Origin of the sequence: Agromyces sp. GXS1127, from assembly GCF_050565425.1 — a bacterium.
Taxonomy (GTDB): domain Bacteria; phylum Actinomycetota; class Actinomycetes; order Actinomycetales; family Microbacteriaceae; genus Agromyces.
In genome coordinates, this window is the sequence record NZ_JBOCIG010000009.1 from 107,040 (window position 1) to 153,372 (window position 46,333).

Below are 46,333 nucleotides of genomic sequence, written 5' to 3' on the forward strand. Positions count from 1 at the left end.
CGGCGTGCGCTACAAGATCATCCGCGGAGCACTCGACACGCAGGCCGTGAAGAACCGCAAGCAGGCTCGCAGCCGCTACGGCGCGAAGATGGAGAAGAAGTAATGCCTCGCAAGGGACCCGCTCCGAAGCGCCCCGTCGTCGCAGACCCCGTCTACGGCTCGCCGGTCGTCAGCCAGCTCGTCAACAAGATCCTCGTCGACGGCAAGAAGGACCTCGCGCAGCGCATCGTCTACGAGGCGCTCGAGAACGTGGCGAACAAGTCCGGCCAGGACGCCGTCGCGGTCCTGAAGAAGGCCCTCGACAACGTGCGCCCGACCCTCGAGGTCCGGTCGCGCCGCGTCGGCGGCTCGACCTACCAGGTCCCCGTCGAGGTCAAGCCGCACCGTGCGAACACCCTGGCGCTGCGCTGGCTCACCAGCTACGCCAAGGCCCGCCGCGAGAAGACCATGACCGAGCGTCTCACCAACGAGATCCTCGACGCCTCGAACGGCCTGGGTGCCGCGGTCAAGCGCCGCGAGGACACCCACAAGATGGCCGAGTCGAACCGCGCCTTCGCCCACTACCGCTGGTAGTAGCGGATGCCTCGCTTACCGCGGCGGGCATTCGTTCGGGCCCACTACCGCTGGTAGTCGGCCGAGCGGATGCCGCGGGCCACGCGCTCGCGGCGGCCACGCGGCATCCGCTCGCCCCCACCCCTTCCCTTCCTGAACATCCGGAGGAACCCCGTGGCACTTGACGTGCTCACCGACCTGAACAAGGTCCGCAACATCGGCATCATGGCGCACATCGATGCCGGCAAGACCACCACGACCGAGCGCATCCTGTTCTACACGGGCGTCAACCACAAGATCGGCGAGACGCACGACGGCGCGTCGACCACCGACTGGATGGAGCAGGAGAAGGAGCGCGGCATCACGATCACGTCCGCCGCGGTCACCTGTTTCTGGAACAAGAACCAGATCAACATCATCGACACGCCCGGTCACGTCGACTTCACCGTCGAGGTGGAGCGCTCGCTCCGCGTGCTCGACGGCGCGGTCGCCGTCTTCGACGGCAAGGAGGGCGTGGAGCCCCAGTCCGAGACCGTGTGGCGCCAGGCCGACAAGTACGACGTCCCCCGCATCTGCTTCGTCAACAAGATGGACAAGCTCGGCGCGGACTTCTACTTCACGGTCGACACCATCGTGAAGCGCCTCGGCGCGAAGCCGCTCGTGCTGCAGCTGCCGATCGGCGCCGAGAACGACTTCGTGGGCGTCATCGACCTCATCGAGATGCGCGCCCTCGTGTGGCCCGGCGACGCCAAGGGCGACGTGACCATGGGCGCCAAGTACGAGGTCCAGGAGATCCCGGCCGACCTGAAGGACAAGGCCGACGAGTACCGCCAGCAGCTGCTCGAGACCGTCGCGGAGACCAGCGACGAGCTGCTCGAGAAGTTCTTCGGCGGCGAGGAGCTCACGGTCGCCGAGATCAAGGGCGCGATCCGCAAGCTCACCGTCAACTCCGAGATCTACCCCGTCCTGTGCGGTTCGGCGTTCAAGAACCGCGGCGTGCAGCCCATGCTCGACGCGGTCATCGACTTCCTGCCGTCGCCGCTCGACGTGCCCGCCGTCCAGGGCCACGACGTGCGCGACGAGGAGAAGATCATCGAGCGCCACGCCGACGCGACCGAGCCGTTCTCGGCGCTCGCGTTCAAGGTCGCGGTGCACCCGTTCTTCGGTCGCCTCACCTACGTCCGCGTGTACTCCGGCAAGCTCGACTCCGGCGCCCAGGTCATCAACTCGACGAAGGGCAAGAAGGAGCGCATCGGGAAGATCTTCCAGATGCACGCCAACAAGGAGAACCCGGTCGACTCGGTCACCGCGGGCAACATCTACGCCGTCATCGGCCTGAAGGACACCACCACCGGCGACACCCTGTGCGACCCGGACAACCAGGTGGTCCTCGAGTCGATGACCTTCCCGGAGCCCGTCATCGAGGTCGCCATCGAGCCGAAGACCAAGGCCGACCAGGAGAAGCTCGGCACGGCGATCCAGAAGCTCGCCGAGGAGGACCCGACCTTCCGCACCGAGCTGAACCAGGAGACCGGCCAGACGGTCATCAAGGGCATGGGCGAGCTGCACCTCGACATCCTCGTCGACCGCATGAAGCGCGAGTTCAAGGTCGAGGCGAACGTCGGCAAGCCCCAGGTGGCCTACCGCGAGACGATCCGCCGCACGGTCGAGCGCCACGACTACACCCACAAGAAGCAGACGGGTGGATCGGGCCAGTTCGCGAAGATCCAGTTCAAGCTCGAGCCGCTCGAGGTCGAGGGCGACAAGACCTACGAGTTCGAGAACGCCGTCACGGGTGGTCGCGTCCCGCGCGAGTACATCCCGTCGGTCGACGCGGGCTTCCAGGACGCGATGCAGGTCGGCATCCTCGCCGGTTACCCGATGGTGGGCGTCAAGGCGACCCTGACGGACGGTGCCGCCCACGACGTCGACTCCTCGGAGATGGCGTTCAAGATCGCCGGTTCGATGGGCTTCAAGGAGGCCGCTCGGAAGGCGAACCCCGTCCTGCTCGAGCCGCTGATGGCCGTCGAGGTCCGTACTCCCGAGGAGTACATGGGCGACGTCATCGGCGACCTGAACTCGCGCCGCGGCCAGATCCAGTCCATGGAGGACGCCGCCGGCGTGAAGGTCGTGCGTGCGCACGTCCCGCTCTCGGAGATGTTCGGCTACATCGGCGACCTGCGGTCCAAGACCTCGGGCCGCGCGGTGTACTCGATGGAGTTCGAGAGCTACGCGGAGGTCCCGAAGGCCGTGGCCGAGGAGATCGTCCAGAAGAACAAGGGCGAGTAAGCGCCCGAACGCACGGACCGACAGGTTCGCGTAACATAACAACACAACCCCAGTAGCACACCGGTCGCAATCCGGCGCCCGGTGCTGCTACACGGATCCTGAGGAGGACCCACAGTGGCTAAGGCCAAGTTCGAGCGGACCAAGCCGCACGTCAACATCGGAACGATCGGTCACGTCGACCACGGCAAGACCACGCTCACCGCAGCGATCTCCAAGGTGCTCGCCGACAAGTACCCGTCGGCCACCAACGTGCAGCGCGACTTCGCGTCGATCGACTCCGCTCCCGAGGAGCGCCAGCGCGGCATCACGATCAACATCTCGCACGTCGAGTACGAGACGCCGAAGCGCCACTACGCGCACGTCGACGCCCCGGGTCACGCCGACTACATCAAGAACATGATCACCGGTGCCGCCCAGATGGACGGCGCGATCCTCGTGGTCGCGGCCACCGACGGCCCCATGGCCCAGACGCGCGAGCACGTGCTGCTCGCCAAGCAGGTCGGCGTGCCCTACCTGCTCGTCGCGCTGAACAAGGCCGACATGGTCGACGACGAGGAGATCCTGGAGCTCGTCGAGCTCGAGGTCCGCGAGCTGCTCTCGTCGCAGGGTTTCCCCGGCGACGACGCTCCGGTCGTCCGCGTCTCGGGCCTCAAGGCTCTCGAGGGCGACGAGAAGTGGGTCAACTCGGTCCTCGAGCTCATGGAGGCCGTCGACGACTCGATCCCCGACCCCGTGCGTGACAAGGACAAGCCGTTCCTCATGCCGATCGAGGACGTCTTCACGATCACCGGTCGTGGCACGGTCGTCACGGGTCGCGCCGAGCGCGGCACGCTGAAGATCAACTCCGAGGTCGAGATCGTCGGCATCCGCCCGACGCAGAAGACCACGGTCACGGGCATCGAGATGTTCCACAAGCAGCTCGACGAGGCCTGGGCCGGCGAGAACTGCGGTCTCCTGCTCCGCGGCACCAAGCGCGAGGACGTCGAGCGCGGCCAGGTCGTCGTGGCCCCGGGCTCGGTCACCCCGCACACGAACTTCGAGGGCACTGCCTACATCCTCTCGAAGGACGAGGGCGGCCGTCACAACCCGTTCTACGCGAACTACCGTCCGCAGTTCTACTTCCGCACCACCGACGTCACCGGCGTCATCACGCTGCCCGAGGGCACCGAGATGGTCATGCCCGGCGACACCACCGACATGACGGTCGAGCTCATCCAGCCGATCGCCATGGAGGAGGGCCTCGGCTTCGCCATCCGCGAGGGTGGCCGCACCGTCGGCGCCGGTACCGTCACGAAGATCCTCAAGTAATCTCCGCGACTGCGACCTGAAGGGGTCGGGCCTCCGGGTCCGGCCCCTTCGTCGTTCCCCGGCCCGGGAGCGCGGGCCCGGCGCGGGTCGAGGGTCCGGCGCGGTTCGGCGACGTCAGATCTCGATGCCGTCGATCGTCGTCCGGAGCTCGATCGCCCCGTCGACGCTCCGGGCCACCGTGCAGGACTTCGCGATGGCGCGGGCCATGATCGCGGCGAGCTTCTCGCGATCGGCGGGATCGAGCGCGGAGAGGTCGACGACGATCTCCTCGTCGATCTCGCGGTAGCGGTTGTCGTCCTTCGAGGTCCCGTGCGCCCACACGGTCATCGCGACGTCGTCGCCCAGTCGACGGGCGGCGACCGAGTCGGCGCTCATGCCCGCGCAGCCGGCGAGGGCGAGCTTCAGGAGCTCGCCCGGCGTGAAGTGACCGGGCGCCTCGACCGGGCCGATCAGCACGGTCGAGCCGCGCTCGTTCAGGCCCTCGTACGTGCGTGGCCCGGTCCGCGTGACCGAGACGCTGCCCGGTCCGATCCGCTCGCCGACCGCGTGCGCGTGCTCCGTCATCGAGTCCTCCCTCAGGCTCACCGTGCACCGATTCCATCACGTCGGCGGATGCCGCGGCATCCGCTTGACTGAGAGGATGCGGTGAGCCTCGCGGCCGCGACACGCCCGGGTTGCACGAGAGTGCCTCGATATGGCAAACTCGTTGAGTTCAACATTTCGAACGGCGTGCCTTGCTGCGCTCCGATCGGATCACTGCCAGGCAGTGCATAGCCACCGAAGCTCCTCGGAGCCCCACGGGTCAGGCTAGGCCGCGGGCAGCAGGACACACAACCGACCACCACCATTTCGAGCATGGGTCGCGCCTGCGCGCCCATGCCCGTTTTCGCGAGTGCGACACGCCCGAGCGCGGGGGTCGGGTGGGGCTCGAAGGTCGAGCGTGTCGAGGCCACCGCGATGCGGGGTGGTTTCGACAGGCTCGATCAGCGGCCTTTGACAGAAGAACAGTGGTGCTTCACACGAAGTGGCTACGCGGCGTCCGATGCCCTCGGAAGGGGTAAGACGCCTTGACAGAGAGAGAGTCAGCAATGGCGGGACAGAAGATCCGCATTCGACTGAAGTCGTACGACCACGAGGTCATCGACACCTCGGCGCGCAAGATCGTCGACACGGTGACCCGCGCGGGCGCCACGGTCGTCGGCCCCGTGCCGCTTCCGACCGAGAAGAACGTGGTGTGCGTCATCCGTTCGCCCCACAAGTACAAGGACAGCCGCGAGCACTTCGAGATGCGCACCCACAAGCGCCTGATCGACATCGTGGACCCGACGCCCAAGGCCGTCGACTCGCTCATGCGTCTCGACCTTCCGGCCGACGTCAACATCGAGATCAAGCTCTGAGGTACGACATGTCCACCACTGCAAAGAACGTGAAGGGTCTGCTCGGCACCAAGCTCGGCATGACCCAGGTGTGGGACGAGAACAACAAGCTCATCCCGGTCACCGTCATCGAGATCGCCCCCAACGTGGTCACCCAGCTCCGCACCGAGGAGCGCGACGGCTACGCGGCCGTCCAGATCGCCGCGGGCGCCATCGACCCCCGCAAGGTCACCAAGCCCCTCACCGGTCACTTCGAGGCCGCCGGCGTCACGCCGCGCCGCAACGTGACCGAGGTGCGCACCGCCGACGCCGCGGACTACGCGCTCGGCCAGGAGCTCACCGTCGACGGCACCTTCGAGGCCGGCCAGCTGGTCGACGTCGTCGGCACGTCGAAGGGCAAGGGCTTCGCCGGTGTCATGAAGCGCCACAACTTCGCGGGCGTCTCCGCCTCGCACGGTGCCCACCGCAACCACCGCAAGCCCGGTTCGATCGGCGCGTCCTCGACCCCGAGCCGCGTCTTCAAGGGCATGCGCATGGCCGGTCGCATGGGTGGCGAGCGCGTCACCGTCCTCAACCTCCGCGTGCACGCGGTCGACGCCGAGAAGGGCCTGCTGCTCGTCAAGGGCGCCGTCCCCGGTGCGCGCGGCCGTCTCGTGTTCGTCCGCAACGCTGTGAAGGGGGCGTAGTCCATGGCTACCGCAAACTCCATCGACGTCCTCGACGTCACCGGCAAGAAGTCCGGCTCCATCGAGCTGCCCGCCGAGATCTTCGACGTGCAGACCAACGTGCCGCTGATCCACCAGGTCGTCGTCGCCCAGCTCGCCGCCGCGCGCCAGGGCACGCACAAGACCAAGACCCGCGGCGAGGTCTCCGGCGCCGGCCGCAAGCCCTTCAAGCAGAAGGGCACGGGCCGCGCCCGCCAGGGCTCGATCCGCGCGCCGCACATGACCGGCGGTGGCGTCGTCCACGGCCCGCAGCCGCGCGACTACTCGCAGCGGACCCCCAAGAAGATGATCGCCGCGGCCCTGCTCGGCGCGCTCTCCGATCGCGCTCGCGGCGGCCGCATCCACGCGGTCGAGGCGCTCGCCGGCGAGACCGCGAAGACGAGGGACGCCGTCGCGCTCCTCGCCTCGATCGCCCCGTCGAAGCACCAGCTCGTCGTGCTCGCGCGCGACGAGGAGCTCTCGGAGCGTGCGGTCCGCAACATCCCGACCGTGCACGTCCTGCCGGTCGACCAGCTCAACGCCTACGACGTGCTCGTCTCCGACGACATCGTCTTCAGCAAGGCCGCGCTCGAGGCGTTCATCGCCGCGAAGCAGGGCAAGAAGGAAGAGGTCTCCGCATGAGCGCCGCGCACAACAAGGACCCCCGCGACATCATCATCGCGCCGGTGGTCTCGGAGAAGAGCTACAACCTGATCGACGAGGGCAAGTACACGTTCATCGTGGACCCCCGCGCGAACAAGACCGAGATCAAGCTCGCCATCGAGAAGATCTTCAACGTCCAGGTCGCCTCGATCAACACCCTCAACCGTCAGGGCAAGACGCGTCGCACCCGCTTCGGCATCGGCAAGCGCAAGGACACCAAGCGCGCGATCGTCACCCTCAAGTCCGGCTCGATCGACATCTTCACGAACGTCGGCTAAGGAGCAGAGGAACTCAACCATGGCTATTCGCAAGTACAAGCCCACGACCCCGGGTCGCCGCGGTTCGTCGGTCGCCGACTTCGCCGAGATCACGCGCTCGACGCCCGAGAAGTCGCTGCTCAAGCCGCTCTCGAAGACCGGTGGTCGCAACAACCAGGGCCGCATCACGACCCGTCACATCGGTGGTGGCCACAAGCGCCAGTACCGCGTGATCGACTTCCGTCGCAACGACAAGGACGGCGTGCCCGCCAAGGTCGCGCACATCGAGTACGACCCCAACCGCACGGCGCGCATCGCGCTGCTCCACTTCGCGGACGGCACCAAGCGCTACATCCTGGCCCCGGCCAAGCTGTCGCAGGGTGACCTCGTGGAGTCGGGTCCGGCCGCCGACATCAAGCCCGGCAACAACCTTCCGCTGCGCAACATCCCGACCGGTACGGTCGTCCACGCCATCGAGCTCCGCCCCGGCGGCGGCGCGAAGATGGCCCGCTCGGCCGGCGCCTCGGTGCGCCTGGTCGCGAAGGACGGCCCCTACGCGCAGCTCCGCCTGCCGTCGGGCGAGATCCGCAACGTCGACGCGCGCTGCCGCGCGACCGTCGGCGAGGTCGGCAACGCCGAGCAGTCGAACATCAACTGGGGCAAGGCCGGCCGCAAGCGCTGGAAGGGCGTGCGCCCGACCGTCCGCGGTGTCGCGATGAACCCGATCGACCACCCGCACGGCGGTGGTGAGGGCAAGACCTCCGGTGGTCGTCACCCGGTGAGCCCGTGGGGTCAGCCCGAGGGCCGCACCCGTCGCCCCAACAAGGAGAGCGACAAGCTCATCGTCCGTCGTCGCACCGTCGGCAAGAAGCGCAAGTAGGAGTAAGAGAAGATGCCTCGCAGCCTCAAGAAGGGCCCCTTCGTCGACGAGCACCTGCTTCGCAAGGTCGCCTCGCAGAACGAAGCGGGTTCCAAGAACGTCATCAAGACGTGGTCGCGTCGCTCGATGATCGTCCCGGCCATGCTCGGCCACACGATCGCCGTGCACGACGGCCGCAAGCACATCCCGGTGTTCGTCACCGAGACCATGGTGGGTCACAAGCTCGGCGAGTTCGCGCCCACCCGCACCTTCCGTGGACACGTGAAGGACGACAAGAAGGGCCGCCGCCGCTGACGCGGTGGCGTGAAGGAGGAGAGAAATGGTGGAGTCGATCGCCCGCGTGCGTCACATCCGCGTGACCCCCATGAAGGCCCGCCGCGTCGTCAACCTGATCCGCGGCAAGCAGGCTCAGGAGGCCCTGGCCATCCTGAAGTTCGCGCCGCAGGGTGCGAGCGAGCCGGTGTACAAGCTCGTCGCCTCGGCCATCGCGAACGCTCGCGTCAAGGCCGATGCCACGAACACCTACCTGGACGAGCAGGACCTCTACGTGAAGACGGCATTCGTCGACGAGGGCACCACCCTCAAGCGATTCCAGCCGCGCGCGCAGGGTCGTGCCTTCCGCATCAACAAGCGCACGAGCCACATCACCATCGTGCTCGGCACGCCCGAGGAGGGTACGAAGTAATGGGTCAGAAGGTCAACCCGTACGGCTTCCGTCTCGGCATCACCACCGACCACGTGTCGCGGTGGTTCTCCGACTCGACGAAGCCCGGACAGCGCTACGCCGACTACCTCGCCGAGGACGTCAAGATCCGTCGCCTGCTCCAGACGTCGCTCGACCGTGCGGGCGTCTCCCGCATCGAGATCGAGCGCACCCGCGATCGCGTCCGCGTGGACATCCACACGGCCCGCCCGGGTATCGTGATCGGCCGCCGCGGCGCCGAGGCCGAGCGCATCCGCGCCGACCTCGAGAAGCTCACCGGCAAGCAGATCCAGCTCAACATCCTCGAGGTGAAGAACCCCGAGGCCGACGCCCAGCTCGTCGCGCAGGGCATCGCCGAGCAGCTCTCCGCCCGCGTGGCCTTCCGCCGCGCGATGCGCAAGGGCCTGCAGGGCGCGCAGCGCGCCGGCGCCAAGGGCGTCCGCATCCAGGTCTCGGGCCGCCTCGGCGGCGCCGAGATGAGCCGCTCGGAGTTCTACCGCGAGGGACGGGTGCCGCTGCACACGCTGCGCGCGAACATCGACTACGGCTTCTACGAGGCCAAGACCACGTTCGGCCGCATCGGCGTGAAGGTCTGGATCTACAAGGGCGACATCACCAACAAGGAGCTCGCCCGCGAGCAGGCCGCCCAGAAGCCGTCGCGTGACCGTAACGACCGTCGCCGCGGGCCCCGCGCCCAGGAGACGGCCGCAGCAGGAGTTGAGGCATAACCATGTTGATTCCCCGTCGAGTCAAGTACCGCAAGCAGCACCACCCCGGCCGTTCGGGCCAGGCCACCGGCGGCACGAAGGTCTCCTTCGGCGAGTACGGCATCCAGGCCCTGAGCCCCGCCTACGTGACGAACCGTCAGATCGAGTCCGCTCGTATCGCCATGACGCGTCACATCAAGCGTGGCGGCAAGGTGTGGATCAACATCTACCCCGACCGTCCGCTCACGAAGAAGCCCGCCGAGACCCGCATGGGTTCCGGTAAGGGTTCGCCCGAGTGGTGGGTCGCCAACGTCAAGCCGGGTCGAGTCCTCTTCGAGGTCTCGGGCGTCTCCGAGGAACTCGCTCGCGAGGCCATGACCCGTGCAATCCACAAGCTGCCCCTCAAGGCACGCATCATCAAGCGCGAGGAGGGCGACGCATAATGGCCGTCGGTTCCAAGGAGCTCGCTGTGACCGAGCTCGACACCTTCGAGGACGAGCGTCTCGTCGACGAGCTGAAGAAGGCCAAGGAGGAGCTGTTCAACCTCCGCTTCCAGTCGGCCACCGGCCAGCTCGAGAGCCACGGCCGGCTGAAGGCCGTCAAGCGCGACATCGCCCGCATCTACACGGTCATCCGTGAGCGCGAGCTCGGCATCCGTGCCACGCCCGCACCGGTCGAGGCGCCCGCAGCGCCCGCCAAGAAGACGAAGAAGGCCAAGGCCGCTGAGGCGACCGAGGCCGAGACGAAGGAGGCCTGATCATGGCTGAGACCAAGAAGGCTGCGGCCGAGGTCGCCGAGACGGCCGAGCTCGTCCGCGGCTACCGCAAGGTCCGTCGCGGCTACGTCGTCAGCGACAAGATGGACAAGACCATCGTCGTCGAGGTCGAGGACCGCGTGAAGCACCCGCTGTACGGCAAGGTCATGCGCCGTACGTCGAAGGTCAAGGCGCACGACGAGCAGAACACCGCCGGCATCGGCGACCTCGTCGTGATCTCCGAGACCCGCCCGCTCAGCGCCACCAAGCGCTGGCGCCTGGTCGAGATCGTCGAGAAGGCCAAGTAAGCCCCCGGGCTTGCTTCCCAGAAGGAGTACGAAGTGATTCAGCAGGAATCCCGGCTCAAGGTCGCCGACAACACGGGCGCCAAGGAGCTGCTCACCATCCGCGTGCTCGGCGGTTCCAGCCGCCGCTACGCGGGCCTCGGCGACGTCATCGTCGCCACCGTCAAGGACGCGATCCCGGGCGGCAACGTGAAGAAGGGCGACGTGGTCAAGGCCGTCGTCGTCCGCACCGTGAAGGAGACCCGTCGTCCGGACGGCTCCTACATCAAGTTCGACGAGAACGCCGCGGTGATCCTCAAGAACGACGGTGACCCCCGCGGCACCCGCATCTTCGGGCCGGTCGGCCGGGAGCTTCGCGACAAGAAGTTCATGAAGATCATCTCGCTGGCGCCGGAGGTGCTGTAACCATGGCCAAGATCAAGAAGGGCGACCTCGTCGAGGTCATCTCGGGCCGCAGCCAGGCTCGCGGCGGAGACCGCGGCAAGCAGGGTCGCGTCATCGAGGTCCTGGTCGACCAGAACCGCGTCGTCGTCGAGGGCGTGAACTACGTCACCAAGCACGTTCGCGTCGGCCAGACCCAGCGCGGCACCAAGACCGGCGGCATCGAGACCCACGAGGCCCCGATCCACGTGTCGAACGTCGCGATCGTCGACCCGGAGACGAAGAAGCCGACCCGCGTCGGCTTCCGTACCGAGACGGTCACCAAGGACGGCGTCGAGAAGACGGTCCGCGTCCGCTACGCCAAGAAGTCAGGTAAGGACCTCTAATGACTGACACCGCGACTGCCGCGCCGGCTGGCAAGATCCAGCCGCGCCTCAAGCAGAAGTACCAGACCGAGATCACGAAGGCGCTGACCGAGGCGAACGGGTACACCAACCCGCACCAGGTCCCCGGCCTGACGAAGATCGTCGTCAACATGGGCGTCGGCGAGGCCGCGCGCGACGGCAAGGTCATCGACGGTGCGATCGCCGATCTCACCAAGATCACCGGCCAGAAGCCGCAGGTCACGAAGGCCCGCAAGTCCATCGCGCAGTTCAAGCTGCGCGAGGGCCAGCCGATCGGTGCGCACGTCACGCTGCGCGGCGACCGGATGTGGGAGTTCCTCGACCGCCTGCTCTCGCTCGCGCTGCCCCGTATCCGCGACTTCCGCGGCCTCTCGGACCAGCAGTTCGACGGCACCGGCAACTACACCTTCGGTCTCACGGAGCAGTCCGTGTTCCACGAGATCGACCAGGACAAGATCGACCGCGTCCGCGGCATGGACATCACCGTGGTGACCACCGCCAAGACGGACGACGAGGGTCGCGCGCTGCTCAAGGCGCTCGGCTTCCCGTTCAAGACGGTCGACAACGCGTAGTAGACTCTACGAGTTTGTGCCCGATCGGGCCGGGCTCCGGAGCGATCCGCGAGCCCGGCCGGCCGGGCATCCGGGGATGTGCAACCGCACATCTCCACCACCACAGGTCAGTCCCCGTGTAACGGGTCCTGAAACCTGGTGAACGTAAGGAACCATTGTCATGACGATGACCGACCCGGTCGCTGACATGCTGACGCGCCTGCGCAACGCCAACTCCGCGCACCACGACACCGTGTCGATGCCGCACTCGAAGCTCAAGGGCCACATCGCCGAGATCCTCAAGTCCGAGGGCTACATCTCCGGCTTCGAGATCGCCGACGCGCGCGTGGGCAAGACCCTGACGCTGCAGCTCAAGTTCGGCCCCAACCGCGAGCGTTCGATCGCGGGCATCAAGCGCGTGTCGAAGCCCGGCCTCCGCGTGTACGCGAAGTCGACCGAGATCCCCAAGGTGCTCGGCGGCCTCGGCGTCGCGATCCTGTCCACTTCCAGCGGTCTGCTCACCGACCGCCAGGCCGAGAAGAAGGGCGTGGGTGGGGAAGTCCTCGCCTACGTGTGGTAGATCCATGTCACGAATCGGACGACTTCCCATCGACATCCCCGCCGGTGTCGACGTCAAGGTCGACGGCCGCGCCGTCACCGTGAAGGGCCCCAAGGGCGAGCTCGCGCTGACCGTCGCGCAGCCCATCGAGGTCAAGGTCGAGGACAACCAGGTCCTCGTCACGCGCCCCGACGACGAGCGCGAGTCGCGCTCGCTCCACGGTCTCACCCGCACCCTGATCGCCAACGACATCCTCGGCGTCACGCAGGGCTACTCCAAGGGCCTCGAGATCGTCGGCACGGGGTACCGCGTCGCGCAGAAGGGCAGCGCGGTCGAGTTCGCGCTCGGCTTCTCGCACCCGGTCACCGTCGAGCCGCCGGCCGGCATCACGCTGACCGTCGAGGGCAACAACAAGATCACCGTCTCGGGCATCTCGAAGCAGGCCGTCGGTGAGACCGCCGCCAACATCCGCAAGATCAAGAAGCCCGAGCCCTACAAGGGCAAGGGCATCCGCTACGCCGGCGAGGTCGTGCGTCGCAAGGCCGGAAAGGCTGGTAAGTAATCATGGCCGTCAAGAGCAAGTCGGCTGCGCGTTCGCGCCGCCACACCCGGCTTCGCAAGAAGATCGTCGGCACCGAGCTGCGTCCCCGTCTCGTGGTGACGCGTTCGGCCCGCCACGTCTTCGTGCAGGTCGTCGACGACAGCAAGGGTCACACCGTGGCCTCCGCCTCGACCATGGAGGCCGACCTCCGTGCGTTCGAGGGTGACAAGACCGCCAAGGCGAAGAAGGTCGGCGAGCTCGTCGCCGAGCGTGCCAAGCAGGCCGGCATCGACGCAGTCGTGTTCGACCGCGGCGGCAACAAGTACGCCGGTCGCGTCGCCGCGATCGCCGACGGAGCGCGAGAGGCAGGACTGAGCCTGTGAGCACTGCAAGCACTGAGAATCAGGGCACTGTGAAGGAGAACGACGTGGTCGCAGAGGCACCCGTCGAGACGGCAGCATCCTCGGAGCCGCCGCGCAACGAGCGCGAGGGCCGTCGTGGCGGCCGCGACCGCGGCCAGGGCCGCGACCGTCGCGACCGCGACGCCGAGAAGAGCCAGTTCCTCGAGCGCGTCGTCACCATCAACCGCGTGTCCAAGGTCGTCAAGGGCGGCCGTCGCTTCAGCTTCACGGCGCTCGTCGTCGTGGGTGACGGCAACGGTCTCGTCGGCGTCGGCTACGGCAAGGCGCGCGAGGTCCCGACCGCCATCTCGAAGGGCGTCGAGGAGGCGAAGAAGAACTTCTTCCGCGTCCCCCGCGTCGGCTCGTCGATCCCGCACCCCGTCCAGGGCGAGGCGGCCGCCGGTGTCGTGCTCCTGCGCCCGGCCGGCCCCGGTACCGGTGTCATCGCCGGTGGTCCGGTCCGCGCCGTGCTCGAGTGCGCGGGCATCCACGACGTGCTGAGCAAGTCGCTCGGTTCGTCGAACACCATCAACATCGTGCACGCCACGGTCGAGGCGCTGAAGCAGCTCGAGGAGCCCCGCGCCGTCGCCGCCCGTCGTGGTCTCGACTACGACGAGGTCGCGCCGGCCCGTCTCCTGCGTGCCGAGGCCCAGGCGGCCGAGGCCGCCGCAGCAGCGAAGGCAGGTGCCTGATGGCCAAGCAGCTCAAGGTGACCCAGATCAAGTCCAAGGTGAGCGAGAAGCAGAACCAGCGCGACACGCTGCGCAGCCTCGGTCTGAAGAAGATCGGCCAGAGCGTCGTTCGCGAGGACACCCCCCAGGTGCGCGGCTACGTGAAGACGGTCGCCCACCTCGTGACGGTTGAGGAGATCGACTAATGGCTGACGAGAAGAAGGACGTCGTCGCCGAGGAGACCCCGAAGAAGGCTCCCGCGAAGAAGGCCGCCGCGAAGCCGGCCGCCGAGAAGAAGGCTCCGGCCAAGGCCGCCGCCGCCAAGTCCGACGACGCGAAGGCCGAGAAGGCCCCCGCGAAGAAGGCTCCGGCGAAGAAGGCCCAGGCCAAGAAGGAGTCCGAGGACGTCGTGCGCGAGCCGGTCCTCAAGGTGCACCACCTGCGCCCGGCCCCCGGTGCCAAGAAGGACAAGACCCGCGTCGGACGCGGTGAGGGTTCGAAGGGCAAGACCGCCGGTCGCGGCACGAAGGGTTCGAAGGCCCGCAACAACATCCGCCCCGGCTTCGAGGGCGGCCAGCTTCCGTACCACATGCGTGCGCCGAAGCTCCGCGGCTTCAAGAACCCGTTCCGGGTCGAGTACCAGGTGGTCAACCTGGACAAGCTCGCCGAGCTCTACCCGAAGGGCGGCGACGTCACCGTCGCCGACCTCGTGGCGAAGGGTGCCGTCCGCAAGAACGAGCGCGTCAAGGTGCTCGGCAACGGCGACATCCAGGTGAAGCTCAACGTCGAGGTCGACAAGGTCTCCGGCTCCGCGGAGCAGAAGATCGTCGCCGCCGGCGGTTCGGTCAAGTAAGGCCACTGCACCACACACGGAATTCGAGCCTGTCGGGACCTCGCGTATGATTCACGGGGGTCTCGACAGGCTCGAGCCGCATTCATGCTGACTGCGGCGTCAGTAACAGGAGGACGAGTGTTCAACGCCATCGGTCGGATCTTCCGCACCCCCGACCTTCGACGGAAGATCGGGTTCACGCTGGGCATCATCGCCCTGTTCCGCCTCGGCTCGTTCATCCCGGCGCCGTTCGTGGACTTCGGCAACGTCCAGCAGTGCCTCGCCGCGAACCAGGGCGCCTCCGGCCTCTACGAGCTCGTCAACCTCTTCTCGGGCGGCGCGCTCCTCCAGCTGTCGATCTTCGCGCTGGGCATCATGCCGTACATCACGGCGTCGATCATCGTGCAGCTGCTGCGCGTGGTCATCCCCCACTTCGAGACCCTCTACAAGGAGGGCCAGGCCGGTCAGGCCAAGCTGACGCAGTACACGCGCTACCTCACGATCGCGCTCGGCGTCCTCCAGTCGACGACGCTCATCACGGTGGCCCGCTCGGGCGCGCTGTTCCCGGCGAACTCCGACCCCGCGTGCTCGCAGCTGATCACGAACGACGCCTGGTACGCGATCCTGCTCATGGTCGTCACCATGACCGCGGGCACCGGCCTCATCATGTGGCTCGGCGAGCTCGTCACCGAGCGCGGCGTCGGCAACGGCATGTCGCTGCTCATCTTCACCTCCATCGCCGCGACCTTCCCGACCTCGCTCTGGGCGATCGGCGTCGCGCGCGGCTGGGACGTGTTCGCCCTCGTGCTCGTGATCGGCCTCCTGGTGGTCGTCGCGGTCGTCTTCGTGGAGCAGTCGCAGCGCCGCGTCCCGGTCCAGTACGCCAAGCGCATGGTCGGCCGCCGCACGTACGGCGGCAACAACACGTACATCCCGATCAAGGTCAACATGGCCGGCGTCGTGCCCGTCATCTTCGCCTCGTCGCTGCTGTACCTGCCGGCGCTCATCGCGCAGTTCAACCAGCCCGCGGCGGGCGAGGAGCCGCAGCCCTGGGTCGTGTGGATCACGAACTACCTCACGCAGGGCGACCACCCGCTGTACATGCTCCTGTACTTCCTGCTCATCGTCGGCTTCACGTACTTCTACGTCGCGATCACGTTCAACCCCGACGAGGTCGCCGAGAACATGAAGAAGTACGGCGGATTCATCCCCGGCATCCGCGCAGGTCGCCCGACCGCCGAGTACCTCGACTACGTGCTGACGCGCATCACCCTGCCGGGCTCGATCTACCTCGGCCTCATCGCGCTGCTGCCGCTCGTCGCGTTCTCGTGGTTCGGCGCGAACCAGAACTTCCCGTTCGGCGGCGCCTCGATCCTCATCATCGTGGGCGTCGGCCTCGAGACCGTCAAGCAGATCGACGCCCAGCTCCAGCAGCGCCACTACGAAGGACTCCTCCGATGACGCAGACCCGCTCCGCCCGCTTCCTGATCGTCGGCCCGCAGGGCTCCGGCAAGGGCACGCAGGGCGTGCTCGTCGCCGAGGCGTTCGGGGTCCCGCAGGTGGCCACCGGCGACATCTTCCGCGAGAACGTCAAGGGCGGCACCGAGCTGGGCAAGCGCGTCCAGGCGATCATCGAGGCGGGCGACCTGGTTCCCGACGAGCTGACCAGCGAGCTGGTCCGCGACCGTCTCCAGCAGGCGGATGCCGCGGGCGGCTTCCTCCTCGACGGGTACCCCCGTAACCGCGGGCAGGTCGACGACCTGGAGGGCTTCCTCGCCGGCCGCGGCGAGTCGCTCGACGCCGTCATCGAGCTCGAGGTGCCGCGTGAGGAGTCGATCAGCCGGCTCCGTCAGCGCGCGATCGACCAGGGCCGCACGGACGACACCGAAGAGGTCATCGCCAACCGCCTCGCGATCTACGAGCGGGAGACCGCGCCGATCCTCGACGTGTACCGCGAGCACGGCCTGGTCGTGCGCATCGACGGCGTCGGCACGCTCGGCGAGGTCACGGACCGGATCTTCGCGGCGCTCGCCGAGCGCGGCCTGCAGCCGAACGGCGGCGACGCGAGCGACCGCAGCGCCGGCGCCGCGTAACCGGCGCGACCGGTGTTCGGCCGACTGAAGCTCAAGACGCCGGCCGAGCTGCGCGCCATGGTGCCCGCGGGCGCGGCGACCGCCGAGCTCCTCGCGGCGGCGCGTGAGCGGCTCGTCGTCGGGGCGACCCCGCTCGACCTGGATGCCGCCGCCGACGCGGTCATCCGCGCGCACGACGGACGCTCGAACTTCCGCCTCGTGCCGGGGTACCGCCACGCGCTCTGCGTGTCGGTCGACGACGACGTCGTGCACGGGATCCCCGGCGGACGACCGTTCCGGCCCGGCGACATCATCTCGGTCGACGGGGGTGCCGAGGTCGACGGATGGAACGGTGACGCCGCGTTCACGACGGTCCTCCCGGACCCGGCTCGCCCCGACGTCGTGCTGGCGCGCGAGCAGCTCGCGGCGGCGGCCGATCGCTCCCTCTGGGCCGGGATCGCCGCCCTGGCGTCGGCGCGCCGCCTGAACGAGGTGGGCGAGGCCATCGAGGCCGCCGTCGCGGAGTCGGGCGACTACGGCATCCTCGAGGGCTACGGCGGCCACGGCATCGGCCGCGCCATGCACGAGGACCCGTCCGTCTACAACCACGCGGTGCACGGCCGCGGACCTCGTGTGCGCCCCGGGCTCGTCGTCGCGATCGAGCCGATGATCACGTCGGGCGACCCGGCGACCTTCGTCCGCGACGACGGCTGGACCGTCGCGACCGCGGACGGCGGCGACGGCGCGCACGTCGAGCACAGCGTGGCCGTCCACGCCGACGGCATCTGGGTGCTCACCGCTCCCGACGGCGGAGCCGCCGGTCTCGCGTCCTTCGGCGTGCGGCCCGTGCCGATCCCGTGACCGGCGGCGGGCGGCATCCGCTCAGCTCGACATGAGCCCCGAGAGCTCGGCGAGCAGCCCGGCGTAGTCGGTCGCCCCGCGCACGAGGCGGCGGACGTTCTCGGGCTCGGAGAACGCCTCGACGAACTGGTCGAAGACCGCCTGGAACTCGGCGCGCCCGTCCTCGGCGAATGCGATGAGCGCCACGACGTGCACGTTCGCCTCGCCCCACTCGATCGCCCGCTCGTCGATCGCGATCGCGATCGCGCTGCGCGTCGCGGTCATCGTCATGGCGTGCGGCACGGCGAGGAGGTCGGTGAACGCGGTCGACGACATGCGCTCGCGTTCGAGCGCACCCTCGACGTACGACCCGTCGATCACGCCCGCGTCGATGAGCCGCTCGCCGAGCAGGCGGATGACCGCCTCCCGATCGCGGCCGCCGACGCCGCGCACGAACAGCTCGGGCCCGATCGTGTGGGCGAGCGTCGACGCCAGGCGCGCGCGACGCCGGCCGCGCCGGAGTCGCGCGACCTCCGCTCGCACCCGGTCGACGTCGTCGGCGGTCGGGAACGGTGCGACCGTGACGACCGCGGGCATCGGCGAGGCGGGCGCGAGCACGGCGACGACGAGATCCGCCTCCGCGGAGTCGCCGTCCACCAGGTCGGCCTCGTCGCCGAGCGCGCCGCGCAGCCGCTCGACGAGCAGCTGCCGCGCGTCGTGGTACTCCGGCACGTCGACCGCGACGCGCACCACGTCGCCGCGCGAGCGGGTGCGTTCGAGCTGCGCGCCGAGGTGCATCGCGAGGTACGCGATCTCGTCGTCGTTGACCGTGATGGCCTGGAGGCGCGCCAGCTCGCTCGCGAGGTACACCGCGAGGTCGTAGATCATCGGATAGGCGGACTTGATCGACGCGGTCAGCGGGTTGCGGGAGTAGCTCTGCTCCGCGGCGCGCGCGGCCAGGTTCTCGACGTGCAGCGCCAGCCGCTCGATGAAGCGGTCGTCGCCGAGCTCGACCAGCCAGTCCCGCGAGATGCGGGCGACGATGTCGCGCACGACCTCGTCGCGGGCGGGCCCCGTGCGCGAGGTGGCGACTCGGGTGCCGACGAGGCGGGCGAGGTGCTCGACCTCGGCGGGCGGCAGTCCGACGTCGAACGTCGCGCGGACGAGCCGGTCGAGGACGGCCGCGAGGTCCGAGCGCGCGTGCGGGTCGGCGGCGTCGGCGTCGAGGCGCACTGCGTCGCCCGGCCCCGATTCGTGCAGGCCGGCCCCGGACGGGGTCGGCGCGATCCCGGCCCCGTCCTCCTCGCCCGTCGGACCGAGCACGCGATCGCGCCCCACCCGGTCGAGCGCGATCGCCACATGCAGCAGCACGTCGTCGAGGGCGTACTCGTTGGGCGCGTAGCCGGCGGCACGCAGCTCCGAGACGAGCGCGACGCGGAAGGGCTCCATCGACGGGAAGCCGGCGCGGAGGGACGACAGGTCGCGGATGCCGCGGCGGCTCTCCTCGCGGATGAGCGAGCCGAGGAGCCGGCGCACGGCCGTCTCGGGGCCGGCGAGCCGCACCCGGCTGCCATCGCGGACGAGCGACAGGCCGGTGCCCTGCAGGCGGGCCCGCACCCGACCGAGGTCGGCCTCCACGGTCGACTCGCTGACGTGCGCCGCCTCGGCGACCTCGTGCACGTCGAGGCCGTCCGGCGAGTCGACGAGGTCCCGGATCAGCCGGGCCCGGCGGCCGTCGGGACTTCCCGCCCCGGCCGTCGACGATCGGGCGTGGAGCACCCGCGCCCACGCCGCGCGGTCGACGCGGTACCCGTCCGGCCCGGACTCGACGACGACCTCGCCCGTGCGGTTCGCCTGCGCGACGTAGGCCCGCACCGTCCGGTCGGAGACGCCGAGCCGGTCGGCGAGCCTGGCCGCCGTCACCGCCGCGTCCTCGTCGGCGAGTGCCTCGACGAGGCGCTCCCAGTTCTCCGGCACGTTCGGCTCGCTCCGATCCTCGCGGTCATCGCCCGCTCGGCGCGCACGCACGCCGGGCGGGATGCAGCCCAGTCAACCACCTGCCCCGTCGGCGGGGGAGCGGTTGCGGCGCATCTTCCGGGGGCCCGGAAGGCGATCTGTTGGCGTCGACCGCGAGCGCCGGAGCAGACTCGGGATGTTCGCGGCATCCGCCGTGACCGATCGAAGAGGACCGGGCGAGCCGGGCGAGGAGGCGGGCGATGCGGATCGTCGTGGTGTGCGGAGCCGGTGCGTCGAGCACCTTCGCCGCGCTGCGCATCCGTCGCGCCGCCGAGGCGCGCGGGATCGCCGCCGACGTCCGGGCCGCGGGGGAGCAGACGCTCGCCGACCAGGTCGAGGGCGCCGACGCACTGCTCGTCGGCGTGCACCTCGTGCCGAGGCTCGGGTCGCTCGAGCAGCTCGCGCGCGAGGCATCCGTGCCCCTGGCCGTGCTGCCCGGCGAGACCCGCACGCTCGACGGCGACGCGGCGCTCGACCTCGCGATCGCGATCGCCGGAGCCCGAGCATGAACCCGTCCACGCCGCGCAATCCCGTTCCCTGCGCGGACGCACGGGTCTATGGTGATCACGGGAACGGACACCAGCGACGGAGGCCGGAGACATGGTGGAGCGCACTGTTCGAGTCGGATCGAGTCACGGACTGCACGCCAGGCCGGCGAAGCTGTTCACCCAGGCGGCCGCTGCATCGGGGGCCAGCGTCACGATCGCGAAGTCGGGAGGTGCTCCCGTCAACGCGGCGAGCATCCTCGCCGTCATCGCGCAGGGCATCGACCACGGCGACGAGGTCACCGTGGTGGTCGACGGGGGCGACGAGCAGCGCGTGCTCGACGAGCTCGTCGAGCTGCTCAGCACCGATCACGACGAGTAGCCCGAGGCGTCCGTCGCCCATCGAACCGAACGGGGAGGGCGAGTGATGGAGTTCAGAGGCACCGGCATCGGCCAGGGCGTGGCCGTCGGGCCGGTCGTACGGATGGCCGAGCGCCTGCCGGAACCGGTGGACCGACCGAGCCACCTCGACCCGGCCCGCGAGGAGGAGCGCGCCCGCGCGTCGGTCTCCGTCGTCGCGGACGACCTGCAGCGCAAGGGCGCGCAGGCGGGCGGCGCCGCCCAGGACGTGCTCGAGGCCCAGGCCATGATGGCCGAGGACCCCACCCTCATGGACGACGTCGTGAAGCGGCTCGCCGACGGCAAGACCGCCGAGCGCGCGGTGTTCGAGGCGTTCGCCGCGTTCCGCGACCTGCTCACGTCGATGGGCGGCTACATGGGCGAGCGCGCCGCCGACCTCGACGACGTGTCGCAGCGCGTCGTCGCGCACCTGCTCAAGGTGCCGGCGCCGGGCGTGCCGAACCCCGGCCATCCGTTCGTGCTCGTCGCACGCGACCTCGCACCCGCCGACACGGCGCTCCTCGACCTGACCCAGGTCCTCGGCCTCATCACGATCGACGGCGGCCCGACCTCCCACACGGCGATCCTCGCCCGCGAGAAGTCGATCGTCGCGGTCGTCGGGGCAGCGGATGCCACGGCCCTCGCCGACGGCGACACCGTGATCGTCGACGCCGAGAACGACCTCGTCGTGCAGTCGCCCGGACCCGACGCCGTGGCCGCGGCGAAGGAGCGCATCGCCGAGCGTGCCGCACGCGCCGCCGCGCCCATCACGCCGGGCGCGCTCGCCGACGGCACGGCGGTGCCGCTCCTCGCCAACCTCGGCTCGGCCGACGGCGCCGCGGGAGCGATCGAGCTCGGCGCCGAGGGCGTCGGCCTCTTCCGCACCGAGTTCCTCTTCCTCGACGCCGACCGCGCCCCGAGCGTCAGCGAGCAGCAGGAGCAGTACACGCGGCTGCTCACGGCGTTCGCCGGGAAGAAGGTCGTGGTCCGCGTGCTCGACGCCGGGGCCGACAAGCCGCTGGCCTTCCTCAACGACGCCGTCGAGGAGAACCCGGCGCTCGGGCTCCGCGGCATCCGCGCCCTGCGCCACGCCGAGGTGATCCTGCGCGAGCAGCTGACCGCGCTCGCCGCGGCCGGTGCGGCGACGAACGCCGACCTCTGGGTCATGGCGCCCATGATCGCCACGGTCGACGAGACGCGGTACTTCGTCGACCTCTGCCGCGAGCTCGGCCTGAAGACGGCGGGGGTCATGGTCGAGACGCCGTCGGCGGCGCTCATCGCCGATCGCGTGCTCGACGTGGCGGACTTCGCATCGATCGGCACGAACGACCTCACCCAGTACACGATGGCCGCCGATCGGCTCCTCGGCACCGTCGCGAACCTGCAGGACCCGTGGGCACCGGCCGTGCTCCGGCTCGTCGCCGAGGTCGGCGCCGCGGGTGGACGGCTCGCGAAACCGGTCGGCATCTGCGGCGAGGCCGCCGCCGATCCGCTCCTCGCCGTGGTGCTCGTCGGCCTCGGCGCCACCACGCTGTCGATGTCCCCGTCGGCACTCGCAGACGTCCGCGCCTCCCTCGCGCGGTACACCCGGGAGGATGCCGAGCGCATCGCCCGGGCAGCCCTGGCCGCGGAGGGAGCGGCCGAGGCGAAGCAGGCGGCGAGACAGGCCGCCGAATCCGCACCCACCCCCACCGGCACGACCGTGCCGTGACCCAGCACTGGAGGCATCATGACGACGACGTCAGCTGAGGCGAAGCGACCCGGGGGAACCCGCGTCCACGTCCAGCGCTTCGGCACCTTCCTCAGCGGCATGATCATGCCGAACATCCCCGCGCTCATCGCGTGGGGCATCTTCACCGCGTTCTTCATCGGAGTGGGGTGGACCCCGAACGACGACCTCGCGACCATCGTCGGCCCGTTCATCCACTACCTGCTGCCCATCCTCATCGGCTACACGGGCGGCTCGATGGTGTACGGTATCCGCGGCGGCGTGGTCGGCAGCATCGCGACGTTCGGCGCGATCGCCGGATCCGACCTGCTGATCGCGCAGGTGAACGCGACCCTGCCCGAGGACAACCAGCTCGGCCAGATCCACATGTTCATCGGCGCGATGATCCTCGGACCGCTCGCTGCCTGGACGATGAAGTGGCTCGACTCGCTGTGGGAGGGCAAGGTCCGCGCGGGCTTCGAGATGCTCGTCAACATGTTCTCGGCCGGCATCTGGGGCTTCGTCATGGCCGTCGTCGGCTTCTACCCGGTCGCCTGGCTCGTGAACGGCATCATGAACGCGCTCTCGAGCGCGGTGGGCTGGCTCGTCGAGACGAACCTGCTGCCGCTGACGAGCATCATCATCGAGCCCGCCAAGGTGCTGTTCCTGAACAACGCCATCAACCACGGCGTGCTGACCCCGCTCGGCCTGTCGGAGGCGGCCGAGGAGGGCTCGTCGATCCTGTTCCTGCTCGAGGCGAACCCCGGCCCGGGCGTCGGCCTCCTGCTGGCGTTCACCTTCTTCGGCATCGGCGCGGCGCGCGCGTCGGCACCGGGTGCGGCCGTGATCCAGTTCTTCGGCGGCATCCACGAGGTGTACTTCCCGTTCGCGCTGATGAAGCCCGTCCTGATCCTGGCGCTCATCGCCGGCGGCATGACCGGGGTCACGACCAACATGCTGCTGGGCGGCGCCCTGCGAGCCCCCGCTGCACCGGGAAGCATCATCGCGGTGCTCCTGCAGACCGCCCCGGGCGCGTACTTCGCCGTCATCCTGTCGGTCCTCCTGTCCGCGGGCGTGACCTTCGCCATCGCGGCGGTCATCCTGCGGGCGTCGCGCAAGCGCGACCTCGAGGCGATGGCCGTCTCCGACGACGCGTTCGGCGCCGCGATCACGCAGACCGAGGCGGCCAAGGGCAAGAGCTCCGACGCCCTCTCCAACCTGCGCGGCGGTGCAGCGACCCAGGCGGGCGGGGCCGGCGGGCCCGCGACCGGAACGATGCGGGAGATCAGGAACGTCGTGTTCGCCTGCGACGCCGGCATGGGCTCGTCCGCGATGGGCGCGAGCGTCCTCCGCAACAAGATCAAGAAGGCGGGCATCGAGGATGTCACGGTCGTGAACAAGGCGATCGCGGCCCTCGACTCGTCGGCCGATCTCGTCATCACGCAGAACCAGTTGACGGAGCGGGCACGTCACCAGACGCCCGACGCCGTTCACATCTCGGTCGACAACTTCATGAACTCGCCGAAGTACGACGAGGTCGTCGACCTGATCGAGGCGCAGCGGGAGCGCTGATGAGCCGCACCGGATGACGTGCCGCCCGGGTCGCGACGCCGCAGCTGCGGCGTCCGCGGCCCGGGCGGTCGTCCGCCGGGCCATCGACGTGCCGGGCCGGTCCCGACACCCGGATCCACCAGAACCGCCGAGGAAGGAACTCCCATGACCGACCAGATCCTGTCGCCCGAGAACGTGCGGATCGTGCCCGGTGGCGCGACCCGCGACGAGGCGATCCGCTCGGCCGGGCGTCTCCTGGTCGACGCCGGAGCCGTCGACCAGGCGTACGTCGACTCGATGCTCGACCGCGAGTCGACCGTCTCGACGTACATGGGCAACTGGCTCGCCATCCCGCACGGAACCAACGAGGCGAAGGATCTCATCAGGAAGTCGGCGCTCACCCTGCAGCGCTACGACGAGCCGATCGACTGGGGCGGTGAGCCGGCGCGGTTCGTCGTCGGGATCGCCGGGCTCGGCGACGAGCACCTCGAGATCCTCTCGAAGATCGCGATCGTCTTCTCCGACGAGGAGCAGGTGAACACGCTCCTCTCGGCGGGCTCCAGCGAGGAGCTGCACGCGCTGCTGTCCGAGGTGAACGAGTCGTGAAGGCCGTCCACTTCGGCGCGGGCAACATCGGCCGCGGCTTCATCGGGCTGCTGCTCCACGATGCCGGGTACGAGGTCGTCTTCGCCGACGTGAACGCCGAGCTGATCGATGCGCTCGCGGCATCCGACCACTACACCGTGCACGAGGTGGGCGTCGGCGCGCGCGACCTGGTCGTCGACCGGTACCGCGCGATCAATTCCCAGACGGACGCCGCGGCCCTCGCCGCGGAGCTCGCCGACGCCGACGTGCTCACCACGGCCGTCGGCCCGAACATCCTGCGCTTCATCGCGCCGCACGTGCTGCAGGCGCTGCGCGACCGATCGCCCGAGGCGCCGCCGCTCGCGGTCATGGCGTGCGAGAACGCGATCGATGCCACGAGCCTGCTCCGCGAGGAGACCCGGCACCTGGCCGGCCCAGACGAGTGGCTCGAGCTCGAGCGGCGGGCGGTGTTCGCGAACACCGCCGTCGACCGCATCGTGCCCGGACAGCCCGAGGGTGCCGGGCTCGACGTGACCGTCGAGACGTTCTCGGAGTGGGCGATCGAGGAGCCGCCGTTCGGCGACGCCCCGCCGGTCATCCCCGGCGCCCACTTCGTCGATCGGCTCGGGCCCTACATCGAGCGGAAGCTGTTCACCGTCAACACCGGTCACGCGTCGACCGCGTACTTCGGCTTCCTCGCCGGGCACGCCCGGATCGCCGAGGCGCTCGGGGATCCCGCGGTGGCCGAGCGCGTCGAGCGGGTGCTGCACGAGACCTCCGCGCTCATCGTCGCCAAGCACGGCTTCGGCGAGGGCGAGATGACCGAGTACCGGGAGGTCATCCTGTCCCGGTTCCGCAACGAGGCGCTACCCGACACGGTGGAGCGAGTGGGTCGCCAGCCGCTGCGCAAGCTCTCGCGACGGGAGCGGTTCATCGCGCCCGCCGCGGAGCTCGCCGAGCGCGGGCTGCCGATCGACGGGCTGCTCGCGGCCGTCGAGGCGGCGCTGGGGTTCGACGTTCCCGCCGACGCCGAGAGCGTCGAGCTGCAGGAGCGACTGCGGTCGGATGCCCCGGCGACGTTCGTCCGCGAGGTGTGCGGCATCGAGCCGGGACATCCGCTGCACGATCGGCTCGTGGAGATGGTCGCGCGGCGCGCCGCAAGCTGACACGCGGCCCGACTGGCGAATCGGGATCGATTCGCCTATAGTTGACCCTTGGTGTTTTGCACGCCCGCTTCGGCATGCCCGATGGGACAGGCCGAGGTCGTGCATCATCATCGCACGACCGAATTCCCAAACTCCAAGCGATAGTGAGGCTATGGCCAAGAAAGACGGCGTCATCGAGATCGAAGGCTCGGTCATCGAGGCTCTCCCGAACGCGATGTTCCGGGTCGAGCTGACCAACGGGCACAAGGTGCTCGCCCACATCTCCGGAAAGATGCGCCAGCACTACATCCGCATCCTCCCCGAGGACCGCGTGATCGTGGAGCTGAGCCCGTACGACCTGACCCGCGGCCGCATCGTCTACCGCTACAAGTAAGGGCTGTTCGGAAAGTAACGACCCGCGGCACCCCGCGGGTACGAGGACAGCGAAAAAAGGAACCACGACTGTGAAGGTCAACCCCAGCGTCAAGCGCATCTGCGACAAGTGCAAGGTCATCCGCCGCCACGGGCGCGTGATGGTGATCTGCGAGAACCCGCGCCACAAGCAGCGCCAGGGCTAGTCCCGCGCCGACGTGATCGAACACGGCACTTCCAAGAACCCGCGCCGCTGAGGCGCCGGGGGACACCCTCGGACGGAGGCCGAGGCACCGGAAGTGCTCCACACCTCCGACACATCCAACAGGAGAAGCCACCATGGCACGTCTGGCAGGAGTCGACATCCCGCGCGAGAAGCGCGTGGAGATCGCACTGACCTACATCTACGGCGTCGGTCGTACCCGCGCGCTGGAGACGCTCACCGCGACCGGCATCGACGGGAACATCCGCGTCAAGGACCTCAGCGACGACCAGCTCGTCGCGCTCCGCGACCACATCGAGGGGACCTACAAGGTCGAGGGCGACCTCCGCCGCGAGGTCGCCGCCGACATCCGCCGCAAGGTCGAGATCGGCTCCTACGAGGGCATCCGCCACCGCCGCGGCCTCCCCGTCCGCGGCCAGCGCACCAAGACCAACGCTCGTACCCGCAAGGGCCCGAAGCGCACCGTCGCCGGCAAGAAGAAGCCCGGCCGCAAGTAACCGCTCGCGCCAAGATCTAGGAGATTTCGACAATGGCAGCACCCAAGGCGGCTACTCGCAAGCCGCGCAAGAAGGAAAAGAAGAACATCGCCGTGGGCCAGGCCCACATCAAGTCGACGTTCAACAACACCATCGTGTCGATCACCGACACGACCGGTGCCGTGATCAGCTGGGCCTCCTCCGGCGGCGTCGGCTTCAAGGGCTCGCGCAAGTCGACCCCGTTCGCCGCGCAGCTCGCCGCCGAGTCGGCCGCGCGCCAGGCGCAGGAGCACGGCATGAAGAAGGTCGACGTCTTCGTCAAGGGCCCCGGCTCGGGCCGCGAGACCGCGATCCGCTCGCTCCAGGCCGCGGGCCTCGAGGTCGGCAGCATCAACGACGTGACGCCCCAGGCGCACAACGGCTGCCGCCCGCCCAAGCGTCGCCGCGTCTAGCACTCCACCGTTGGTCGAGCAGGGCGCCCGCGCCCGTGTCGAGACCTCCGCGACATCCGCCGGTCTCGATACGGCCCTGACGGGCCTGCTCGACCAACGACACGTTCTCTCAACAACTCAAGATCCTCGAACTCGCAGGTGTCATATAGCGGACACCCTGCCGAAAGGAATCACACCGTGCTGATCGCACAGCGTCCGACGCTCACCGAAGAGAACATCTCGGAGTTCCGTTCGCGTTTCGTGATCGAGCCCCTCGAGCCGGGCTTCGGTTACACCCTGGGGAACTCGCTCCGTCGCACCCTCCTCTCCTCGATCCCCGGCGCCGCCGTGACGAGCATCCGCATCGACGGCGTGCTCCACGAGTTCTCGACCGTCCCGGGCGTGAAGGAGGATGTCACCGAGATCATCCTCAACATCAAGAACCTGGTCGTCTCCAGCGAGCACGACGAGCCCATCACCGCCTACCTGCGCAAGCAGGGCTCCGGTGAGGTCACCGCCGCCGACATCTCCGCTCCGGCGGGCGTCGAGGTGCACAACCCGGAGCTCGTCATCGCGACGCTCAACGACTCGGCGAAGTTCGAGCTCGAGCTCACGATCGAGCGCGGCCGCGGCTACGTCTCGGCCAGCCAGAACCGCAACGAGTACTCCGAGGCGGGCCAGATCCCGGTCGACTCGATCTACTCGCCGGTCCTCAAGGTCACCTACCGCGTCGAGGCCACGCGTGCCGGTGAGCGCACCGACTTCGACCGCCTGGTGGTCGACGTCGAGACCAAGCCGGCGATCTCGCCGCGCGACGCCATCGCGTCGGCCGGTCGCACGCTCGTCGAGCTGTTCGGCCTCGCGCGCGAGCTCAACAGCGCCGCCGAGGGCATCGAGATCGGCCCGGCGCCGGTCGACGCCGTGCTCTCGAGCGAGCTGTCGATCCCGATCGAAGACCTGGACCTGTCGGTCCGCTCCTACAACTGCCTCAAGCGCGAGGGCATCAACACGGTGTCCGAGCTCGTGGCCCTGTCGGAGTCGCAGCTGATGAACATCCGCAACTTCGGGCAGAAGTCGGTGGACGAGGTCAAGGACAAGCTGACCGAGATGGGCCTCTCGCTCAAGGACTCGGTCCCCGGCTTCGACGGCGCCCACTTCTACACGGGCTTCGACGACGAGAACTAGCAGGCCACGGGCCGCACCAACCCCACACCACTGGAGATAACGAACCATGCCGAAGCCCACCAAGGGCCCCCGCCTCGGAGGCGGACCCGCGCACGAGCGCCTGCTGCTCGCGAACCTCGCCGCTGCGCTGTTCACGCACAAGCGGATCACCACGACCGAGACCAAGGCCAAGCGCCTGCGTCCGTTCGCCGAGCGCCTGGTGACCTTCGCCAAGCGCGGCGACCTGCACGCGCGCCGTCGCGTGCTCGCCGTGATCGGCGACAAGTCGGTCGTGCACGAGCTGTTCGCGGTCATCGCGCCCCAGGTCGCCGACCGTGAGGGCGGCTACACCCGCATCACCAAGATCGGCAACCGCAAGGGCGACAACGCGCCCATGGCCGTGATCGAGCTCGTGCTCGAGCCGGTCCAGCCGAAGCAGCGCGCCGCGAAGCCGGCCGCCGCACCCGCCGCCGACGAGGAGACCCCGGCCGAGACCCCCGAGGCCGAGGTGACCGAGGCCGAGGCCGCGGTCGACGAGGCCGCCGGCGCCGAGGCGTCGGAGGAGTCGGCCGAGGCGCCCGCCGAGGAGACCGAGGCCGCCGAGGCGAAGTAGCCCCGCGCACCACGCACCCGGAGCCCCCGCAGCGATCGCTGCGGGGGCTCCGTGCGTCCGGTCGCTCGGCGAGGGGCACCGTAGGCTTGCGTGCGTGGACACGGGGATGACGCTGCGGATCCGGTTGGACCTCGCCTACCAGGGCACCGGGTTCGCCGGATGGAGCCGGCAGCCCGCGCTCCGCACGGTGCAGGGCGTGCTCGAGCACGCGCTCGCGACGCTGTTCCGACGCGAGGGATCGGTGCCGCGTCTCGTCGTGGCCGGCCGCACCGACGCCGGCGTGCACGCGATCGGGCAGGTCGCACACCTGGACGTCGACCCGGATGCGTTGGCCGCGGTGACGCGGCCGAAGCGCGGCGAGGCGGCGGCCGGCCCGGCCGACGACCCGTACGCCGTGCTGGTGCGCCGGCTCACCGGCATCCTCGGCTCCTCCGACGACGACGTGGTGGTCCGATCCGCGCGGCCCGCGCCCGACGGGTTCGACGCGCGATTCTCCGCGGTCTGGCGCCGCTACGCCTACCGCATCGCCGACCTCGGGGCCGAGCGCGACCCGCTGCAGCGGCACCGGACGGTCTGGTACCCGCGGGCCCTCGACGAGGAGGCGATGGACGTCGCGGCGCAGACGCTCATCGGGCTCGGCGACTTCGCCGCGTTCTGCAAGCCGCGAGATGAGGCCACGACCATCCGCACCCTCCAGTCGTACCGCTGGCGTCGCGACGCCGACGGCGTGCTCGTCGCGTCGCTGCAGGCCGACGCATTCTGCCACTCGATGGTGCGTGCGCTGGTCGGCGCGTGCCTCGCGGTCGGCGAGGGTCGGCTGGATGTCGCGGGGCCGGCGGCGATCATGCAGGCCGGCGAGCGGACGAGCGCGTTCAAGGTGCTCCCGGCGAAGGGCCTCACGCTCACGGAGGTCGGCTATCCGGCGGACGAGGAGCTCGCCGCTCGGGCGGAGCAGACGCGAGCGCGCCGCGAATTGCACGTGAACGGCGTCGTCGGCTAAGATTTCCCTTTGGTGCCGTCGACTGCGTCGGTACCCGATGTTGAGCCCTCCACCGGAGCGTTCCACCCGCATCGCGGGCGAACCCCAACGGAGCGGGATTCACGAACCCCTCACTCGATCAGAAAGCAGCACTACTGTGACGCGCACCTACACCCCGAAGGCGAACGAGATCCAGCGCGACTGGGTCGTCATCGACGCCACCGACATCGTGCTCGGCCGCCTCGCGAGCCACGCCGCCTCGATCCTCCGCGGCAAGCACAAGGCGATCTTCGCCAACCACGTCGACACCGGTGACTTCGTCATCATCGTCAACGCCGGCAAGGTGGCCCTCACCGGCCAGAAGCTCGAGCAGAAGAAGGCCTACCGCCACTCCGGCTACCCGGGCGGCCTCAAGGCCGTCGGCTACGCCGAGCTCCTCGAGAAGAACCCCGTCCGCGCCGTCGAGAAGGCGATCCGCGGCATGCTGCCGAAGAACTCGCTCGGCCGCGCCCAGATCAAGAAGCTGAAGGTCTACGCCGGCCCGGAGCACCCCCACGCGGCCCAGCAGCCGAAGCCGTACACCCTCACCCAGGTCGCCCAGTAAGCCCGGCGCCGAGCGAAAAAGGACTCAGACACCACCATGGCGAAGATCGCAGACCAGATCGACCAGGCTCCTGAGAGCTACACCACCGAGTCGGCTCCGGCCGCCGCGCCCGCGGCGCGTCCCGTGCTGAACGTCTCGGGCGCGGCCGTCGGCCGCCGCAAGCAGGCCATCGCGCGCGTGCGCGTCGTGCCGGGCGCGGGCACCATCACGGTCAACGGCCGTGAGTTCGCGGACTACTTCCCGAACAAGCTCCACCAGCAGCTCATCACCGACCCGTTCACCGTGCTCGAGCTCTCGGGCTCGTACGACGTCATCGCGCGCATCACCGGCGGCGGCCCCTCGGGCCAGGCCGGTGCCCTCCGCCTCGCGATCGCCCGTGCGCTCAACGAGATCGACCGCGAGAACAACCGTCCGACCCTCAAGAAGGCCGGCTTCCTCACGCGTGACGCCCGCGTCATCGAGCGCAAGAAGGCCGGTCTCAAGAAGGCCCGCAAGGCGCCCCAGTTCTCGAAGCGCTAAGCGCGAGAACGGGTCTCCCGAATGCCTCGGCTCTTCGGAACCGACGGGGTCCGGGGTCTGGCCAACCGTGAACTCACGGCTGACCTGGCCCTGGGCCTCGCCCAGGCGGCCGCCGCCGTCCTCACGCAGGGTCGTCACGCCGACGAACTGCGCGCCGCGGGCCGTCGGCCCGTGGCGATCGTCGCGCGCGATCCGCGCGTGTCCGGCGAGTTCCTGACGGCCGCCGTTTCGGCCGGCCTCGCCAGCTCGGGCGTCGACGTGCTCGACGCCGGCGTCATCCCGACGCCCGCGACGGCGTTCCTCATCGACAGCATCGGCGCCGACTTCGGCGTCATGATCTCGGCGTCGCACAACCCCGCTCCCGACAACGGGATCAAGTTCTTCTCCTTCGGCGGCACGAAGCTCCCGGACGAGGTCGAGGACCGCATCGAGTCCCACCTCGGCAGGCAGAAGCTCGCCCCGACCGGCGACGGCGTCGGTCGCATCCGCCGCTTCGCCGACGCGGAGGACCGCTACGTCGTCCACCTGCTCGGCACGCTGCCCAATCGGCTCGAGGGCCTCAGGGTCGTGCTCGACTGCGCCCACGGCGCCGCTGCCGGCGTCTCGCCGGAGACCTTCCGCGACGCGGGAGCCGAGGTGATCGTGATCGGCGCCGATCCCGACGGCATGAACATCAACGACGGCGTCGGCTCCACGCACCTGGAACTGCTCCAGCAGGCGGTGCTCGAGCACGGCGCCGACGTCGGCATCGCCCACGACGGCGACGCCGACCGGTGCCTCGCCGTCGATGCCGACGGCAACGTGGTCGACGGCGACCGCATCATGGCGATCCTCGCCGTCTCGATGCACGAGCGCGGCATGCTCACCGACGACACCCTCGTGGTCACGGTGATGTCGAACCTCGGCCTCAAGCGAGCGATGGCCGAGCGCGGAATCCGCGTCGTCGAGACCAAGGTCGGGGACCGGTACGTGCTCGAGGCCCTCGCCGAGGGCGGATTCGCGCTCGGCGGCGAGCAGTCGGGCCACGTGATCATGAGCGAGTTCGCGACGACCGGCGACGGCGTGCTCACCGGACTGCACCTCGCGGCCGAGATGGCGCGCACCGGCCGGACGCTGGCCGAGCTCGCCTCCGTGATGACCGTCTACCCGCAGGTGCTCGTCAACGTCCGGGACGTGGACCACCACGGCCTCGCCGACGACGAGGGCATCGCCGACGCGGTCCGCGAGGTCGAGGCCGAGCTCGGCGACACCGGTCGCGTCCTCCTGCGTCCGTCGGGCACCGAGCCCATGGTGCGGGTCATGGTCGAGGCGTCGGAGCAGGGCGCGGCCGAGGCGCACGCCGAGCGGCTGGCGGGGGTCGTCCGCACGCGCCTCGCTCGCTGAACGGCGCCCCGCGCCATCCGTCGTCGTCGCCCTCCGGTGACGGCTCAGAGCTTGCGCAGCAGCACGCTCGACACGGTGTGGTCCGCGTCCTTGCGCAGCACGAGCGAGGCGCGGGACCGCGTCGGCCGGATGTTCTGCAGCAGGTTCGGCTCGTTGATCGACTGCCAGATCGAGCGCGCCCGTGCGCGCGCCTCGTCCTCGGTCAGGCTCGCGTACCGGTGGAAGTACGACCGCGGATTCGAGAAGGCGCCGCGCTGGAGCTTGAGGAAGCGCTCCTCGTACCAGCGCGCGATGTCGCGCGTGCGCGCGTCGACGTAGATCGTGAAGTCGAACAGGTCGCTGACGGCGAGGCGGTGCCCGGGCCCGGGCGGCTGGAGGACGTTCAGGCCCTCGATGATGAGCACGTCGGGGCGCCGGACCGTGATCTGGGCGTCGGGGACGATGTCGTAGGCCAGGTGCGAGTAGAAGGGCGAACGCACCTCGGGCGCCCCGGCCTTCACGTCGCTGACGAAGCGCAGCAGTGCGCGCCGGTCGTACGACTCGGGGAAGCCCTTGCGTGCCATGAGACCGCGGCGCTCGAGCTCGGCGTTGGGGAAGAGGAAGCCGTCGGTGGTGACGAGCTCGACCCGCGGGGTGTGCTCCCATCGCGCGAGGAGCTCCCGCAGCAGGCGTGCAATGGTCGACTTGCCGACGGCGACCGAGCCGGCGACCCCGATGACGAAGGGCGTCGACTCGAACCGCTCGCGGAGGAACGTGCTCGTGACCTCGTGCAGGGCCTTCGTGCCGCCGACGTAGAGGTTGAGGAGCCGGCTGAGCGGCAGGTAGACCTCGGCCACCTCGATGGGGTCGAGCGGTTCGCCGAGGCCGCGCAGCTGCACGATCTCGGTCTCGCGGAGGGGTGACGGCATCGACGGGGCGAGCGCCGCCCAGGAGGCGCGGTCGAGTTCGACGAACGGGGAGATCTGCGGCGTGTGCGTCGACGGGCTCTGCGGATCGGGCACCGGCACAGTCTAGTGCCGTGCGCACGGCGTGCCCGGTCCCACCGGCCCTCGCGGCGCCGGACCGGGCGGAAGCCCAGCCGGGCGCGGATACAATCGGGCCCATGTGTGGAATCGTCGGATACGTCGGAGAGCGCAACAGCCTCGACGTCCTCATGGGCGGCCTTCGCCGCCTCGAATACCGTGGCTACGACTCGGCGGGCGTCGCCGTCATCGATGACGACGGCTCGATCGAGACGGCGAAGCGCGCCGGCAAGCTGCAGGTGCTCGCCGACGAGCTCGACCGCCACCCGATCCACCAGGGCGGCACGGGCATCGGCCACACCCGCTGGGCGACGCACGGGGGTCCGACCGACCGGAACGCCCACCCGCACCTCGGCGACGAGGGCCGGCTCGCGCTGATCCACAACGGCATCATCGAGAACTTCGCCGAGCTGAAGGACGCGCTGGTCGCCGGTGGCGCCTCGTTCGAGTCCGAGACCGACACCGAGGTCGCCGCGGTGCTGCTCGGCAACCTGTACCGCGAGTCCGGCGACCTCCGCGACGCGTTCCAGCGCACCGTGTCGCAGCTCGAGGGCGCCTTCACGCTGCTCGCCGTCCACCGGGACGAGCCGGGCCTCGTGGTGGGCGCGCGCCGCAACTCGCCGCTCGTGATCGGCCTCGGCGACGGCGAGAACTTCCTGGGGTCGGACGTCGCGGCCTTCGTCGAGTACACGAAGCGCGCCGTGGCGATCGGCCAGGACCAGATCGTGGCGATCACCGCCGACGGCGTCACGGTCACCGACTTCGCGGGCGCGCCGGTCGAGGTCGAGCCGTTCGACGTCGCGTGGGACGCGTCGGCCGCGGAGAAGGGCGGTTGGTCGTCCTTCATGCGCAAGGAGGTGTCCGAGCAGCCGGATGCCGTGGCGAACACCATCCGCGGCCGCATCGCCGACGGCGCGGTGGTCATCCCCGAGCTCGACGGCTTCGGCGACGCCCTCCGCGACGTCAACCGGATCACGGTCATCGCCTGCGGCACGGCCGCCTACGCGGGCATGGTCGCGAAGTACGCGATCGAGCAGTGGGCGCGGATCCCGGTCGAGGTGGAGCTCAGCCACGAGTTCCGCTACCGCGACCCGGTGATCGACGAGCACACGCTCGTGGTGTCCATCAGCCAGTCGGGCGAGACCATGGACACGCTCATGGCGGTCAAGTACGCGCGCGAGCAGGGCGCCAGGACGATCTCCGTCTGCAACACCCAGGGCGCGACGATCCCGCGCGAGTCGGACGCCGTGGTCTACACGCACGCCGGCCCGGAGGTCGCGGTCGCCTCGACGAAGGCGTTCGTGGCGCAGATCACCGCCCTGTACCTCTTCGGCCTGCACCTCGCGGGCGTGCGCGGCACGCTCTCGGACGACGAGCTCGCGACCCAGGTCGCCGAGCTCCAGGCGATCCCGGGGAAGATCGAGACCGTGCTCGAGCAGGCCGACCGCGTCGGCGAGCTCGCGCACTGGATGAGCGACACCCGTTCGGTGCTGTTCCTCGGCCGCAACGTCGGCTACCCGATCGCGCTCGAGGGCGCGTTGAAGCTCAAGGAGCTCGCGTACATCCACGCCGAGGGCTTCGCCGCGGGCGAGCTGAAGCACGGGCCGATCGCGCTCATCGAGCCGGGCCAGCCGGTGTTCGTGGTGGTGCCGAGCCCGCGCGGTTCCGCGAACCTGCACCCGAAGGTCGTGTCGAACATCCAGGAGATCCGGGCGCGCGGTGCGCGCGTCATCGCGATCGCCGAGGCGGGGGATGCCGCGGTGCTGCCCTTCGCGGACGAGGTGATCCGGATCCCGCTCGCCGCGCCGCTGTTCGAGCCGCTCCTCGCGGTCGTGCCGCTGCAGATCTTCGCGATGGAGCTGTCGCAGGCGAAGGGCCTCGACGTCGACCAGCCGCGGAACCTGGCGAAGTCGGTCACGGTCGAGTGACCCGGGCCGGGCGGCGGGCGTCGCGACGCCCGGGCGCCGGCGGAGTGCGGCAGACTCGAACCGTGGGGTCGGAGGGGCAGCAGTGATCGCGGGCATCGGCATCGACGTGGTCGACATCGCGCGCTTCGCGCGGTCGCTCGAGCGCACCCCGGCCCTGCGCGACCGGCTGTTCGCTGAGAGCGAACGCGACCGGCCCGCCCGCTCGCTGGCGGCACGGTTCGCGGCGAAGGAGGCGTTGATCAAGGCGCTCGGCGGCCACACCGTGATCCGCTGGCACGACATGCGCATCGTGCAGGACGACGACGGCAACCCCGACTTCGCGCTGTCGGGTGCGCTCTCCGCGCACGTCTCGGCGCTCGGCATCGACCGCGTGCACCTCTCGATGAGCCACGACGCCGGCATCGCGAGCGCGTTCGTCGTGCTCGAGCGCGGCGTCGGCCGCGCGGCCACCTCGCGCGAGGCCCTCGTCGGCCCCGACGCGGCGGGGGAGGGCGAGTGAACCCCCGTCACGTGCGGTCGCCGTTCCGCGAGGCCGTGATCGACCTGGACGCCGTGCGCGCGAACGTCGCCGCCCTCGCCCGGACGGTCGCGCCGGCGAAGGTCATGGCGGTGGTGAAGGCCGACGCCTACGGGCACGGCGCGGCGCAGGTCGCGCGCGCCGCACTCGCCGCGGGTGCGGACCACCTGGGCGTCGCCGACCTCGACGAGGCCCTCGCACTGCGCGATGCCGGGATCGACGCCCCGGTGCTCGCCTGGCTGCACGATCCCGCCGCACGGTTCGAGACGGCGATCGCGCACGACATCGACCTCGGCGTCTCGTCGCTCGCGCAGCTCGAGGCCATGGCGGATGCCGCGGCCACCGCCGGTCGCGTCGCGAACGTGCACCTGAAGCTCGACACCGGCCTCAGCCGCAACGGCATCCTCCGGGCCGACTGGGACGATGCGGTCGCGCGCGCCGCCGCCCTCGAGGCAGCGGGTCGGGTGCGGGTGCGCGGGCTGTTCAGCCACCTCGCGAACACCTCGCCCGACGAGGATGCCGCCCAGCTCGCCGCGTTCCTCGACGGCGTCGAGGCGGCGCGACGCGCCGGGCTGTCGCCCGAGATCCGGCACCTCGCGTCGACGGCCGCCGCGCTGCGGATGCCCGAGGCGCGCTTGGACATGGTGCGACTCGGCATCGGGATCTACGGGGTCCCGCCCTTCGGCGACGGGACGACCGCGGCGGACCTCGGACTCACGCCGGTCATGACCCTGCGCGGGCGCGTGGCGGCCGTCCGCCGCGTCGATGCGGGCACGGGCGCGTCGTACGGCTACACGTGGCGCGCGGAGCGGCCCACCACGCTCGCGCTCGTCCCGCTGGGGTACGCCGACGGCGTGCCGCGACAGGCGTCGGGACGAGCCGAGGTCGCGATCGGCGACGCGCGGCACCGGATCGCCGGACGCGTGGCGATGGACCAGTTCCTCGTCGATGTGGGCGAGGCCCAGGTCGGCGTGGGCGACGAGGTGGTGCTCTTCGGCGATCCCGCCGCGGGCGCGCCGTCGGCCGACGACTGGGGCGACGCCGCCGGCACCATCGGCTACGAGATCGTCACCCGCATCGGGCCGCGCGTGCCCCGGACGCACGTCGGGGGTGCCTGATGCGCCGCGCCGTCCCGGACACCGAGGCCATGGAGGCGCTCGGGCGCGAGCTCGGTCGGGAACTGCGCGCCGGCGATCTCGTGGTCCTGACGGGCCCGCTCGGCGCGGGCAAGACCACGCTCACCCGAGGCATCGGCGAGGGCCTCGGGATCCGCGGGCCCGTCCAGAGCCCCACGTTCGTGCTCGCCCGGACGCATCCGAGCCTCGTCGGCGGCGCACCGCTGGTGCACGTCGATGCGTACCGGCTCGGCAGCGCCGCCGAGCTCGAGGACCTCGACCTCGACTTCGCGCGCTCCGTGGTGGTCGTGGAGTGGGGCGCCGGCCTGCTCGACGACGTCAGCGATTCCTGGCTCGAGGTCGTCATCGCCCGACGTCGCGGGCACGAGGACGGGTTCGACGACGCGGATCCCGGCGTCGCCGATGCCGAGCTCGTCGACGACGAGCCGCGGTCGGTCGAGCTCCGCGGCCACGGGCCGCGCTGGGCCGGAACGCCGTACGCGGTCCAGCCCGAGCTCGAGGCGTGACCGCGAGCCCGCACCCGCCCGCCCCGCGGCCAGCGTGCGGCGACGCGCATCTAGGCTTGATGCCATGCTCCTCGCGATCGACACGTCCACGGGGACGAGCGTCGCCGTGGTCGACCTCGACGGCGGGATCCTCGCCGAGACCGGCACGAACGACACCATGCGCCATGCCGAACTGATCGGCGACGGGATCCGCGACGTCCTCGCGCGGGCCGGCGTACGGCCGGCGGAGCTCTCCGGCGTCGCGGCCGGCATGGGACCCGGCCCGTTCACCGGACTCCGCGTCGGCATCGCCGCAGCACGCGCCTTCGCGCTCGGCATAGGTCGCCCGGTGGTGCCGGTCGTGAGCCACGACGCCGTCGCGCACGCGTGGTACGCCGCGGGCGGTTCCGGCCGGCTCCAGGTGGTCACCGACGCCCGGCGACGCGAGTCCGCCGTCACCGACTACGACGGCCTCGACGCCGACGGCCTGCCGGTCCGGCTCGCCGAGCCCCGCCTCGAGCCGCGCGACGGGGTGCCCGCGCCCCGCGGCATCCGCCTCGACGCCGAGACGGTCTCGGCCGGTTCCCTCGGACTCGTCGCCGAGCTCGCGCACGCGGCCGGGCGCCTGCCCGTCGCCGCAGACGAGGCGCTCTACCTGCGGGCACCGGACGTCACGCCGTCGGCGGGGAAGCGGGTGCTGCGATGAGCCTCATGCTCCGTCGTGCCGGGCGCGACGACCTCGAGTCGATCATGCGGCTCGAGCGCGCCACGTTCACGACCGACGCGTGGCCCGGATCCGCGATGCTCAGCGAGATCGAGGCGCCGCACACGCACTACCTCGTCGCCGTCGACGACGCCCGCCCCGACGAGCCGGTCGCGTACGCCGGGCTGCTCGCGCCGCACGGTTCGGGCCAGGGCGACATCCAGACCATCGCGGTCGACGCCGCGCACCGGGGTTCGGGCCTCGGCCGCGCCCTCATGCACGCGCTCATCGACGAGGCGCGCCGACGCGGGGCGGCCGAGCTGTTCCTCGAGGTGCGAGCCGACAACCCCGTGGCGCGCCGGCTCTACGAGTCGCTCGGGTTCGTCGAGATCGGCGTCCGGCGCGGGTACTACCAGCCGGACGGCGTGGACGCCATCGCGATGCGGCTCGACGTCCCGCCCGCCGTGACACGACCGGCGACCACGGATGACGGCGCAGCGGTGGCCGCGGGTCCGACCGCCGCGACCGCCGCGACTGCCGCGACCGCCGCGCCGGCGGCCGTCGATGCCCGGCCGGACGCCGACGCCCGCCCCGGCAGCGACGGAGGACCTCGATGAACCGCGATGCGCCGCTCGTGCTCGGCATCGAGACCTCGTGCGACGAGACCGGCATCGGCATCGTGCGCGGCACCGAGCTGCTCGCCAACGCCATCGCCTCCTCGATGGACGAGCACGCCCGCTACGGCGGCGTGGTGCCCGAGGTCGCCGCGCGGGCGCACCTCGAGGCGCTCGGGCCGACGATCCGCGCAGCGCTCGCCGAGGCATCCGTCGACCTCGACGACCTCGACGCCGTCGCCGTCACCAACGGGCCCGGCCTCGCCGGCGCCCTCATGGTCGGCGTCGGCGCGGCGAAGGCGCTCGCGCTCTCGCTCGAGAAGCCCGTCTACGCGGTCAACCACCTCGTCGGGCATGTGGGCGCCGACCTCATCGGCGACCGGCCGCTCGAGACGCCGAGCGTGGCGCTGCTCGTCTCCGGCGGGCACACGTCGCTGCTGCTCGTGCGCGACCTCGACTCCGACGTCGAGCTGCTCGGCGAGACGATCGACGACGCCGCGGGGGAGGCCTTCGACAAGGTCGCCCGGCTCCTCGGGCTGCCGTACCCCGGCGGGCCCGAGATCGACCGCGCCGCCGTCGGCGGCGACCCCGACGCCATCCGCTTCCCGCGTGGGCTCACGCGCCCGAAGGACCTCGAGCGCCACCGCTACGACTTCTCGTTCTCGGGCCTGAAGACCGCCGTCGCCCGCTGGGTCGAGCAGCGCGAGGCCGCGGGGGAGCCGGTGCCGATGGCGGACGTCGCGGCGAGCTTCCGCGAGGCCGTCGTCGACGTGCTCGTGTCGAAGGCGATCGCCGCGTGCACCGACCTCGGCGTGCCGAGGCTGCTCCTCGGCGGGGGCGTGGTCGCGAACCGACGGTTGCGCGAGGTCGCCGAGGCGAGGGCGGATGCCGCGGGCATCGAGCTGCGCATCCCGCCCCTGTCGCTCTGCACCGACAACGGCGCCATGATCGCCGCACTCGGCGCGCGGCTGATCATGGCCGGCCACGAGCCGTCCTCGCTGGAGTTCGGGGCGGATTCGACGCTGCCGGTGACCGACATCCGGAGCTGAACCGGCCCGTCGGGGCCGTGGCGGGCGATCCCCACGGCGGTGCGGCCCGGGTGCGCGCTATGGTGAGCGAAGACCCGCGATCGCCGGGGAGACGACCCGCGCCGTGAGCGTTGACACCACCCTGCGGCGCTGCCAGCATGGCCGGGTCCGCGCTTGCACGAGAGGAAACCGCACCATGACCGACCCCAACACGCCCGACCCGAACGCGTCGAACGTCCCGCCGCCTCCTCCCGCGCCGCCCGCGCAGCCCGCCTACGGATCGAGCCCGTCGTACGGGTCGAACCCGTCGTACGGCGCTCCGGCGACCCAGAAGACCAACGTGCTGGCGATCGTCTCGCTCGTCTCGGCGTTCTTCATCTCGCTCGTCGCCATCATCACCGGCCACATCGCGCTGAGCCAGATCAAGAAGACGGGCGAGCAGGGCCGCGGCCTCGCGATCGCCGGCCTGATCATCGGCTACGTCGGGTTGCTCGCGAGCATCATCGCGCTGATCTTCGTGTTCGTGGTCGCAGGCGCCGCCTACAACAGCGGCGTCACCTCGTACTGATCCACCCACTCCACCCGCAGCACGGAAGGGGCTCGGCATGAGCGATCCCACCAACCCGGACCGACCGACGGAGCCGGCACCTCCGGCGCCGAGCGAACCGACGGTCCCGTCGGAGCCTGCCGAGCCCACCGTGCCCGTCGAGCCGCCCACGGTTCCGGTCCCGCCGACGGAGCCGACCGTTCCGCTCGAGCCCGAGCCGGGGCCAGTGCCGCCCACCGCACCGGAACCGCCCGCCGCACCCGAGCCGCCCGGTACGCCGGTGCCTCCGGGCACTCCCGAGGTGCCGGGCGCACCCGAGCCGCCGAGTGCACCGGAGCCCCCGGCGCCGCCGGCTCCGCCGAGCGCTCCGGCGCCCGCGGCTCCCGGTCCGCCCGCCACGCCGTACGGGGCGCCGTCGGCGTCGACGCCCTCGTCGTCGACTCCGGCCCAGCCGGAGCCGCAGACGTACGACAGTCCGGCCCCGGGCTTCGGGAGCACGGAGGCGCCGGTCCCGCCCGCGGCGGCATACGGCTACGGCGCCGGGGCGCCGAGCATCGCGCCCGCGCCGTCCAGGCCGACCCCGGTGCTCAGCCTCATCTCGCTCATCGCGGGGATCATCGGCGTCATCGGCTCGCCGATCGCGATCATCCCGTTCGTCGGCGGCGTGCTGCAGCTCATCGTGCCCGCGGCCGCCGTCGTCCTCGGCTTCCTCGGCCGCAGCAAGGAGCCGGCCGCGAAGGGCATGTGGCTCACCGGCCTCGTGCTCGGCTTCGTGGGCATCGGCATCGCGCTGCTCTCGTTCATCCTGTGGGGCCTGCTGTTCTCGATCGGGAACGGGTTCGGGTACCGGTACTGAGGTGACGGCGTGACCGACGAGCGGATGCCGCGGCCGGACGAGCCCGGGCAGGCTCCGCCCCGCGCACCCTCCCCGACGGCACCGGCGGCCGCGGACGGAGCCGCGGCGGCTCCGGCGTCCGGCGCACCGGTGCCGTACGGGCCCGAGCGCCCGGGGGCGGCCGACGGGGCGGCCTCGACGCCGGCGCGCGAGTTCGACGTGCCCTACGACACCGCCGAGATCCACGGGCTCCCCACCGGGCAGCTCCTCGCCGTCGGCCGGCCGATGCCGGAGCCGTACGAGACGGGGTACGAGGACGAGGACGAGCAGCGGCGTGTGTACAGCCAGGTGGCCGCGGTGCTCGGCGTCCTCGGCGCCGCGGCCTCGCTGTTCGTGGGCTGGATGCTGCCGTTGTCGCTCGCGGCGATCGTCTTCGGCGTGCTCGGGCTGCGCCGCGAGGAGCACGGCCGGACCTCGGCGTTCGTCGGGATCGGCACCGGCGTGGCAGGGCTGGTCTTCTCCGGGGTGTGGATCGGCTACTACGCCATCGTGTTCGGCGCGCTCTCGAGGGCCTGACCGGGGTTGCGGGCCCTCATCGTCGTTCGACGAGGATCGCCACGTGACGACCCTCCTCGCGCGTCAGGACGATGGTCGCGGAGGCGTCGCCCTTCAGCTTGAGCCGCGTCCGGAGGGCCGCCGGATCGACGTCGACGCCCCGCTTCTTGATCTCCAGGGTGCCGACGCCGCGTTCCTGCAGCGCACGCCGAAGGCTGCGCTCGTCGGCGGGAAGACGCTCGATCACCCGGAAGCCCCGCGCGAACGGGGTGTCGACCGCGCGGTCTCCGGTCAGGTACGCGATGCCGTCGCTCAGCATCCACGCTCCCATCGAGCGAGCCAGGTCGCCGATCAGGCGCGCCCGGATCACGGCGCCGTCGGGCTCGTACAGGTAGTCGCCGAGCGGGCCCACCGGGGCGTCGGCGCTGTCGGCGGGGGCGACGAGCTCATGCGCACCGTCGCCCCGGATGACCAGCGCCGCGCGTCCGACGCCCGCGCGGGCGAGCGAACCGGTCCAGACGACGAGCTCGACGACGTCGCCGTCGACGGAGACCCACTGGGCCTCCGTGCCGTCCGGGATGACGTCCCGGTCGGTGCCGGGCCCGAGCTTGACGCCGACGGGCATCCGCTTCGCCAGTCCGAACACGAAGTCCAGCGAGGGCGAGTAGTCCGCGGCATCCGGGAGCCGCGTCGTCGTTCCCCCGGCGGTCGTCCGCCGAGCCGGGTCGAGCCACGCGGCATCGATGCCGCCGAGCGCGACGTCCTCGGCGCGGGCGTGGAGCACGTGCACCTTCGGGAACGGCGTGAGGTTGAACGCCGCGACGGCCGCGGTCACCTCGTCGGCCTCCGCCGCGGTCACCTCGAGGTCGACCGCGGCGAGCGCGAGCGCGTCGCCGCCGATGCCGCACCCCAGGTCCGCGACGTGGCCGAGCCCCGCACGGGCGTAGCGGCCGGCGTGGAGCGCCGCGACGCGCAGTCGCGTCGCCTGCTCGAGTCCCGCTTCGGTGAAGAGCATCCGATCGGCGAACTCGCCGAACTTGCCGCGCGCCTTCGAGCGGAGCCTGGACTGGCTGAGCACCGCCGCGACGAGTCCGGGATCGTGGCCCTGCTTGCGCAGGTCCGCCACCGTCTTCACGACATCCGCCCTGGACGAGTACGGCGGGAGCGAGTCGAGCAGCGCGAGCCCCTCGGCAGAGAGCAGCCGCACCAGCTCGTCGCGTTCCACGCCGACACGCTAGCACCGCGCCATCCGTTGGCACTCACGTTGCACGAGTGCCAGAACCGCCATAGACTCGCTTTAGCACTCTCACTCAGAGGTTGCTAACCCCAGTCTTCGTCAAGAAAGAGGTCAACCGTGTCGGTTTCCATCAAGCCGCTCGAGGATCGCATCGTCATCAAGCAGGTCGAGGCCGAGCAGACCACGGCTTCGGGCCTGGTCATCCCCGACACCGCCAAGGAGAAGCCCCAGGAGGGCGAGGTCGTGGCGGTCGGCCCGGGCCGCATCGACGACAACGGCAACCGTGTCCCGCTCGACGTGGCCGTCGGCGACAAGGTCATCTACTCCAAGTACGGCGGCACCGAGGTGAAGTTCGGCGGCGAGGACTACCTCGTCCTGTCGGCCCGCGACGTGCTCGCGGTCGTCGTCCGCTAGTCGACACCGACATCTTCGCGGCCCGGATGCCATCGGCATCCGGGCCGCGTCGCGTCCCCCGGCACGTCGCGTGGGGCGGGATCTCGACGGTGGACGGCAGTGGCCGCGGCCCTCCGGGCCGGACGTCGCGCGTAGGCTGACACGGTGCCATCCGCTCCGTCCACCGACGCGCCGGCGCGCGTCAGGCCCGACGGCGTGAGCCGCGCGGGCCTCGCCTACGCGGTCGCCGCGTACGCCCTCTGGGGCTTCCTGCCCGTCTACTTCATCGCCCTCGCCCCGAGCGGGCCGATCGAGATCGTGGCGATGCGCATCCTGCTCTCGCTCGTCTTCTGCGCGATCCTCATCGCGGTGACGCGCACGTGGCGCGCGTTCCGTGCGCTCCTGCGCGACCGCCGTGTCGTGCTGACGATGGGACTGGCCGGCGTGCTGATCTTCGTCAACTGGCTGACCTACGTCTTCGCGACGCTCACCGGGCACGTGGTCGAGGCCGCGCTCGGGTACTTCATCAACCCGATCGTGACGGTGTTCCTCGGCGTCCTCGTGCTGCGCGAACGGCTGAACGCGGTGCAGTGGACGGCGGTCGGCATCTCGATCGTCGCCGTCGTCGTGCTCGCCGTCGGCTACGGTCGACTGCCGTGGATCGCGCTCGTCCTGGCGTTCAGCTTCGGTTTCTACGGGCTCATCAAGAAGCGGGTCGGGCATCGGGTGGACGCGGTGTCCGGACTCACGCTCGAGACGGCCTGGCTCGCCCCGCTCGCCGTCGTCCTCCTCGTCGTCGTCGCGGCGACGACCGGGCTCACGATCGGCACGGTGAGCGGATGGCACACGGTGCTGCTGCTCGCTGCGGGCGCGGTCACCGCGGTGCCGCTCCTCCTGTTCGCCGCGGCGTCGCGTCGTCTGCCGCTGACCTACATGGGGTTCATCCAGTACTTCGCGCCGTTCATCCAGTTCATCGTCGGGGTCGTCGTGCTGGGGGAGCCCATGCCGCCCGAGCGATGGGCGGGCTTCGGGCTCGTCTGGCTCGCGCTCGTCGTGCTGACGTTCGACCTCGTGCGGGGTGCGCGCGCCGCACGTCGGGCCGCGAACCTCGAACCGGTCTGAGCGGCCGACGACCCCCGAACGGGGTGCCGTCGCCGGGTTCCGGAGCGGCGTCCGATGCGCGATTCCGCAGCGGAAACGGCCGATTGCTGCGCAGAAACGCGCTCGGATGTCACGGAGATAACGATTCCGTGTGCGTTACCGGGTTGTGATCGGGGCAATCTTGTTTCCCCTCTGGGCGGGCAATACGGTCGATACATCGGCGTCGCCAGACGCTGTTTGTGTACCGATCCTTCAGTCCCAAGGAGCATCATGAGCGTATTCGCGAGGGCCACCGGCTCGCGCTCGTCTCGCACGGCCTGGACGGGCATCGCCATTGCCGGCGTCTCCGCCCTCCTCCTCACCGCGTGCAGCACGGGTGGCACCACGACCCCGGAAGAGTCCGAGGAGCCGGCCGACACCGGCGACGCCCTGGAAATCGAGGCCGGTGAGCGCGACCTCACCCTGAAGGTCGGCACGATCCTGCCCCAGTCGGGCACCCTCGCCTTCCTCGGCCCGCCCGAGGAGGCCGGTGTCGCACTCGCCGCCGAGGAGATCAACGAGGCCGACGCCGGCATCCAGGTCGAGGTCGTGTACCGCGACTCCGGCGACACCACCACCGACATCGCGACCGTCTCGGTCACCGACCTCCTCTCGCAGGACGTGTCGGCGATCATCGGCGCCGCCTCGTCCGGCGTGTCCTTCACGGTCATCGACCAGATCACGTCGGCCGGCGTCGTGCACTTCTCGCCGGCCAACACGTCGCCCGACTTCACGGACTACGAGGACAACGGGCTGTACTTCCGCACCGCGCCGTCCGACAAGCTCCAGGGCGAGGTCCTCGGCAACCTGATCGCGGAGGACGGCGCCTCGACGCTCGGCCTCCTGGTCCTCAACGACCCGTACGGCACGGGCCTGGCGGACTTCACCAAGCAGGCCTTCGAGGCCGCCGGCGGCGAGATCGTGGCCGAGGAGCTCTTCAACACGGGTGACTCGAACTTCGACGCGCAGCTCTCGGCGATCAACGCCGCGAACCCCGACGCGGTCGCGGTCATCACGTTCGACGAGGCCAAGGTCGTCGTGCCCGCGCTCGTCGGTGCCGGCTACCCGGGCGACCAGCTGTACTTCGTCGACGGCAACCTGGCCGACTACAGCGCGGACTTCGCGCCCGGCCTCGTCGCCGGTGCGAAGGGCACGCTCCCCGGCCCGGAGCTCGAGGCGAGCTTCGAGGACCGCATGCTCGAGATCGACCCCGACCTCGACAGCTACAGCTACGGTCCCGAGTCCTACGACGCCCTCATGCTGATCGCGCTCGCGGCCTACGCGGCGAACAGCACGGCCGGCGAGGACATCGGCGCCTACCTGCAGCAGGTGTCGGGCGGCTCGGGTGAGGGCGAGACGGTGACGACGTTCGCCGACGCGGCCGCGCTCCTGGCCGAGGGCGAGCAGATCGACTTCGACGGTGCGTCGGGTCCGATCACGCTCGACGAGAACGGTGACCCGACCGAGGCCACCATCGGCATCTACGAGTACGCCGACGACAACACCTACACGCGCATCGGCTGATCCCGATCCGCAGCAGAGGGCCCCGGCTTCGGCCGGGGCCCTTTCGCGTGCCCAGGGAAGCGGCCGCGGCGCGGTTCGTGGCGCCCTCTCCCAGCCGTGCCACACGCGGTCTGAGGGGATCGGATCGCGGCGCACGGGCGCGACCAGGCGACCGACCTCAGGCTCCGGCTGCCCGACCGCTGGGGCCGCTGTCGACGACGGTTGAATTCTGGTCGTTTGCGGCGGCCGGAAAGTGAACGGTCGCGGGCAGTCTAGCCGTGGTCTTG

The 46,333-nt window shown here is 70.4% G+C and carries 58 protein-coding genes and 2 pseudogenes; 56 read left to right on the forward strand and 4 right to left on the reverse strand.

What is annotated here, in order from left to right; all coding sequences use genetic code 11:
- From ACQ393_RS15955 to tuf, 4 genes and pseudogenes are all read left to right on the forward strand, one after another.
- Positions 1-103: pseudogene (locus tag ACQ393_RS15955) on the forward strand (30S ribosomal protein S12); the annotation flags it as partial.
- The gene (gene rpsG / locus ACQ393_RS15960; protein WP_067948599.1) at positions 103-573 is read left to right on the forward strand and encodes a 30S ribosomal protein S7; all 471 of its coding nucleotides are present in this window, start codon (positions 103-105) and stop codon (positions 571-573) included. The pseudogene ACQ393_RS15955 and the gene rpsG, both read left to right, overlap by 1 nt.
- A 153-nt stretch (positions 574-726) precedes the next feature.
- The gene (fusA, locus tag ACQ393_RS15965; protein WP_430647858.1) at positions 727-2,841 is read left to right on the forward strand and encodes an elongation factor G; all 2,115 of its coding nucleotides are present in this window, start codon (positions 727-729) and stop codon (positions 2,839-2,841) included.
- Positions 2,842-2,955: 114 nt separating this feature from the next.
- On the forward strand, positions 2,956-4,149 hold the full coding sequence (tuf, locus tag ACQ393_RS15970; RefSeq protein ID WP_353816087.1) for an elongation factor Tu: 1,194 nt from the start codon (positions 2,956-2,958) through the stop codon (positions 4,147-4,149).
- 114 nt (positions 4,150-4,263) lie between these two features.
- Here tuf and ACQ393_RS15975 read toward each other — a convergent pair whose 3' ends face one another.
- Positions 4,264-4,713 carry an OsmC family protein gene (locus ACQ393_RS15975; protein ID WP_430647859.1) on the reverse strand — a complete coding sequence of 150 codons (450 nt, stop codon included), beginning with the start codon at positions 4,711-4,713 and terminating at the stop codon, positions 4,264-4,266.
- A 524-nt stretch (positions 4,714-5,237) separates the two neighbouring features.
- On the opposite strand from ACQ393_RS15975, the gene rpsJ reads away from it, so the two are divergent.
- The 23 genes from rpsJ to map all read left to right on the forward strand — a co-directional run bounded on the left by rpsJ (position 5,238) and on the right by map (position 17,771).
- A complete protein-coding gene (rpsJ, locus tag ACQ393_RS15980; protein WP_017201594.1) occupies positions 5,238-5,546 on the forward strand; it encodes a 30S ribosomal protein S10 in 309 nt (102 codons plus the stop codon).
- 8 nt (positions 5,547-5,554) lie between these two features.
- Complete coding sequence (gene rplC / locus ACQ393_RS15985; RefSeq protein ID WP_430647860.1) at positions 5,555-6,211, forward strand: 50S ribosomal protein L3; 657 nt, start codon at positions 5,555-5,557, stop codon at positions 6,209-6,211.
- A gap of 3 nt (positions 6,212-6,214) precedes the next feature.
- Positions 6,215-6,871: a 50S ribosomal protein L4 gene (rplD, locus tag ACQ393_RS15990; RefSeq protein WP_430647861.1), complete on the forward strand. Its 657-nt coding sequence runs from the start codon at positions 6,215-6,217 to the stop codon at positions 6,869-6,871.
- Positions 6,868-7,170, forward strand: coding sequence for a 50S ribosomal protein L23 (gene rplW, locus ACQ393_RS15995; protein ID WP_430647862.1), 303 nt, complete (start codon positions 6,868-6,870; stop codon positions 7,168-7,170). The genes rplD and rplW overlap by 4 nt, the downstream gene beginning before the upstream one ends.
- Before the next feature lie 19 nt (positions 7,171-7,189).
- A complete protein-coding gene (gene rplB / locus ACQ393_RS16000) occupies positions 7,190-8,029 on the forward strand; it encodes a 50S ribosomal protein L2 (protein WP_344378050.1) in 840 nt (279 codons plus the stop codon).
- A 12-nt stretch (positions 8,030-8,041) separates the two neighbouring features.
- Positions 8,042-8,323 (forward strand): 30S ribosomal protein S19, encoded by a 282-nt coding sequence (gene rpsS, locus ACQ393_RS16005; protein ID WP_155052793.1) that lies wholly within the window; start codon positions 8,042-8,044, stop codon positions 8,321-8,323.
- A 25-nt stretch (positions 8,324-8,348) separates the two neighbouring features.
- A complete protein-coding gene (rplV, locus tag ACQ393_RS16010) occupies positions 8,349-8,714 on the forward strand; it encodes a 50S ribosomal protein L22 (RefSeq protein ID WP_092668524.1) in 366 nt (121 codons plus the stop codon).
- Positions 8,714-9,460: a 30S ribosomal protein S3 gene (rpsC, locus tag ACQ393_RS16015; protein WP_155842505.1), complete on the forward strand. Its 747-nt coding sequence runs from the start codon at positions 8,714-8,716 to the stop codon at positions 9,458-9,460. Before rplV ends, rpsC begins: the two co-directional genes overlap by 1 nt.
- A 2-nt stretch (positions 9,461-9,462) precedes the next feature.
- Positions 9,463-9,882 (forward strand): 50S ribosomal protein L16, encoded by a 420-nt coding sequence (gene rplP / locus ACQ393_RS16020; RefSeq protein ID WP_129233336.1) that lies wholly within the window; start codon positions 9,463-9,465, stop codon positions 9,880-9,882.
- Positions 9,882-10,196: a 50S ribosomal protein L29 gene (gene rpmC / locus ACQ393_RS16025; RefSeq protein WP_430647863.1), complete on the forward strand. Its 315-nt coding sequence runs from the start codon at positions 9,882-9,884 to the stop codon at positions 10,194-10,196. The genes rplP and rpmC overlap by 1 nt, the downstream gene beginning before the upstream one ends.
- A gap of 2 nt (positions 10,197-10,198) precedes the next feature.
- On the forward strand, positions 10,199-10,501 hold the full coding sequence (rpsQ, locus tag ACQ393_RS16030) for a 30S ribosomal protein S17 (RefSeq protein ID WP_129233338.1): 303 nt from the start codon (positions 10,199-10,201) through the stop codon (positions 10,499-10,501).
- Positions 10,502-10,534: 33 nt separating this feature from the next.
- Positions 10,535-10,903: a 50S ribosomal protein L14 gene (gene rplN, locus ACQ393_RS16035; RefSeq protein ID WP_067948571.1), complete on the forward strand. Its 369-nt coding sequence runs from the start codon at positions 10,535-10,537 to the stop codon at positions 10,901-10,903.
- A gap of 2 nt (positions 10,904-10,905) precedes the next feature.
- A complete protein-coding gene (rplX, locus tag ACQ393_RS16040) occupies positions 10,906-11,265 on the forward strand; it encodes a 50S ribosomal protein L24 (RefSeq protein ID WP_155052797.1) in 360 nt (119 codons plus the stop codon).
- Positions 11,265-11,855 (forward strand): 50S ribosomal protein L5, encoded by a 591-nt coding sequence (rplE, locus tag ACQ393_RS16045; protein WP_430647864.1) that lies wholly within the window; start codon positions 11,265-11,267, stop codon positions 11,853-11,855. Before rplX ends, rplE begins: the two co-directional genes overlap by 1 nt.
- Before the next feature lie 160 nt (positions 11,856-12,015).
- Positions 12,016-12,414 (forward strand): 30S ribosomal protein S8, encoded by a 399-nt coding sequence (rpsH, locus tag ACQ393_RS16050; protein ID WP_400996200.1) that lies wholly within the window; start codon positions 12,016-12,018, stop codon positions 12,412-12,414.
- Positions 12,415-12,418: 4 nt separating this feature from the next.
- Positions 12,419-12,955 (forward strand): 50S ribosomal protein L6, encoded by a 537-nt coding sequence (rplF, locus tag ACQ393_RS16055; RefSeq protein ID WP_155052800.1) that lies wholly within the window; start codon positions 12,419-12,421, stop codon positions 12,953-12,955.
- Between the two features lie 2 nt (positions 12,956-12,957).
- Entirely contained in the window at positions 12,958-13,317 is a 360-nt protein-coding gene (rplR, locus tag ACQ393_RS16060) for a 50S ribosomal protein L18 (protein WP_430647865.1), read from the forward strand.
- Positions 13,318-13,361: 44 nt separating this feature from the next.
- Positions 13,362-14,027: a 30S ribosomal protein S5 gene (gene rpsE / locus ACQ393_RS16065; protein WP_430647866.1), complete on the forward strand. Its 666-nt coding sequence runs from the start codon at positions 13,362-13,364 to the stop codon at positions 14,025-14,027.
- The gene (gene rpmD, locus ACQ393_RS16070; RefSeq protein ID WP_430647867.1) at positions 14,027-14,212 is read left to right on the forward strand and encodes a 50S ribosomal protein L30; all 186 of its coding nucleotides are present in this window, start codon (positions 14,027-14,029) and stop codon (positions 14,210-14,212) included. Before rpsE ends, rpmD begins: the two co-directional genes overlap by 1 nt.
- Positions 14,212-14,859, forward strand: a complete 648-nt coding sequence (rplO, locus tag ACQ393_RS16075; RefSeq protein ID WP_430647868.1) for a 50S ribosomal protein L15 — start codon at positions 14,212-14,214, stop codon at positions 14,857-14,859. The genes rpmD and rplO overlap by 1 nt, the downstream gene beginning before the upstream one ends.
- Before the next feature lie 117 nt (positions 14,860-14,976).
- Positions 14,977-16,299, forward strand: coding sequence for a preprotein translocase subunit SecY (gene secY / locus ACQ393_RS16080; protein ID WP_430647869.1), 1,323 nt, complete (start codon positions 14,977-14,979; stop codon positions 16,297-16,299).
- A complete protein-coding gene (locus ACQ393_RS16085) occupies positions 16,296-16,931 on the forward strand; it encodes an adenylate kinase (protein WP_430647870.1) in 636 nt (211 codons plus the stop codon). Before secY ends, ACQ393_RS16085 begins: the two co-directional genes overlap by 4 nt.
- Before the next feature lie 12 nt (positions 16,932-16,943).
- Positions 16,944-17,771: a type I methionyl aminopeptidase gene (gene map / locus ACQ393_RS16090; RefSeq protein WP_430647871.1), complete on the forward strand. Its 828-nt coding sequence runs from the start codon at positions 16,944-16,946 to the stop codon at positions 17,769-17,771.
- A gap of 21 nt (positions 17,772-17,792) precedes the next feature.
- Here map and ACQ393_RS16095 read toward each other — a convergent pair whose 3' ends face one another.
- Positions 17,793-19,727 carry a BglG family transcription antiterminator gene (locus tag ACQ393_RS16095; protein ID WP_430647872.1) on the reverse strand — a complete coding sequence of 645 codons (1,935 nt, stop codon included), beginning with the start codon at positions 19,725-19,727 and terminating at the stop codon, positions 17,793-17,795.
- A 239-nt stretch (positions 19,728-19,966) separates the two neighbouring features.
- On the opposite strand from ACQ393_RS16095, the gene ACQ393_RS16100 reads away from it, so the two are divergent.
- From ACQ393_RS16100 to glmM, 16 genes are all read left to right on the forward strand, one after another.
- Positions 19,967-20,275, forward strand: coding sequence for a PTS sugar transporter subunit IIB (locus tag ACQ393_RS16100; protein ID WP_430647873.1), 309 nt, complete (start codon positions 19,967-19,969; stop codon positions 20,273-20,275).
- Positions 20,276-20,366: 91 nt separating this feature from the next.
- The gene (locus ACQ393_RS16105) at positions 20,367-20,633 is read left to right on the forward strand and encodes an HPr family phosphocarrier protein (RefSeq protein ID WP_430647874.1); all 267 of its coding nucleotides are present in this window, start codon (positions 20,367-20,369) and stop codon (positions 20,631-20,633) included.
- A gap of 45 nt (positions 20,634-20,678) precedes the next feature.
- The gene (gene ptsP, locus ACQ393_RS16110; RefSeq protein WP_430647899.1) at positions 20,679-22,361 is read left to right on the forward strand and encodes a phosphoenolpyruvate--protein phosphotransferase; all 1,683 of its coding nucleotides are present in this window, start codon (positions 20,679-20,681) and stop codon (positions 22,359-22,361) included.
- Positions 22,362-22,379: 18 nt separating this feature from the next.
- Positions 22,380-23,930 carry a PTS mannitol transporter subunit IICB gene (locus ACQ393_RS16115; protein ID WP_430647875.1) on the forward strand — a complete coding sequence of 517 codons (1,551 nt, stop codon included), beginning with the start codon at positions 22,380-22,382 and terminating at the stop codon, positions 23,928-23,930.
- A 144-nt stretch (positions 23,931-24,074) separates the two neighbouring features.
- Positions 24,075-24,515 carry a PTS sugar transporter subunit IIA gene (locus ACQ393_RS16120; protein WP_430647876.1) on the forward strand — a complete coding sequence of 147 codons (441 nt, stop codon included), beginning with the start codon at positions 24,075-24,077 and terminating at the stop codon, positions 24,513-24,515.
- Complete coding sequence (locus ACQ393_RS16125; protein ID WP_430647877.1) at positions 24,512-25,660, forward strand: mannitol-1-phosphate 5-dehydrogenase; 1,149 nt, start codon at positions 24,512-24,514, stop codon at positions 25,658-25,660. Before ACQ393_RS16120 ends, ACQ393_RS16125 begins: the two co-directional genes overlap by 4 nt.
- Before the next feature lie 151 nt (positions 25,661-25,811).
- Positions 25,812-26,033, forward strand: a complete 222-nt coding sequence (infA, locus tag ACQ393_RS16130; protein ID WP_011186713.1) for a translation initiation factor IF-1 — start codon at positions 25,812-25,814, stop codon at positions 26,031-26,033.
- A 70-nt stretch (positions 26,034-26,103) separates the two neighbouring features.
- A complete protein-coding gene (gene rpmJ / locus ACQ393_RS16135) occupies positions 26,104-26,217 on the forward strand; it encodes a 50S ribosomal protein L36 (protein ID WP_056734976.1) in 114 nt (37 codons plus the stop codon).
- A gap of 133 nt (positions 26,218-26,350) precedes the next feature.
- Entirely contained in the window at positions 26,351-26,731 is a 381-nt protein-coding gene (gene rpsM, locus ACQ393_RS16140) for a 30S ribosomal protein S13 (RefSeq protein ID WP_344378130.1), read from the forward strand.
- Between the two features lie 32 nt (positions 26,732-26,763).
- Positions 26,764-27,162: a 30S ribosomal protein S11 gene (gene rpsK / locus ACQ393_RS16145; protein ID WP_092668574.1), complete on the forward strand. Its 399-nt coding sequence runs from the start codon at positions 26,764-26,766 to the stop codon at positions 27,160-27,162.
- Positions 27,163-27,339: 177 nt separating this feature from the next.
- Positions 27,340-28,326: a DNA-directed RNA polymerase subunit alpha gene (locus tag ACQ393_RS16150; RefSeq protein WP_430647878.1), complete on the forward strand. Its 987-nt coding sequence runs from the start codon at positions 27,340-27,342 to the stop codon at positions 28,324-28,326.
- A 46-nt stretch (positions 28,327-28,372) separates the two neighbouring features.
- Positions 28,373-28,918, forward strand: coding sequence for a 50S ribosomal protein L17 (gene rplQ, locus ACQ393_RS16155; protein ID WP_430647879.1), 546 nt, complete (start codon positions 28,373-28,375; stop codon positions 28,916-28,918).
- A gap of 106 nt (positions 28,919-29,024) precedes the next feature.
- Entirely contained in the window at positions 29,025-29,918 is an 894-nt protein-coding gene (locus tag ACQ393_RS16160; RefSeq protein ID WP_430647900.1) for a tRNA pseudouridine synthase A, read from the forward strand.
- Between the two features lie 136 nt (positions 29,919-30,054).
- Complete coding sequence (gene rplM / locus ACQ393_RS16165; RefSeq protein WP_129234477.1) at positions 30,055-30,501, forward strand: 50S ribosomal protein L13; 447 nt, start codon at positions 30,055-30,057, stop codon at positions 30,499-30,501.
- A 36-nt stretch (positions 30,502-30,537) separates the two neighbouring features.
- Positions 30,538-31,020: a 30S ribosomal protein S9 gene (rpsI, locus tag ACQ393_RS16170; protein WP_155052815.1), complete on the forward strand. Its 483-nt coding sequence runs from the start codon at positions 30,538-30,540 to the stop codon at positions 31,018-31,020.
- Positions 31,021-31,041: 21 nt separating this feature from the next.
- Positions 31,042-32,403 carry a phosphoglucosamine mutase gene (gene glmM / locus ACQ393_RS16175; RefSeq protein WP_430647880.1) on the forward strand — a complete coding sequence of 454 codons (1,362 nt, stop codon included), beginning with the start codon at positions 31,042-31,044 and terminating at the stop codon, positions 32,401-32,403.
- 44 nt (positions 32,404-32,447) lie between these two features.
- Here glmM and coaA read toward each other — a convergent pair whose 3' ends face one another.
- Complete coding sequence (gene coaA / locus ACQ393_RS16180) at positions 32,448-33,404, reverse strand: type I pantothenate kinase (protein ID WP_430647881.1); 957 nt, start codon at positions 33,402-33,404, stop codon at positions 32,448-32,450.
- A gap of 101 nt (positions 33,405-33,505) precedes the next feature.
- Between coaA and glmS the strand changes: the two genes are divergently transcribed.
- The 10 genes and pseudogenes from glmS (at position 33,506) to ACQ393_RS16230 (ending at position 41,794) form a co-directional block, all read left to right on the forward strand.
- Positions 33,506-35,353, forward strand: a complete 1,848-nt coding sequence (gene glmS / locus ACQ393_RS16185) for a glutamine--fructose-6-phosphate transaminase (isomerizing) (RefSeq protein WP_430647882.1) — start codon at positions 33,506-33,508, stop codon at positions 35,351-35,353.
- Positions 35,354-35,435: 82 nt separating this feature from the next.
- Positions 35,436-35,780 (forward strand): annotated as a pseudogene (locus ACQ393_RS16190) (holo-ACP synthase); the annotation flags it as partial.
- Positions 35,781-35,848: 68 nt separating this feature from the next.
- A complete protein-coding gene (gene alr, locus ACQ393_RS16195; protein WP_430647883.1) occupies positions 35,849-36,988 on the forward strand; it encodes an alanine racemase in 1,140 nt (379 codons plus the stop codon).
- Complete coding sequence (gene tsaE, locus ACQ393_RS16200; protein ID WP_430647884.1) at positions 36,988-37,512, forward strand: tRNA (adenosine(37)-N6)-threonylcarbamoyltransferase complex ATPase subunit type 1 TsaE; 525 nt, start codon at positions 36,988-36,990, stop codon at positions 37,510-37,512. The genes alr and tsaE overlap by 1 nt, the downstream gene beginning before the upstream one ends.
- Positions 37,513-37,576: 64 nt before the next feature.
- Positions 37,577-38,197 (forward strand): tRNA (adenosine(37)-N6)-threonylcarbamoyltransferase complex dimerization subunit type 1 TsaB, encoded by a 621-nt coding sequence (tsaB, locus tag ACQ393_RS16205; protein ID WP_430647885.1) that lies wholly within the window; start codon positions 37,577-37,579, stop codon positions 38,195-38,197.
- Positions 38,194-38,811, forward strand: a complete 618-nt coding sequence (gene rimI / locus ACQ393_RS16210; protein ID WP_430647886.1) for a ribosomal protein S18-alanine N-acetyltransferase — start codon at positions 38,194-38,196, stop codon at positions 38,809-38,811. Before tsaB ends, rimI begins: the two co-directional genes overlap by 4 nt.
- A complete protein-coding gene (tsaD, locus tag ACQ393_RS16215; RefSeq protein ID WP_430647887.1) occupies positions 38,808-39,857 on the forward strand; it encodes a tRNA (adenosine(37)-N6)-threonylcarbamoyltransferase complex transferase subunit TsaD in 1,050 nt (349 codons plus the stop codon). The genes rimI and tsaD overlap by 4 nt, the downstream gene beginning before the upstream one ends.
- Before the next feature lie 175 nt (positions 39,858-40,032).
- Entirely contained in the window at positions 40,033-40,404 is a 372-nt protein-coding gene (locus tag ACQ393_RS16220; RefSeq protein WP_430647888.1) for a DUF4190 domain-containing protein, read from the forward strand.
- A gap of 37 nt (positions 40,405-40,441) precedes the next feature.
- Positions 40,442-41,239 (forward strand): DUF4190 domain-containing protein, encoded by a 798-nt coding sequence (locus ACQ393_RS16225; RefSeq protein WP_430647889.1) that lies wholly within the window; start codon positions 40,442-40,444, stop codon positions 41,237-41,239.
- A 9-nt stretch (positions 41,240-41,248) separates the two neighbouring features.
- Positions 41,249-41,794: a hypothetical protein gene (locus ACQ393_RS16230; protein WP_430647890.1), complete on the forward strand. Its 546-nt coding sequence runs from the start codon at positions 41,249-41,251 to the stop codon at positions 41,792-41,794.
- Positions 41,795-41,810: 16 nt separating this feature from the next.
- Here ACQ393_RS16230 and ACQ393_RS16235 read toward each other — a convergent pair whose 3' ends face one another.
- On the reverse strand, positions 41,811-42,998 hold the full coding sequence (locus ACQ393_RS16235; protein WP_430647891.1) for a THUMP-like domain-containing protein: 1,188 nt from the start codon (positions 42,996-42,998) through the stop codon (positions 41,811-41,813).
- Positions 42,999-43,127: 129 nt separating this feature from the next.
- Between ACQ393_RS16235 and groES the strand changes: the two genes are divergently transcribed.
- From groES to ACQ393_RS16250, 3 genes are all read left to right on the forward strand, one after another.
- Complete coding sequence (gene groES / locus ACQ393_RS16240; protein ID WP_055894868.1) at positions 43,128-43,424, forward strand: co-chaperone GroES; 297 nt, start codon at positions 43,128-43,130, stop codon at positions 43,422-43,424.
- Between the two features lie 144 nt (positions 43,425-43,568).
- A complete protein-coding gene (rarD, locus tag ACQ393_RS16245) occupies positions 43,569-44,525 on the forward strand; it encodes an EamA family transporter RarD (protein WP_430647892.1) in 957 nt (318 codons plus the stop codon).
- 249 nt (positions 44,526-44,774) lie between these two features.
- Positions 44,775-46,067: an ABC transporter substrate-binding protein gene (locus tag ACQ393_RS16250; RefSeq protein WP_430647893.1), complete on the forward strand. Its 1,293-nt coding sequence runs from the start codon at positions 44,775-44,777 to the stop codon at positions 46,065-46,067.
- Positions 46,068-46,333 lie beyond the last annotated feature (266 nt).

What these genes read in the sequence shown, in the direction of transcription:
- rpsG (WP_067948599.1), top strand. Translation starts at nt 103, where the DNA reads ATGCCTCGCAAGGGACCCGCTCCGAAGCGCCCCGTCGTCGCAGACCCC.
- ACQ393_RS15975 (WP_430647859.1), bottom strand. Translation starts at nt 4,713, where the DNA reads ATGACGGAGCACGCGCACGCGGTCGGCGAGCGGATCGGACCGGGCAGC.
- rpsJ (WP_017201594.1), top strand. Translation starts at nt 5,238, where the DNA reads ATGGCGGGACAGAAGATCCGCATTCGACTGAAGTCGTACGACCACGAG.
- rplC (WP_430647860.1), top strand. Translation starts at nt 5,555, where the DNA reads ATGTCCACCACTGCAAAGAACGTGAAGGGTCTGCTCGGCACCAAGCTC.
- rplD (WP_430647861.1), top strand. Translation starts at nt 6,215, where the DNA reads ATGGCTACCGCAAACTCCATCGACGTCCTCGACGTCACCGGCAAGAAG.
- rplW (WP_430647862.1), top strand. Translation starts at nt 6,868, where the DNA reads ATGAGCGCCGCGCACAACAAGGACCCCCGCGACATCATCATCGCGCCG.
- rplB (WP_344378050.1), top strand. Translation starts at nt 7,190, where the DNA reads ATGGCTATTCGCAAGTACAAGCCCACGACCCCGGGTCGCCGCGGTTCG.
- rpsS (WP_155052793.1), top strand. Translation starts at nt 8,042, where the DNA reads ATGCCTCGCAGCCTCAAGAAGGGCCCCTTCGTCGACGAGCACCTGCTT.
- rplV (WP_092668524.1), top strand. Translation starts at nt 8,349, where the DNA reads ATGGTGGAGTCGATCGCCCGCGTGCGTCACATCCGCGTGACCCCCATG.
- rpsC (WP_155842505.1), top strand. Translation starts at nt 8,714, where the DNA reads ATGGGTCAGAAGGTCAACCCGTACGGCTTCCGTCTCGGCATCACCACC.
- rplP (WP_129233336.1), top strand. Translation starts at nt 9,463, where the DNA reads ATGTTGATTCCCCGTCGAGTCAAGTACCGCAAGCAGCACCACCCCGGC.
- rpmC (WP_430647863.1), top strand. Translation starts at nt 9,882, where the DNA reads ATGGCCGTCGGTTCCAAGGAGCTCGCTGTGACCGAGCTCGACACCTTC.
- rpsQ (WP_129233338.1), top strand. Translation starts at nt 10,199, where the DNA reads ATGGCTGAGACCAAGAAGGCTGCGGCCGAGGTCGCCGAGACGGCCGAG.
- rplX (WP_155052797.1), top strand. Translation starts at nt 10,906, where the DNA reads ATGGCCAAGATCAAGAAGGGCGACCTCGTCGAGGTCATCTCGGGCCGC.
- rplE (WP_430647864.1), top strand. Translation starts at nt 11,265, where the DNA reads ATGACTGACACCGCGACTGCCGCGCCGGCTGGCAAGATCCAGCCGCGC.
- rpsH (WP_400996200.1), top strand. Translation starts at nt 12,016, where the DNA reads ATGACGATGACCGACCCGGTCGCTGACATGCTGACGCGCCTGCGCAAC.
- rplF (WP_155052800.1), top strand. Translation starts at nt 12,419, where the DNA reads ATGTCACGAATCGGACGACTTCCCATCGACATCCCCGCCGGTGTCGAC.
- rplR (WP_430647865.1), top strand. Translation starts at nt 12,958, where the DNA reads ATGGCCGTCAAGAGCAAGTCGGCTGCGCGTTCGCGCCGCCACACCCGG.
- rpmD (WP_430647867.1), top strand. Translation starts at nt 14,027, where the DNA reads ATGGCCAAGCAGCTCAAGGTGACCCAGATCAAGTCCAAGGTGAGCGAG.
- rplO (WP_430647868.1), top strand. Translation starts at nt 14,212, where the DNA reads ATGGCTGACGAGAAGAAGGACGTCGTCGCCGAGGAGACCCCGAAGAAG.
- ACQ393_RS16085 (WP_430647870.1), top strand. Translation starts at nt 16,296, where the DNA reads ATGACGCAGACCCGCTCCGCCCGCTTCCTGATCGTCGGCCCGCAGGGC.
- ACQ393_RS16100 (WP_430647873.1), top strand. Translation starts at nt 19,967, where the DNA reads ATGCGGATCGTCGTGGTGTGCGGAGCCGGTGCGTCGAGCACCTTCGCC.
- ACQ393_RS16105 (WP_430647874.1), top strand. Translation starts at nt 20,367, where the DNA reads ATGGTGGAGCGCACTGTTCGAGTCGGATCGAGTCACGGACTGCACGCC.
- ptsP (WP_430647899.1), top strand. Translation starts at nt 20,679, where the DNA reads ATGGAGTTCAGAGGCACCGGCATCGGCCAGGGCGTGGCCGTCGGGCCG.
- ACQ393_RS16115 (WP_430647875.1), top strand. Translation starts at nt 22,380, where the DNA reads ATGACGACGACGTCAGCTGAGGCGAAGCGACCCGGGGGAACCCGCGTC.
- ACQ393_RS16120 (WP_430647876.1), top strand. Translation starts at nt 24,075, where the DNA reads ATGACCGACCAGATCCTGTCGCCCGAGAACGTGCGGATCGTGCCCGGT.
- infA (WP_011186713.1), top strand. Translation starts at nt 25,812, where the DNA reads ATGGCCAAGAAAGACGGCGTCATCGAGATCGAAGGCTCGGTCATCGAG.
- rpsM (WP_344378130.1), top strand. Translation starts at nt 26,351, where the DNA reads ATGGCACGTCTGGCAGGAGTCGACATCCCGCGCGAGAAGCGCGTGGAG.
- rpsK (WP_092668574.1), top strand. Translation starts at nt 26,764, where the DNA reads ATGGCAGCACCCAAGGCGGCTACTCGCAAGCCGCGCAAGAAGGAAAAG.
- rplQ (WP_430647879.1), top strand. Translation starts at nt 28,373, where the DNA reads ATGCCGAAGCCCACCAAGGGCCCCCGCCTCGGAGGCGGACCCGCGCAC.
- ACQ393_RS16160 (WP_430647900.1), top strand. Translation starts at nt 29,025, where the DNA reads ATGACGCTGCGGATCCGGTTGGACCTCGCCTACCAGGGCACCGGGTTC.
- rpsI (WP_155052815.1), top strand. Translation starts at nt 30,538, where the DNA reads ATGGCGAAGATCGCAGACCAGATCGACCAGGCTCCTGAGAGCTACACC.
- glmM (WP_430647880.1), top strand. Translation starts at nt 31,042, where the DNA reads ATGCCTCGGCTCTTCGGAACCGACGGGGTCCGGGGTCTGGCCAACCGT.
- glmS (WP_430647882.1), top strand. Translation starts at nt 33,506, where the DNA reads ATGTGTGGAATCGTCGGATACGTCGGAGAGCGCAACAGCCTCGACGTC.
- tsaE (WP_430647884.1), top strand. Translation starts at nt 36,988, where the DNA reads ATGCGCCGCGCCGTCCCGGACACCGAGGCCATGGAGGCGCTCGGGCGC.
- tsaB (WP_430647885.1), top strand. Translation starts at nt 37,577, where the DNA reads ATGCTCCTCGCGATCGACACGTCCACGGGGACGAGCGTCGCCGTGGTC.
- rimI (WP_430647886.1), top strand. Translation starts at nt 38,194, where the DNA reads ATGAGCCTCATGCTCCGTCGTGCCGGGCGCGACGACCTCGAGTCGATC.
- tsaD (WP_430647887.1), top strand. Translation starts at nt 38,808, where the DNA reads ATGAACCGCGATGCGCCGCTCGTGCTCGGCATCGAGACCTCGTGCGAC.
- ACQ393_RS16220 (WP_430647888.1), top strand. Translation starts at nt 40,033, where the DNA reads ATGACCGACCCCAACACGCCCGACCCGAACGCGTCGAACGTCCCGCCG.
- ACQ393_RS16225 (WP_430647889.1), top strand. Translation starts at nt 40,442, where the DNA reads ATGAGCGATCCCACCAACCCGGACCGACCGACGGAGCCGGCACCTCCG.
- ACQ393_RS16250 (WP_430647893.1), top strand. Translation starts at nt 44,775, where the DNA reads ATGAGCGTATTCGCGAGGGCCACCGGCTCGCGCTCGTCTCGCACGGCC.